The organism is Pseudomonas qingdaonensis, from assembly GCF_018398475.1.
GTDB lineage: Bacteria > Pseudomonadota > Gammaproteobacteria > Pseudomonadales > Pseudomonadaceae > Aquipseudomonas > Aquipseudomonas palmensis.
The window spans coordinates 127,501-185,171 of sequence record NZ_CP074676.1; the positions used below are offsets into that span (position 1 = coordinate 127,501).

Here is a 57,671-nt window from a genome sequence, read left to right on the forward strand (position 1 = left end):
CCTCGATGTCGGCTCATCACATCCTGGGGCTGAAGCCGGTCCCAAGGGTATGGCTGTTCGCCATTTAAAGTGGTACGCGAGCTGGGTTTAGAACGTCGTGAGACAGTTCGGTCCCTATCTGCCGTGGACGTTTGAGATTTGAGAGGGGCTGCTCCTAGTACGAGAGGACCGGAGTGGACGAACCTCTGGTGTTCCGGTTGTCACGCCAGTGGCATTGCCGGGTAGCTATGTTCGGAAGAGATAACCGCTGAAAGCATCTAAGCGGGAAACTTGCCTCAAGATGAGATCTCACTGGAGCCTTGAGCTCCCTGAAGGGCCGTCGAAGACTACGACGTTGATAGGTTGGGTGTGTAAGCGCTGTGAGGCGTTGAGCTAACCAATACTAATTGCCCGTGAGGCTTGACCATATAACACCCAAGCAATTTGCGTCGAAAGGCCAGATTGCAGTGTTGTGAAGACACAGTAAGCCGAAGATTTGTACCTCACGAACATCACATACCCGATTCGCTGGAGAGTCTGAACAAGACCTTCTGGCAACAGAATTTCTTGACGACCATAGAGCATTGGAACCACCTGATCCCATCCCGAACTCAGTAGTGAAACGATGCATCGCCGATGGTAGTGTGGGGTTTCCCCATGTGAGAGTAGGTCATCGTCAAGATTAAATTCCGAAACCCCTATCTGCATCTGCAGGTAGGGGTTTTGTCTTTAGAGTAGAAGCATCAAGAATTCGCCGGCACGTCGCAATGTACGGGCCAGCACACAGAATTTCTTGACGACCATAGAGCATTGGAACCACCTGATCCCATCCCGAACTCAGCAGTGAAACGATGCATCGCCGATGGTAGTGTGGGGTTTCCCCATGTGAGAGTAGGTCATCGTCAAGATTCAATTCCAGAACCCCTGTCTGTGCTGCAGACAGGGGTTTTGTCTTTTCAGGGGCTAGGGTAGCGGGTTGTTCCTGCCACCCTCTGCACCGGCCAGGCCGACCCCTGCACACAATGGGCTGCAGGAGCCGACCTTCAGTCTATGTAGTGCGCCGAGCCCGGCTACTGCGCCGCGCCAGCAACTTGCGCCACCAGATATACACCCCTGTCACCGACAGCACCGCAATCACTACCCCCAGCACCGCGATCATCACCTGGCCTGTAGTGCCGAGGATCCTGCCGCCATGTATGGGTAGTTGCAGCCGGTAGAAGCGTTCCCCCAGGGTGCCCTGGCCAGCGATCTCCTGCCCCAGCAGGCGCCCGTCGGTGCCATGGAAGAACAACCACGACTTGCCCTGGGCATCGGTGTCGTGCTGTCCGAAACCGGCGCCATAGAAGTTGTACTCGAAGCTGTAGTACAACTCGCCGATCGGCGCCGTCAGCCCCAGCCGCTGGCCCTCCTGCTGCGCCAGCTGATGGGCTTGATGCCATGTCAGCTGGGTCTGTCCCAGTTCTTCCCTGGGCAGCCTGCCACGGGCCTCATAGACGCTTGGTTCCACCGGCGAGAACAGCGACACCGCCGGCTTGAACACCTGGCTGGGCAGGTTCATCGCCACACTGCTGACGGCCACCGGCAACAGCAGCAGCCACAGCCACAAGCCCCCAGCCCTGTGGATATCCATGTTCAGTCGATACGCATGCCCGCCCTTGATCTTCCAGGCCGTGCTCCATTTGCGCCAGAACGGACGACCACGGGGCAGGGTCAGCAGCAGGGCGATGAAGCAGTCGAGCACCCACAGGATCGCCACCACGCCCATCAGCCACAGCCCCCAGTTGCCCGGCAGGGTCAGGTTGTAGTGCAGCTCGAGGACGAACGGCATGAAGTTCTCCCGCGAGAAACAGCACTCGCCCCAGTAGCGCTGGCCCAACGTCTGGCCGCTGACCGGGTCGAGGTAGAACACCGTGTTCTTCTCGGCATACGGCTTGTCGGTGGCCGGGTCGTTGCGCGGCACCATCGCCAGCAACGCCGAGTGCCCGGGCTCGTCGGGGTATTCCATGTACCACACCTGCAGGCGCGGGTGTTCGGCCTGCACCTTGTCCACCAGGTTGCCGGGGTCCTGGCGGGGGCCTTGCGCCGGGGCTTCATAGAACGAAGGGTTCAGCCATTCGTCGATCTCGTGGTTGAACGCCAGCACGCTCCCGGTGAGCCCTGCCAGGGCAAGGAACAGCGCGGTGGCCAGGCCGATATAGCGGTGCAGCAATACGTAGAGGTGGCGCATATAAAGGGATTCCAGATCAGGTCGCCAGATGCGACAAAGCCAGCGCCTGGAATCAGGCACTGGCTTTGCGGCTCACGGGGGTGTGGTCAGAACTGATAGCTGACCGTGGCGCTGACATTGCGCTCTTCACCCATGTAGCAGTAGTTCAGGCTCGCGCACGAGGCGATGTAGCTCTCGTTGGTGAGGTTGTTGGCATTGAGCCGCACATCCACGCCCTTGAGCCCGACCTTGCCCAGGTCGTAGCCCACCGACGCATCGAACAGGGTGTACGACGGTACCTTCATGGTGTTTTCCGCATCCACCCAGCTGTAGCCCACGTAACGCACGCCACCGCCTACGCGCACACCGTCCAGCACCCCCTGGCGGAAGTTGTAGTCCGCCCACAGCGAGGCCATGTGCTTTGGCGCCTGGGTTGGCGAGTTGCCCTTGTTGTCGAGTGTGCTGCCAGCCAGAGTGCTCGGCATCGTCTTGCTGTACTCGATGTCGGTGAAGGTGTAGCTGCCCAGCACCTTGAGGTTCTCGCTCAACTGCATGTGCGCTTCCAGCTCCAGACCCTGGGAGCGTACCTGCCCGACCGGGTAGTAGAAGTCGTCCTGCGGCTGTTTGGTGGCCAGGTTTTCCTGCTCGATGCGGAACACCGAGGCGGTGAACAGGTTGTCGGTGCCCGGCGGCTGGTACTTGATACCGGCCTCCCACTGGGTGCCTTCGGTCGGTGCCAGCGGGTTGCCGGCGGCATCGGCGTAGGAGTTGGGGTTGAACGACTCCGAATAGCTCAGGTAAGGCGCAATACCGTTGTCGAACAGGTACAGCACGCCCGCGCGGCCGGTGAGCTTGGTGCGGTCATCGCTGATCTTGGTGCCCAGTGGGCGGGTAGGCTCGGCGATACGATTCTCATCGGAGGTCTTCACCCAGTCCTGCCGCAGCCCCAGCGAGAAGCGCCACTTGTCCAGCTCGATCAGGTCCTGGGCGTAGATGCCGGTCTGCTGCAGGCGCCGGGTGTAGCTGGTCGGTGCGTAATAGGTGATCTGCGAATTGCCGTACTGCGGGTTGAACGCATCGATCGACGCCAGGCCGCCGCTGCTCCAGTCCACCACGGTCTTGCGTCGCTGGTAGTCCAGGCCCACCAGCGTGGTGTGCTTGGCCGCGCCGGTGAAGTACTCGGCCTGCAGCATGTTGTCGATGATGTAGGAGTGCAGCTTCTCGTCGGCACCGGTGTAGTAGCGGTTCAGCTTGTTGCTGGTGGGCGACTCGTAGCCCCAGGCGTACACCTGGTCCATCTTCACCGTCGAGTCCAGGTAGCGGAAGTTCTGGCGTGCGGTGAACACGTCGTTGAAGCGATGCTCGAACTGGTAGCCGAACGACTGCTGATTGCGCTCGTAGCTGTCGATGCCCGGCTCGCCCTCGAAGAAGTGTTCCGAGATACGCTGGCCGTTGCGTTTGTGCAGCGCGCCATCGGCTGGCACGCCGGCGTGGTAGCCGCCTTCCGGATCGTTCTGCAGGTAGGCCTGCAAGGTCAGCGAGGTGTCCTCGGTGAAGTCGATGCTCAGGGTCGGCGCCAGCGCATAGCGCTTTTCTTCGTTGTGATCGAACTGGGTGTCGGACTGATGCGTCAGGCCGGTCAGGCGGTAGGCGATACGCTTGTCGTCGTCCAGCGGGCCGCTGAAGTCGAAGCCCACCCCACGCTGGCCCTGGGAGCCGACGGTAGCCTGCACCTGGCGGAAGGTCTCGTACAGTGGCTTCTTGGTGGTCAGCGCCACCAGGCCACCTGGCGAACTGCGGCCATACAGCACCGACGACGGACCTTTGAGAATATCCACGCGCTCGAGGAAGTACGGGTCGATCTGCATGGTGCTGAAGGTGCCGCTGTCACCCATCGACTTCAGGCCGTCGATGTAGATGTTGTCCACCGAGCCATCGTTGAAGCCGCGCATGGCCACATAGTCATAGCGGTGGGTCGCGCCATACGGGTTGGTCAGCACGCCCGGGGTGTAGCGCATGGTCTGCGAGACCGTCTGCGCGCCCTGGTCGTCCATCTGCTGGCGGGTTACCACAGACACCGACTGCGAGGTCTCCAGCAGCGCGGTGCTGGTCTTGGTCGCGATCTGGCTGTGGGTGGCGTTGTAGCCCTCCATGCTGCCCAGCGCGTTGCCCAGGGCAAAGCCGCGCACGTCGGTGGTAGGCAATGCCAGTGCGGCGTCCTGCGGGGCCGCATGCAGCACATAACTGGTGCCATCCTGGCTCACCGCCTCCAGCCCCGTGCCATTGAGCAACTGGCGCAGCGCCTGGTCGGTGGCGTAGCTGCCCTGCAGGCCGGGCGATTGCGCGCCCTGGGTCATCTGCGGGGTGCTCGACAGCGTGATGCCGGCCTGGCGTGCGAACTGGTTCAGCACCTCGTCCAGCGAGCCGGCGGGGATGTTGTACTGCTGGCTGGCGCTGCCCGCAGGTTCGGCTATCACTACCATCGGCACGCTGGCCAGGCCCAGCGCGGTACCGAACAGTGCGGCGCGCACCGCCTTGCCCAGGCGTGAATCTAAGAGAGGTTGAAACTCATTACTGTCAGTGAGCCGCGGCTGGGCCAGGGTATCGCGCATGAAGAGCATCCGTAGGGTCGGTAAGGGCAGAAGGGAGTCGCTTACTGTCCTAGCCGGACGTGCCGACAAAACCCGCCAAAAAAATCAGCGCATCACGCCTGGCGTTCCAGGCGTACCCACCAGCGCGTGCGATAGCTGACATGCACCGGCAGGGTCTGCGGCAGCAGGTGCAGCAGCTTGTCGGTGTCTTCCAGGCGGAACACCCCGGACAGGCGCAGGTTGGCGATATCGTCGGAGCAGCTCAGGTAGCCGTGGCGGTAGCGCGCCACCTCGTCGATGAAGTCCCCCAGGCGCATGTTGCGCGTGACGATCAGGCCATCGGCCCAGGCACCGGGGTCCATGTTCTGCTGCGCCACGGGTGTGGCGCCCTGGGCATTCACCAGAAAGGCTTCGCCAGCAGCCACCCATTGCAGCCCGGCGGGGCCGGGGTGATGGATCGCCACCTTGCCCTGGCTGACCGTGACGCGGGTGCAGTCGCGCTCCTGGCGCACCACGAAGCGCCCATCGAAGCCTTCGAGCAGCGCATCGCGGCTCTGCACCAGCAACGGCCGCCCAGCCGGGCCGAGCGGGTGTTCGGCGCAGGTCAGCATCAACTCCCCGTGCTTGAGGCGCACCAGGCGCTGGCGGCTGTCGAAGGCCAGGTCCGCCGCGGTATGGGTATTGAGATCGAGCAGGCTGCCATCGGGCAGGCGGACGCTGCGCCGCTCGCCGGTGGCCGTGGCGAAATCCGAGGTCCACGGGTCGAGCAGGCCAATGTCCTTGCTGACCCAGGCCGCTGAGCCAAGCATCACCACGCCGCCCAGCAGCTTCAGGGCCTGGCGCCGGTGCAGCCGCTGCTGGCTGTTCTCCAGGGTCTGCAGGGCGACGACACCGGCGCCCGGCACCGCACGCAGGTTCATTTCCTGCTGCAGGCTGTGCACCCGTTGCCAGGCCAGTTCGTGCTCGTGGCTGGCGCTGCGCCACTGCTCGCACTGGGCCAGCAACTGCGGGCTGGCGCCGTTCTCGCGCACCCGCAGCATCCAGTGAATGGCCTGCTTGACCACGCGCGGGCTAGGGTTCATAGCGCAGCAGGTAGCAGTGATAGAGGGCGTCGGCCACATACCGCTCCACCGAGCGCAGCGAGATACCCATCTGCTCGGCGATCTGCTTGTGGCTCAACCCTTCGCACTGGGCCAGCAGGAACGCGGTGCGCACCTTGGGCCTGAGGCCGTCGAGCAGGCACGCAATGCGTTCCAGCAGCTCCAGCAGCAGCTCGCGGGTTTCCGCTGATGGCACCTCGGCCTCGGGCAGCTGCGCCAGGGCTTCGAGGTAGGCACGCTGCAGCTCTTCGCGGCGCCAGTGATCGATCACCAGCCCCCGTGCGATGGTACGCAGGAATGCGCGTGGTGCATTCAGCTCCAGATGTTCGCGCCGCTGCAGCAGGCGCACGAAGGTGTCCTGGGCCAGGTCCGCGGCATCGGCCGCATTGCCCAGGCGGCAGCGCAGCCAGGTGTTCAGCCAGCTGTGGTGTTGCTGATAGAGCCTGTGCACAGAGTCGTGGGAGGACATGAAGGCGCGCTGCAACCAAGGTCATAAATGATAATTAGTCTCATTGTTATGGGGCCTTGCGCAATTTGCAACCACTGACCGACCCGGCGGCGCGTTCAGCCCTGCGGCTGGCTGGCCAGGTACTGCCTGATGGCCTGCATGCCCTTGTCCAGGTGCTGGGTCAGAAGCTGTACAGCTTCGTCCACCTGGCCGGCCTGGGCTGCGTCCACCAGCGCGATGTGATCGTCCTGGGTCAGCTTGCCCAGCCCCATCGACGACAGATGAAACCGCAGGAAGCGCGCCTCTTCGCTCAACTCGTTGTCGATCAGGCGCAGCAACTTCTGATTGGGCGCCTTGCGGTACAGGGCCATGTGCAACAGGCGGTTGAGCTGGCCCATCTCGGCGTGCCGGGTCTCGTTCTGCAGTTGCTCGATGTAGCCCCGGGCCAGGGCGATGTCCTCGGCGTCCAGCAGCGGGATCGACTGGCGCAGCGCCTCGCTCTCCAGGATCACCCGTAGCCCGTAGGAGTCCATCGCATCTTCGCTGATCAGCGGGGCCACCACCGCGCCCTTGTGCGCAACCACCTGCAGCAGCGACTGCGCCTCCAGCTGACGCAGGGCCTCGCGCACCGGCATGCGGCTGACCCCGAACAGCGTCGCCAGCTCCTGTTGGCGCAACGCCATGCCGGGTGCCAGGCGCCCGTCGAGGATGGCGCTGCGCAGGCGCTCTTCGATCACGCTGCGCGCCAGGTGAGCAGGCACCTGCTCGTCACCCAGAATGCTCAGGAGTTTGATTTTTTCGGCCACGCTGACTGCCCTGCTAGCAAAGATTGGATCCAATGACCCTAGTGATGACGGTTGCGCCTGTCAAATTCAGGCCGGCGCGGGCCTGCGGGCGTTCGCGGCGGCTATCCTGAATGAAGTCGCAGCGCTTTGGAAGCTTGCCGCCGTGCGCCATTGTCTTTTGCCCGCCCAGCCTGCACCATCGCGATTCCACGATCTGCATGGACCGCCGGCCTTGGCGATACGTTGGGCTTTGCCTCTGACCCCGCGCCGGGCTGGCCTGGCGCTGTTGCTCGGCTGCGTATTGCTGGGCAACCTGCGCGCGGACTGGGACTTTTCCCAGATCAGCCGCAAGGCCCAGGCCCTGTACGGCCCCCTTGGTGCCGGCCAGCAGCGTATCGATGCCTGGCAGCAGTTGCTTGCCACCCAGCGCCAGGGCAGCGAAGCCGAGCGCCTGCAGGTGGTCAACCAGTTCTTCAATCGCCAGTTGCGCTACGTCGAAGACCCCGAACTGTGGCAGCAGGCCGACTACTGGTCCACCCCGATCCAGTCACTGATCAAGGGCGCCGGCGACTGCGAAGACTACGCCATCGCCAAGTATTTCAGCCTGCGCCGCCTGGGTATCCCCAGCGAGAAACTGCGCATTACCTACGTCAAGGCGCTGCGCCAGAATCGCGCGCACATGGTCCTGACCTACTATTCCACTCCAGAGGCGATGCCGCTGGTGCTCGACAGCCTGATCGACACCATCGAGCCGGCCAGCCAGCGCACCGACCTGCTGCCGGTGTATGCCTTCAATGGCGAGGGCCTGTGGCTGACCGGGGCGGGTGGCAATCGCAAGGTCGGCGACAGCAAGCGCCTGTCGCGCTGGCAGGATCTGTTGAAGAAGATGCAGGCCGAGGGGTTTCCCACCGAGCCGGCTTACTGAGGATTGCGGATGTCACTGTTCAAGCAATTGTTGCTCGCCATCTGCCTGTTTCTGGTGGTCGCCTTCAGCGGCAGCTTCATGGTCGGCCTGGAAAGCTCGCGCAGCCAGTACGTCAATCAGCTGCGCGCGCATGCGCAGGACGCCGCCACCGCGCTGGCGCTGTCGCTCACGCCGAACATCGACGACCCGGCAATGGTCGAGCTGATGGTCAGCTCCATCTTCGACAGCGGCTACTACGCCAGCATCCGCGTGATCGACCTGGGCCCCAATGCCCTGCTGGTGGAGCGTCACGCCGAGCCGGACAGCAGCGGTGTGCCGGCCTGGTTCATCCGCCTGATCAACCTGGAGCCGGCCGGCGGCGATGCCATCGTCAGCCGCGGCTGGCAGCAGGCGGCGCGGGTCGAGGTGGTCAGCCACCCGATGTTCGCCCTGGCCAAGCTGTGGCGCAGCGCGCTCGGCAGCCTGGCCTGGCTGCTGGCCTGCGGGGTGGTCAGTGCACTGCTGGGGGCGCTGCTGCTGCGCCGTCAGCTGCGACCGCTGGACTACCTGGTGGCGCAGTCCCAGGCCATTGCGCGTCGCGAGTTCCTCAGTGCGCCGCGCCTGCCGCGCACCCCGGAGCTGCGCCGGGTGGTGCAGGCCATGAACCAGATGGTCGAGAAACTCAAGGCGCTGTTTCTCGAGGAGGCCCAGCGCAGTGAAGCCCTGCGCGCCGAGGCCTGGCAGGACAGCCTGACCGGCCTGGGCAACCGGCGCTTCTTCGAGATGCAGCTGTCTGCCCGGCTCAGCGCCCAGGACGATAGCCCCGGCTACCTGATGCTGGTGCACGTGCAGGACCTGGCCGGGCTCAACCTGCGCCTGGGCGGCCAGCGCACCGATGCCCTGCTGCAGGCTCTTGCGCAGCAGGTGCAGCGGGTGTGCGCGCACTATCCCAAAACCCTCGACCTGATCGCCCGTAGCCGTGGCGGCGAGTTCGCCGTGCTGGCACCGGGGCTGGTGCATGACGAGGCCGTGCACCTGGCCCAGGAACTGGAGCAGACCCTGCACAGCCTGTACGACACCGGTGCTTCCGACCGTAACCCGGTGGCCTGGATCGGCCTGGCCCCCTATAGCCCGGGCGACGCCCCGCAGGCCCTGCTCGAGCGCTGCGACGAAGCCCTGGCCCAGGCGCAGAGCCAGCAGCTGCCGACGTGGGTCTGCCTGCCCGCGCACGCCCCGGCGCTGCTGGACCACGACTGGCATGCCCTGCTGCAACACGCCCTCGACCAGCGCCGCTTCGAGCTGTTCTTCCAGCCGGTGGTGGCGACGCACGAGCTGGGCCGCGTATTGCAGTACAAGGTGCTGTCGCGCCTGCCCGACGGGCATGGGCAAACCCTCCCCGCCGGACGCTTCCTGCCCTGGCTCGAGCGTTTCGGCTGGTCGATCCGGCATGACCTGCTGATGCTCGAACAGGTGCTGGCCCACCTGCAGCGCCATGACCAGGCGCTGGCGCTGAACCTGTCGGCGGCCACCCTGGCCGACCCCCAGGCGTTGCAGGCAGTGTACGGGCTGCTGGGGCGTCATGCGGCGCTGGGCCCGCGCCTGACCCTGGAGATCGGCGAAGAGCAGTTGCCCGACCAGGCCGCGCTCGAGCAGCTGGCACGGCAACTGGGCGCGTTGGGCTTCAAGCTGAGCCTGCAGCACTTTGGCGGGCGCTTCAGCATGATCGGCAACCTGGCGCACCTGGGCCTGGCGTACCTCAAGGTCGACGGCAGCTTCATCCGCGCCATCGATCAGGAGCCGCACAAGCGCCTGTTCATCGAGGCGATCCAGCGCGCAGCGCACAGCATCGACCTGCCATTGATTGCCGAGCGGGTGGAAACCGAAGGCGAACTGGAGGTGCTGCGCGACATGGGGATTTTCGGGGTGCAGGGGCGCTTGATCGGCGAGCCCCGGCCCTGGGCGCCGTAGTGGCTTCTTCGCCGGCCACGCCGGCGCCTGCAGGCGGCGGTGAACCCCGCAGGCGCCGGCCTGGCGGGCGAAGCTGCTAGATCAACGGCCGCTCCTCATCGATCAGCTTGTTCAACCCCCCCATGGTCTGGCGCGCGCTCGAACGGCTGAGCAGCTTGGCCTGTGCGCTCGCCGGCAGGTCGGTGATGCTGATCACGCCCTTGCTGGTCAGTACCTCGATCAAGTCCTCCAGCACCCGGATCATGTCCAGGTCGCTCTGCTGCAGCTTCTTGGCAAACCAGGCCTGGGCCTCCGGCGAATCGTTGGGCAGCGCTTCGCTCTCCTCGGCAAAGGGCGTCGACTCCAACCGCACGATCTGCCCACGGGTGTCGCGTTGCACATAGAACATAGCCTTTCCCCCTGATGACATCTGCTTGATGGCCTCAGCAGCATAGGCCACGCGAGGCGGACAACCCTCTCTATGCTTATTCTCTAAAGGTATTTAAATTATTTTTCTTATGCATTTATATTTATTTCCACGCGCAGTTACCGACCCGACACGTGGGAGTGAAAAGATATGTCAGCGGCCCCTGGCGCCTTGTCGTACACCGACAGCGCCCAACCCCAAGCCTTCGAGATTCGTCCGTTTGCCGGTGCCGTGGGCGCCGAGATCATCGGCCTGGACCTGAGCCGTCCGGTCAACGCTGGCGATTTTGCGCGCATCCACCGCGCGCACCTGGACCACCACGTGGTGGTGTTCCGCGACCAGCGCATCACCCCCCAGCAGCAGATCGACTTCAGCCGCCTTTTCGGCGTGTTGCAGATCCACGTGCTCAAGCAGTTCCTGCTCGGCGGCCACCCCGAGATCCTGATCGTCTCCAACATCATCGAGAACGGCCAGAACATCGGCCTGGGCGATGCCGGCAAGTTCTGGCACTCGGACCTCTCCTACAAGGAACTGCCCAGCCTGGGGTCGATGCTGCATGCCCAGGAGCTGCCCAGCGAGGGCGGCGATACCCTGTTCGCCGACATGCACAAGGCCTGGGACCAGTTGCCCGCCCACCTGCGCGCCGCCGTCGAAGGCCGCAGCGCCGCGCACTCCTACACCGCGCGCTACAGCGAAACCAAATTCGAAGGCAACTGGCGCCCCACGCTCACCGCCGAGCAACTGGCCCAGGTGCAGGAAGTGATCCACCCGGTGGTGCGTACCCACCCGGAAAACGGGCGCAAGGCGCTGTTCGTCAGCGAGGGCTTCACCACCCGCATCGTCGGCCTGCCCGAGGACGAAAGCCGCCAGATCCTGGCCGAGCTGTACGCCCACAGCGTGCTCGAACACAACATCTACCGCCACCAGTGGCAACCCCACGACCTGGTGTTCTGGGACAACCGCTCGCTGATCCACCTGGCCGCCGGCTGCCCCGCGCACCTGCGTCGCAAGCTGTACCGCACCACCATCCAGGGCGACGCCCCGTTCTGACCCGTCTTCAGGAGTACCGCATGCGCAACTCAATCAGCCGCCTGGCGGCCAGCATCGGCCTGGGCGTCAGCCTGCTCGCCGGCAGCCTCGTCGCCCCCGCCACGGCCCAGGCCGAAGGTGAAATCCGCATCGCCGAACAGTTCGGCATCGTCTACCTGCTGCTCAACGTGGTGCGCGACCAGCACCTGATCGAGAAGCACGGCAAGGCCCAGGGCATCGACATCAAGGTCGACTGGACCCAGCTCTCGGGCGGCGCCGCGATCAACGACGCGCTGCTGTCCGGCTCGGTGGACATCGCCGGTGCCGGCGTCGGCCCGCTGTTGACCATCTGGGACCGCACCTACGGCCGCCAGAACGTCAAGGCCGTGGCCTCGCTGGGCAACTTCCCGTACTACCTGGTCAGCAGCAACCCCAACGTCAAGACCATCGCCGACTTCACCGAAAAGGACCGCATCGCCCTGCCGGCGGTTGGTGTCTCGGTGCAGTCGCGCTTCCTGCAGTACGCCGCCGCCCAGCAGTGGGGCGACAAGGACTACGCGCGCCTGGACAAGTACACCCTGGCGGTCCCGCACCCCGACGCCACCGCCGCGCTGCTGGCCGGCGGCACCGAGCTCAATGCGCACTTCTCCAACCCGCCGTTCCAGGACCAGGCGCTGGCCAACAAGAATGTGCACGTGGTGCTCGACACCTACGACCTGCTCGGCCCCAACTCGCCCACCGTGCTGTTCGCCACCGAAAAATTCCGCAACGACAACCCCAAAACCTACCAGGCCTTCGTCGACGCTTTGGCCGAGGCGGCCGACTTCGCCCAGCACGACAAGGGCGCGGCGGCCGATACCTACATTCGCGTGACCAAGGCCAAGATCGACCGCGAGGCGCTGCTCAAGATCATCGACAACCCGCAATACGAATTCAGCGTCACGCCGAAGAACACCTACAAGCTGGCCGACTTCATGTACCGCATCGGCGCGATCAAGCACAAACCCGAATCGTGGAAGGACTACTTCTTCCAGGACGCCAAGCCACTGCAGGGGAGCTGAGCGCATGACCGCCCGCTTGCCAGGCCACACGGCCAGCAACCTGAGCCCCGTGAGCGCACCGGCGCTGCTGCAGGTGGACAACCTCAGCCTCGAATACCGCACCGCCCAGCGCGTGGTGCGGGCCACCCACCAGGTCAGCTTCGAAGTGGACAAGGCCGACCGTTTCGTCCTGCTCGGCCCCTCAGGTTGCGGCAAGTCGACCTTGCTCAAGGCCGTGGCCGGCTTCATCGAGCCCCGTGAGGGCGCGATCCGCCTGCAGGGCCAGCCGGTGCACGGGCCGGGCCCGGACCGCATCGTGGTGTTCCAGGAGTTCGACCAGCTGCCGCCGTGGAAAACCGTCAGGCAGAACGTGATGTTCCCGCTGCTGGCCTCCGGCACGCTCAAGCGCGCCGAGGCCGAACAGCGCGCCCTGCATTACCTGGACAAGGTCGGCCTGGCGGCATTTGCCGATGCGTACCCGCACACCCTCTCCGGCGGCATGAAGGCGCGCGTGGCCATCGCCAGGGCGCTGGCCATGCAGCCCAAGATCCTGCTCATGGACGAACCCTTTGCCGCCCTCGACGCGTTGACCCGGCGCAAGATGCAGGAAGAACTGCTGCTGTTGTGGGAGGAGGTGCGCTTCACCCTGCTGTTCGTCACCCACTCCATCGAGGAGGCGCTGGTGGTGGGCAACCGCATCCTGCTGCTGTCGCCGCACCCGGGGCGCGTGCGCGCCGAGATCCACAGTCACCAGTACGACCTGCACAGCCTGGGCGCTGCCGACTTCCAGGCCAGCGCGCGGCGCATCCATCGTCTGCTGTTCGACGATGATGCCGCCGCCGAGCAGGACGCCGCCCTGGATTTCACCGACATCCGCATCGCCTACTGACCGGGAGCCCCACCGATGACCACCTCTGCACCGGCTCCGCGTCAGGAGTATGAAGTCACCCTTGAACCCCTGCTCAGCGTACCGCTGGAACGCGAGCTGCCCCTGGGCCAGCGCCTGTGGCAACAGGGCTGGCTGCGCAAGAGCCTGATCCTGATCCTGCTGGCGCTGGCCTGGGAAGCCGTGGCGCGCTATCAGGGCAACGACCTGTTGCTGCCCAGCTTCCTGCAAACCGCCGCGGCGCTGTACGACGGCCTGCTCAGCGGCGAACTGCCGGCCAAGGTCGGGGTGTCGCTGGTGGTGCTGCTCAAGGGCTACCTGCTGGGCATCGTGCTGGCCTTCGGGCTCACCAGCCTCGCCGTGTCGACCCAGTTCGGCCGCGACCTGCTCAGCAGCCTGACCTCGATGTTCAACCCGCTGCCGGCCATTGCCCTGCTGCCGCTGGCGCTGCTGTGGTTCGGCCTGGGCGACAACAGCCTGATCTTCGTGCTGGTGCACTCGGTGCTGTGGGCGCTGGCGCTCAACACCTATGCCGGCTTCATGGGTGTGTCCGAAACCTTGCGCATGGCCGGGCGCAACTACGGGCTGCGCGGCTTGCGTCTGGTGGTGCACATCCTGATTCCGGCGGCGCTGCCGTCGATCCTGTCGGGGCTCAAGATCGGCTGGGCGTTCGCCTGGCGTACCCTGATCGCCGCCGAACTCGTGTTCGGTGCCACCAGCGGCAAGGGTGGGCTGGGCTGGTACATCTTCCAGAACCGCAACGAGCTGTACACCGACAAGGTGTTCGCCGGCCTGGCCGTGGTGATCCTCATCGGCCTGCTGGTCGAGAGCCTGGTGTTCAATACCCTCGAGCGCGTCACAGTACGGCGCTGGGGCATGCAGCGCTGAGCGCATCGGGGCGACAAAAGTGCGTGTCCTTGTCTAGGCTTGCTTCACAGGGTGGCATGGGCCACCCACCGGTCAGTCAGGGATGAACCGTTGTCTGCTGCCAGCACCATCTACCCACTGCTCGCGCGGCTGTTGCCCAGGGCGATCGCCCCCGATCCGGGCGGGCAGACCCAGCGCCACACGGCCGGCATCGGCATGCCGGCCCAGCGTGCGGTGCTCGGCAGGGGCTTCTGCCTGGTCAACCGCCTGGACGAAGCCGTCGACCTGCAGGCGGTGTATGCCGACCTGCGCCAGCAGGCCCTGGATGGCAGCGTGGTGGCGCTCAACGACCTCGGCTGGGTATGGCTCAACGGCAAGTACTGGCGTGCCGAACCGGCCCTGGCCGGGCGCCTGCTGCGCATGGCGGCGCTGCAAGGCAGTGCGGTGGCCTGGTACAACCTGGGCCAGCAGCACTATTTCGGCAAGGGCGTGACCATCACCTACGCCAGCGCCGCCGAGTGCTACCGGCAGGCCTTCGAGCGCGGCCTGGACGAAGCCGCCGCGGCGCTGGGCGACCTCTACGAAGAAGAGATCTGCGATACCCACCTGCAAACCTGGCAGGTCGATCCGCAGCGCGCCTACGACTGGTTCATGCAGGGCGCCCAGCGCGGCGATGGGCGCTGCCGGTTCGAGATCGGCTACCGCCTCCTGCATGGCCAGCAGGTGCGGGCCGATGCCAGGCTCGCCGTGTACTGGCTGGAGCTGGCGGCCGCAGCGGGGGTGATGCCGGCGGCCGAGGAACTGGCCATGCATTTCAGCGTGGCCGGCAACCCCATGCGCTACCTGTTCTGGCGCGACCGGGCGATCAGCCTGGGCAGCCCGCGGGCGCTGACCCTGAAACACGAAGACCAGTACCGGCGCTGACCTCGGCCGACGGATGCCGCATTGCCGCTATTGACGCCCGGGGCGTTGATCGAAGAACATTGATAGTTAGCAAACTATGAATCTCGACACCTTGCCCATGAATCTTGATGCACTGCAACTGAACATCAGCAGCGGCATGGTCGCGGCCAGCCGTCACTGGCGGCGCATCTGCCAGGCCACGCTGGTCGGCTACGGCATCTCCGAAGCCTGCGCGGTACCACTGCTGATGATCGTGCGCCTGGGCGATGGCGTGCACCAGGTGGCGGTGGCCCAGGCCGCAGGGCTTGAAAGCCCGTCGCTGGTGCGCCTGCTCGACCAGCTGTGCAGCGCCGGTTTCGTATGCCGCAGCGAAGCCCCCGGTGACCGCCGCGCCAAGGCCCTGAGCCTGACCCCGCGCGGGCGCGAGCTGGCCGAGGCGATCGAGGCCGAGCTGGTGCGCCTGCGCCGCCAGGTGCTGCACGACATCCCGCCCGCCGACCTCGAAGCGGCGCTGCGTGTGGTGCGCGCCTTCGAAGACGCCGTGCAGCGCTCGCCGGGCGTGCCTTCATGAAGGACTTCTTCAGCTCCATGCCGCCGGCGCGGGACTGGTTCTACGGCGTGCGCACCTTCGCCGCGTCGATGATCGCCCTGTACATCGCCCTGCTCATGCAACTGCCGCGCCCCTACTGGGCGATGGCCACGGTCTACATCGTCTCCAGCCCGTTCGTCGGGCCCACCAGTTCCAAGGCCCTGTACCGCGCCCTGGGTACACTGCTGGGCGCGGCGGGGGCGGTGTTCCTGGTACCGCTGCTGGTACAGACCCCGGTGCTGCTCACCTGCGCCATCGCCCTGTGGACCGGCACCCTGCTGTTTCTCTCGCTGCACCTGCGCACCGCCAACAGCTACGCGCTGATGCTGGCCGGCTACACCCTGCCGATGATCGCCCTGCCGGTGGTGGACAACCCGCTGGCGGTGTTCGACATCGCCTCCTCGCGGGCCCAGGAAATCTGCCTGGGCATCGTCTGCGCGGCGGTGGTCGGGGCGATCTTCTGGCCGCGCCGGCTCACCCCGGTGGTGGTCGGCGCCACCGGCAACTGGTTCGCCGAGGCGATCCGCTACTGCGACACCTTTCTTGCCCGCCAGGCCACGCCCGAAACCGTGGGCGGGCTGCGCGCCTCGATGGTCACCACCTTCAACTCGCTGGAGATGATGATCGGCCAGCTGTCCCACGAGGGCGCGCGGCCGCAGACGGTCAAGAATGCCCGCGAGCTGCGCGGGCGCATGATCCACCTGTTCCCGGTGATCGACGCCCTCGACGACGCGCTGCTGGCCCTCGAAGGCCGCGCCCCGGCCCAGGCGGCGCAAGTGCAAGGCTTGCTGGAGCAGGCCCGCAGCTGGTTGCAGGCCAGCGCCGAAGACGCCTCGGTGGCGCGCTGGACGGCGCTGCGCGAGCAGCTCGAACGCCTGCAACCGAGTGTCGCCGCCCTCGACGAGCGCCCCGGCCTGCTGCTGTCCAATGCCCTCTACCGGCTGGGCGAATGGATCGACCTGTGGCAGGACTGCTGCAGCCTGCAGCACGCCATCCGCGACGAAGACCTGTCGCCCTGGCGCGCGGTGTACCGGCACTGGCGCCTGGGCCGCCTGACGCCGTTCTTCGACCGTGGGCTGATGCTCTACTCGGTGTTCTCCACCTTCACCGCGATCCTCGCCGCCACCGCGCTGTGGATACTGCTCGGCTGGCCCGACGGCGCCAGCGCCGTGATCCTCGCGGCGGTGGCGTGCAGTTTCTTCGCGGCCATGGACGATCCCGCGCCGCAGATCTACCGGTTCTTCTTCTGGACCACCCTGTCGGTGGTGTTCGCCAGCCTCTACCTGTTCCTGGTGCTGCCCAACCTGCATGACTTCCCGATGCTGGTACTGGCGTTCGCCGTGCCGTTCATCTGCGTCGGCACCCTCACCGTGCAGCCGCGCTTCTACCTGGGCACCTTGCTCACCATCGTCAACACCGCCTCGTTCATCAGCATCCAGGGCGCCTACGACGCGGACTTCCTGACCTTTGCCAACGCCAACCTGGCCGGCCCGGTGGGGTTGCTGTTCGCCTTCATCTGGACCCTGGTGGTGCGCCCGTTCGGCGTGGAGCTGGCGGCCAAGCGCCTGACCCGCTTCAGCTGGCACGACATCGTCGGCATGACCCGCCCGGCCAGCCTGGCCGAACACCGGCGCCTCGGCGTGCAGATGCTCGACCGCCTGATGCAGCACCTGCCGCGCCTGACCCAGACCGGCCAGGACACCAACAGCGCGCTGCGCGACCTGCGCGTGGGGCTCAACCTGCTCGACCTGCTGGCCTACATGCCACGGGCCACGCCGCCGGCACAGGCGGCGCTGGCGCAGGTGATCGCTGAGGTGGGTGCGCACTTTCAGGCGTGCCTCAAGGCCCGCCGCCGCCTGCATGCGCCGGCCGACCTGCTGCGCAGCATGGAGCGTGCGCGGCATGCCCTGAACCTTGAGGCCATGGCCGACTGCGGGGAAACCCGCGTGCACCTGCTGCATGCCCTGAGCGGCCTGCGCCTGGCGCTGCTGCCGGGGGTGGAGGTGGTGCTGGAACCGTCCGACGATCAACCGCAACTGCCCTACGGCATCGATGGAGCCCCCCTGTGATCGGTGAACTGGATATCAGCGGGGTATTTCTGCCCACGCTGCTGGTGATGATGGTGTTCACCTATGTGCTGTTCCTGGGGGTGCACGCGGTACTCACGCGCCTGCACTTCTACCGCCTGGTCTGGCACCGGGCGCTGTTCAACGTTGCTCTCTACGCCGTGCTGCTGGGCACGGTCGACCACTTTTGCCGAAGCCTGATGCTGCCATGAAAAAACCCTTACTGACCCTGGGCCGCGTGGTCCTGACCCTGCTGGTGGTATCGCTGGCAACCGTGCTGGTGTGGCAGATGGTGCTGTACTACATGTTCGCCCCCTGGACCCGCGACGGCCACATCCGCGCCGACGTGATCCAGATCGCCCCCGATGTGTCCGGGCTGATCCAGCAGGTGTCGGTACGCGACAACCAGGTGGTCAAGCGCGGCGACGTGCTGTTCAGCATCGACCAGGACCGCTTTCACCTGGCTCTGCGCCAGGCCCAGGCGACCCTGGCCGAGCGCCGTGAAACCCTGGCCCAGGCGCAGCGCGAGGCGCGCCGCAACCGTGGCCTGGGCAACCTGGTGGCGCAGGAGCAGCTCGAAGAAAGCCAGTCGCGCCAGGCCCGCGCGCAATCGGCCCTGGCCGAGGCGCAGGTGGCGGTGGACGCGGCGCAGCTGAACCTCGACCGCTCGGTGGTACGCAGCCCGGTCGACGGCTACCTCAACGACCGCGCCCCGCGCGCCCACGAGTTCGTCAGCGCCGGGCGCCCGGTGCTGTCGGTGGTCGACAGCAACTCCTACCACGTCGATGGCTATTTCGAAGAGACCAAGCTGGGCGGCATCCATATCGGCCAGGCCGTGGATATCCGCGTGATGGGCGACGACGCGCGCCTGCGCGGTCGCGTGCAGAGCATCGCCGCAGGCATCGAGGACCGTGACCGCAGCAGTGGCGCCAACCTGCTGCCCAACGTCAACCCGGCCTTCAGCTGGGTGCGCCTGGCGCAGCGCATACCGGTGCGCATCGCATTCGACGAGGTGCCGGAAAACTTTCTCATGATCGCCGGGCGTACTGCCACGGTGTCGATCATCGAGGATGCCGCCCGATGAAACGCTTTGCGCTGCTGGGCGCAGGGTTGCTGCTGTCGGCCTGCCAGATGGTCGGGCCCGACTACAGCGTGCCCAAGGAGGCGGCGGTCAATCGCGGCGACCTGCAGGGCGCGCTGCGCAGCGACGCCGACAGCGTGGTCTCGGCGCCGGTGCCCGCCAACTGGTGGCACCTCTACCAGGACCCGCGTCTCGACGCGCTGGTCAACCAGGCGCTGGCCGCCAACACCGAACTGCGCGTGGCCGCGGCGAACATCGCGCGGGCGCGGGCACAGGTCGAGGAGGCCGAGGCCCAGGGCGGGTTCAATGGCGGGGTCAAGCTGGGTGCGCAGCGCCTGCAGGAGTCCGGCGAAGCCTTTCTGCAACCCGACAAGGTGCCGGTGGCCAACATCGGCGAGGCGATCCTCAGCGCCTCGTACCAGTTCGACCTGTGGGGCACGCTCAAGCGCGGCGTCGAGGCCGCTCAGGCCCACGCCGACGCCACCCAGGCTGCCGCCGACACCGCCCGCATCACCCTGGTGGCGGATGTGGTGCGGGCCTACACCCAGGTGTGCGCGGCCAACGAGGAATACCACATCGCACGGGCCTCGCTGGACCTGCAGGAGCAGAGCGTGACCCTCACCCAGCGCCTGCGCGATGCCGGGCGCGGTGACGAAACCCAGGTGACGCGCACCGAGACCCAGTTCAAGTCGCTGCGCGCCGAACTGCCGCGTTACCAGGCCATGCGCGAGGCGGGCCTGTACACCTTGTCGATGCTGCTGGACAAGCCGGTCGAGCAACTGCCGGCGGGTACCGCGCACTGCGCCGAGCTGCCGCACATCGCGCAACGTGTGCCGGTGGGCGATGGCGCCGCGCTGCTCAAGCGCCGCCCCGACATCCGCCAGGCCGAACGCAGCCTGGCGGCGGCCACTGCCGGCATCGGTGTGGCCACCGGGCAACTGTACCCGGACATCAGCATCGGCGCGCAGGTGGGCACCATCGGCATCCTCGAGAACCTGGGCAAGCCGGCGACCAACCGCTGGGGCTTTGGTCCGCTGCTGACCTGGACCGTGCCCACCAATGGTTCGCGGGCACGCATTCGCCAGGCCGAGGCCTCGACCCAGGCGGCGCTGGCGCATTTCGACGGGGTGGTGCTCAACGCCATCCGCGAGACCCAGACCAGCCTGGCGCAGTACAGCGCGCTGCTTGACCGGCGCGACGCGCTGGCCGAGGCCGAGCGCTCGGCGCAACTGGCGGCCGACCAGACCCACCGGTTCTTCAAGGCCGGGCGTGAATCGTTCCTGGCCGACCTGCAGGCCACGCGCACCTACACCGACATGCGTGCGCAGCTGGCGGCGGCCAATACCCAGGTCGCGATGGGGCAGATCGGCTTGTTCCTGGCGCTGGGCGGCGGCTGGTAGCAACCGCTATCTTGCAGGGCCATTCTGGCCCGCTCCCACATAGGCAGCGGTGATCCTTGTGGGAGCGGGCTTGACCCGCGATTGGGCCGCAAAGCGGCCCCCACCCACCCCTTGAGCAACGCCCTTGGCATCGGAACGTCTGCATGTACCGCAACTGCAGCGACTAAACTCCAGCGGTCGGGACCGGCGGTGAAATTAAACGCCAACCCGACTGACCTCGAACGACCTGTGCGCTGTCTACCCCATTCAACCCGGCCTGACGCCCAGAAGGAGTGACCCATGGAAGCACCTACCCACAGCTTTAGCGCCCTGTTCAAGCAGCTTGGCCTGCCCGATGATCCCAAAGGCATCGACCAGTTCATCACCAGCCACTCGCCGCTCAAGGGCGACATCAAGCTGGTGGATGCGCCGTTCTGGACGCCGGCACAGCGCGAATTCCTCAAGGAGGCGATTCTGGAGGATGCCGACTGGGCCGTTCAGTTCGACCAGCTCAACGAGGCGCTGCGCAATCCCCGCAAATAAGCGCTGAGCGGCACCTGTACCTGCAGTTGGCGTTGCTATGCTCAGAAAAACAATAAGGGGATGGCGCCAATGAAAGATCCCTACGCACCCGGCTTCTGGGCGGCCGTGACCGCCCTGGGCCTGCTGAGCACCGGCTACTTCTACGGCGTTCGCCAGCTCTACCAGCTGGTGGAGGCCATGCACTTCATGTACGCGGCCGCCGCCGTGATTGCGGCGCTGGCCCTCACGGCCCTGGCCTGGAGCAGCTGGCAGCAGCTCAAGGTGCGCAAGCGCCAGCTAGAGCAGGGCCGCACCCTGGTGGCCATCTGGAACACCAAGGTTGCCCTGCGCCGGGTCGAAACCGTATTCGACCGCTACTTCTGGGGCAGCTACTGGCAGCCGGGGCGCACTTTTCAGGAAGTGATGGGCGAGCTTGAAGGCACCCCGCTCGAACAGAGCCTCGAAGCCCTCAAGCGCCAGTGCCAGCAGCTCGACCAGCAGACCCGCGGGCGCCACCGCTACTGGCTGAACAACGCCCGCGAACTTTCCAGCGTGGCCACGGCCATGGCCCGCGAACGCTACCAGCTCGACCTGTGCGACTCGCAGCAGAGTGCCGGGCGCGGCAGCGCCGTGCTCAACCGCGACCTCGAAGTGCTGGTGTACACTTGGTCGGCGCGCCTGCGCAGCTTCGACCACCAGCTCGACGAGCTGGAGGGCGAATACCGCTGAGGTTCATTCGCCGCGGATGTACTGCTCCAGTTGCAGGATCAGGTTGGCCTGTTCGGCAATCGCCGCCTTGACCAGGTCGCCAATCGACAGCAGACCGATCAGCTGGCCGTTCTCCACCACCGGCAGATGGCGCAGATGGCTGTTGGTCATCAGGTTCATGCACACCTCCACGCTCTGGTGCGGGTCTACCGTGACCACCGGTGCGCTCATGATGTCGCGTACCGGCGTGCCCACCGACGAACGCCCCTTGAGCACCATCTTGCGGGCGTAGTCACGCTCGCTGATGATCCCGACCACCTGGCCGTCATCGACCACCGGCAAGGCGCCGACGTTCTTCTCGCCCATCACCATCAGCGCCTCGAGCACCGTCTGGTGCGACCTGATGGTGTGTACCGCATGGTGTTTTTCTTCTTTGGTATTGAGCAGCTCTTTCACGGTTTTCATGTGCAGCCTCGGCGGTGGATAAGCGGCGATGCCTATCCCCTAAGAATCGTGCACGGATGCCCACTCGGCAAGGTTGAAAACGCCATGGGGCCGATTGAAAAACGTCATGCTCCGTCGAAACCGCGCATCAGCATCAACGCCACGCCTGTCAGCAACACCGCCGTGGCCCGTTGCAGCAGGCGCCGACGCGCCGGCTGCTGCAGCACATGACGGATGCGCTGGCCGAAATAGCAGTACAGGCAGCCGCTGGCAAACTGCAGCAGCAGGAAGGTCAGGCCGAGCACGGCGATGTCGCGGGTGTGGCTGGCAAACTGCGGGAACACCGCGCTGAACATCAGGATGCTCTTGGGATTCGACAGCCCGGTCAGCAGGCCCCTGGCGAACAGCGCCCGGAAACCCTCCAGCGCCGGCCCGCCGCTATCGCCCAGCGCCAGCCCGGTACTGGTCCACTGCCGCCAGGCCAGGTACAGCACATACGCGACCCCCAGGGCCTGGATCAGCTGGCGCACCAGCGGGTAGCCCTGGATCAGCGCCGAAAAGCCCAGTGCAAACACCAGAATCGACAGCAGGTAGGCCACGCTGGCGCCCAGTTGCGCCGGCAGCGACTGGCGCAGGCCGGCCTTGAGGCCCAGGCTGAGCAACAGCAGGGTCATCGGCCCGGGGCTGAAGGTCATGCTGGCGCAGAACACCACGAAGTAACCGAAAGAGGAGGGCGTCAGGCCGAGGTTCATGGGGCAGTGCTCACAGTGCAAAGGCCGCAGTCTAGAGTGCAGGCCACGCTGCGGGCAGGCCAAGCAGCGGGCAATCGCGCCCGACTTTACTGGTAGGATTACCGGTAAACCTGTGGAGACCTGCATGCTGCCCGTCATCGAGTTCTGCCCCGGAACACCCAAGGTCCAGCAGATCGCCGAAGCCTGGGCGCGTGCCATCGAGGCCGGCGAGCTGCCGGCGGGCAGTCGCCTGCCGCCGGTGCGCGAACTGACCGCGCAACTGGGCGTGAGCAAGTTCACCGTGATCGAAGCGCTGGACCGCCTGCGTGCCCGCAACCTGATCACCTCCAGCCAGGGCCGCGGGCACTTTGTCGCCAGCCGTCACGCGCCGAGGGTGCCGGGGGGCGACACCGACTGGCTGCCGCAGGACCTGGCCAGCGTGCTGCGCCGCTCGCTGCTGGCCGATGACAACAGCCTGCGCCCCGGCAGCGGGCACCTGCCGCCCGACTGGCTGGAGCCCGGCAACCTGCGCCAGGCATTGCGCGCCGTGGCCCGCTCCACGCGCCTGCGCATTGGCGGCTACGGTACGCCGGCCGGTTACCTGGCGCTGCGCCAGACCCTGCAGACGCGCCTGCTCGGCCAGGGCATCGCCGCGCCGCTGGAGCAGATCGTCACCACCAGCAACACCGTGCAGGCGCTGGACATGCTGCTGCGGGTGATGCTGCGCCCGGGCGATTGCGTGGTGCTCGACAGCCCGTGCTATTTCAACTTCCACGCCAACCTGGCCCTGCACGGCGCGCGCATCGTCACCGTGCAGCGCACCGCCGAGGGTCTCGACCTGGCGCGTTTCGAACAGCTGCTGGCGCAGCACCGGCCCAGGCTGTACCTGACCACCAGCGTGCTGCACAACCCCACCGGGCACTCGTTCACTGCGGGCCAGGCGTTCGCGCTGTTGCAGCTGGCGCGCCAGTACGACTGCCATGTCATCGAGGATGACCTCTACGCCGACCTGCACCCGCAGGCGCCGGCCCGCCTGGCGGCGCTGGCGGGCCTGGAGCAGGTGACGTACCTGTCCGGGTTCTCCAAGACCCTCAGCGCCAACGCCCGGGTCAGCTATGTGGTGGCCGCGCCGCAACTGGCCGCCAGCCTCACCCACATGAAGCTGATGAGCGGCGGCATCACCTCCGAACTGCTGGAGCAGGTGGTCGACCAGCTGCTCACCGATGGCAGTTACGACAAGCACCGCAAGCGCCTGCAACTGCGCCTGCAGGAGGCGGCCGGGCGCGTCGGGCAGCGCCTGCGGGCGCTGGGCTGCGAGCCGCTGCTGGGGTATGCCGGCGGCCTGTTCATCTGGGTGCGGCTGCCCCCCGGTTGCGACGCCCAGGCCCTGGCCCGTGCAGGCCTGGCGCGGGATGTGCTGCTGGGGCCGGGCAGCCTGTTCGGCCCCGAGCCCGGCCTGTTGCAGTGCATGCGCTTCAACGTCGCCTGCAGCGACGACCCGCAGCTATGGTCGGAGCTGGCGGTACTATTGGACAGTTTTGCCGACCCGGCATCTGCGTTATAACGAACCCCCAAAAACGTCGGCACAGTGTGTAGCCGGCGGCCACCTTCAAGGAGTCACCATGTTGCCAAGGCGGCCCACCGTCCTCACCTTCCTGTTGCTTGGCGCGGGCTCCGCGAGCGCCGACAGTGTCGACCTGGCGCCGCTGGAAGTCACCTCCACCCGCGTGACCTCCGAATGGTTGCAGACCCCGGCCGCCGTCAGCTCGGTGAGCGTCGCCGACAAGCCCGGCGAACAGATGCTGACCCTCGACAGCCTGCTGATGGCGGTGCCCGGCGCGGTGCCGCAAAGCCGCTACAACATGGCCCAGGGCATGCGCCTGTCGATTCGCGGCTTTGGTGCCCGCTCCAGCTTCGGCATGCGCGGCATTCGCGTACTGGTCGACGGCGTGCCGTTGACCATGCCCGATGGCCAGACCGAGATGGACGGTGTCGACCTGAGCCTGGTGGAAAACATCGAAGTGATCCGCGGCTCGGCCTCCACCCTGTACGGCAACGGTGCCGGCGGCGTACTGGCGATCACCACCCGCGAGCCCTCGCTGGAGCCGCGCACCCTCGTGGACGTGGGTGGCGGTGCCGACGGCTATCGCCGCGTGCGTGCCGAAACCAGTGGCACCTCCGGCAACCTTGGCGGGTTGCTGGCGCTCAACGTCACCAACATGGACGGCTACCGCGATCACGCCGCCTCCGAAGCGCGCAACCTCACCGGCAAGCTGCGCTGGCAGGCCGATGCCGGCGTGCTGGGGGTAACCTTCCAGGCCCTCGACAACCGCTCCGAAGACCCTGGCGCCCTGACCCTCGCGCAGGTGCGCGACAAGCGCAGCCAGGCGCGCCCGCAGAGCCTGCTGTTCGACTCCGACGAACAGATGAACCAGCAACGCCTGGCGGTCAACTGGACCAGCCAGCTGAGCGACACCGACAGCTACCAGCTGCGTACCTGGCTGGGCCGGCGTGACTTCGGCAACCGCCTGCCGCTGCGCGCGGGCGGGCAGACCACCTACGAACGCCTGTTTGCCGGTGTCGGCGGGCAGTACACGCACCTGGCCAACTGGTTCGGCCTGGGTCATCAGCTCACCACCGGCATCGACATCGAGCAGCAGCGCGACGACCGCGAGCGGCACAACAACGAAGTCGGTGGTCACACCGGCAACCTCACCCTGCGCCAACGCGAAAAGGCCGGTGGCTATGGGCTGTACGTGCAGGACAGCATCGACCTCACCGAGCGTCTGCAACTGACCCTGGGCGGACGCTATGACGCCACGCGCCAGTCGGTCGACGACCGCTTCCCGAGCGACGGCGACGCCTCCGATGCGCAGCGTTTCGAAGACTTCAACTACAGTGCCGGCCTGAGCTACCGCCTTACCGAGCACACCATGGCGTATGCACGGGTGGCCACCTCGTTCGAGACCCCCACCCTCAACGAACTGAGCAACCCGACCGCAGGCGGCTTCAACACCGGGCTGCAACCGGCGCGGGCGCTGACCCGCGAGCTGGGTGTGAAGGGCGAGTGGGACGAACTGCGCCTGGAGGCGGTGGTGTACAGCATCCTGCTCAAGGACGAACTGGTGGCGCAGAGCACCGACCGCGGCAACACCTACAGCAACGCCGGCAAATCGCGGCGTGACGGCTTCGAGTTGAGTGGCGAATACCGGCCTGTGGATAACTGGCGCCTGTCGATGGCCTACAGCTACAACGACTACCACTACACCCGTTTCGAGGGCTATGACGACAACCGTCTGCCGGGCATTCCCCGGCAGACCTTGTTCACCGAGGTGGGCTACGAGTCGGATGCGTTCTATGCACGGGTCAACATGAACGCCTATGGCCCGCAGTATGCGGACAACGCCAATGAGGCGCGGGTGGCGGGCAATGCCTTGTTCAACCTGCGCGTGGGCACGGTACTCAAGCTTCAGGGCCAGGAGCTGGAACCGTACGTGGGTGTGGATAACCTGACTGACCGGCGTTACTACGACAACCTGCGCATCAACGACACAGGCGCCCGTTACTACGAGCCGGGCCCAGGTCGGACCTTGTACGCGGGCATCCGCGCGAGCTTCTGAAGGCCTGACGCCGAGCGAACAAGGTTGGCAACGCCGATCCTGCAGGCCATTGCGCGTTGCAATCGATGCAGGAGCCGGCCTTGCCGGCGAAGCGCCGCGCGGGCGGCGCTCGATCTGATCGATCGCCACAGAAGCAGCGGCTGGCACCTTGTGAGGTCGCATCTGTTGCCATCCCCTGCAAAACCTTGAACCCCATCACGTTTCCCACACCCCGTTGCAACTTTCTCGCGATATCCCCGTCAGAGCGGTGCGGAAGAGGTTGTAGGACAAATCACCGTCCCTCCCAGCAGGCTTGAACATTCAGCCGCGCACAACGCTCCGCCCCCCGATAACACTCCCCCAAGAATTCCGGCCCACAAGGATGTGCCATGCTGCCGATCGCCCATTGCCGGGCGTTGACGACACGTGTTGCCCACTGCTTCGTCAGCACCTCGCGCCCCACTCCCGCTGCCGCACTGCTGCTGGCCCTCGCTGCCTGGGCCGCCGGTGCCGGCACCGCCGCACACGCCGCCGACCCGAATGCCGAGCTGCTGCGCCAGCGCGACCGCGAGCGGGTGCAGCGCGAGCAGCTCGAAGCACGCCCCGACGTGCGCCTCGAAGCACCGCTGGCCGATGAAGGCGACGGCCGCCTGCCCGCCAACGAAACCCCGTGCTTCCCCATCCGCCAACTGCGCCTGGTGGGCGATGCGGCCGAGCGCTTCCAGTGGGCGCTGCGCGCCGCCAACCCCAAGGATGACCCGGCCACCGGGCGCTGCCTGGGCAGCGCCGGCATCAACCTGACCATGAAGCGCATCCAGAACGCGATCATCGAAAAAGGCTACGTCACCACCCGCGTGCTGGCCCAGGCCCAGGACCTCAACAGCGGCGAACTGACCCTGACCCTGATTCCCGGGCGTATCCGCGACATCCGCTTCGCCGAAGGCACCAGCTCGCGCGCCAATGCCTGGAACGCGCTGCCGGCGCACTCGGGCGACCTGCTCAACCTGCGCGACATCGAACAGGCCCTGGAGAACTTCAAGCGCGTACCCACCGCCGAAGCCGACATCCAGATCGCCCCGGCCCAGGCCCGCGACGCCGGCCCCGGCGAGAGCGACATCGTGATCGCCTGGCGCCAGGCCTTCCCGGCGCGGCTCAGCCTGTCTGTGGATAACTCCGGCAGCAAGACCACCGGCAAGTACCAGGGCAACCTGGCGTTGTCGCTGGACAACATCCTCTCGCTCAACGACCTGTTCTACGCCAGCGCCACCCACGACCTGGGCGGCGGCGAGTCGGGCAATCGCGGCTCCAAGGGCAACACGCTGCACTACTCGCTGCCGTTCGGCTACTGGCTGCTGGGCTTCACCACCAGCGAGTACGACTACCACCAGCAGGTGGCCGGCGAGAACGAGACCTACCAGTACCGCGGCGAAACCCGCAACAACGAGCTGCGCCTGTCGCGCCTGCTGTACCGCGATGCGGTACGCAAGACCACGGCCTGGGGCAGCCTGTGGACGCGTACCTCGGAAAACTTCATCGACGACACTGAAATCCAGCTGCAGCGCCGGCGCATGGCCGGCTGGGAAGCGGGCCTGAGCCACCGCGAATTCATCGGCGCCTCCACCCTCGACCTGAGCGCGGGCTACCGCCGCGGCACCGGTGCCCACGGCGCACTGCAGGCGCCAGAAGAACTCACCGGCGAAGGCACCTCGCGCTCCAAGATCATCAGTGCCGATGCCCAGCTGCAGGTGCCCTTCATCGCCTACAACCAGCGTATGCGCTACATCGGTGGCTGGCGCGCGCAGTGGAACCGCTCGGCGCTGGTGCCGCAGGACCGCTTCTCCATCGGCGGGCGCTACACCGTGCGCGGCTTCGACGGCGAGAACATCCTCTCGGCCGAACGCGGCTGGACCCTGCGCAACGAGATCGGCCTGGCCCTGGGCGATACCGGCCAGGAGCTGTACACCGGCGTCGACTACGGCGAAGTCAGCGGCCACTCCAGCGAGTACCTGGTGGGCAAGCGCCTGGCCGGTGCCGTGGTAGGGGTGCGCGGCGGCTACAAGGCGCTGTCGTATGACTGGTCCTGGGGTACGCCGCTGAAGAAGCCCGACGGTTTCGAAACGGCCAACATCACCAGTGCCTTCACTGTCTCTTTGTCGTTCTGAGGCCCGCCATGCGTATCGATCGCTTCGACATCATCGCCCCCGGGCTCTTCGACGAGCCCTGGAACGAGGCCACCGTGCTGGGCTCGGCCACCTGGCTGTGGATGCACTCCACAGCTCACCGCGACGCACCGCTGCACAGCCTGGCCACGCTGTTGCTGCCGGCGCTCAAGCACCGCCAGTTCGTGCTCGGCAGCGAGGCCGGCAAGCCGGTGTTCTACCTGTCCTGGCTCAACCTCGACGGCGCCGCCGAGCAGCGCTACATCGAGCGCTCGCCTGTCGAGATGGCCAATGCCGACTGGAACAGCGGCGAACGCCTGTGGATAAACGACTTCGTCGCCCCGTTCGGGCATGCGGCAACGCTGGCGCGCCTGGTGCAGCGCCAGCTGTTCCCCAACCGCTGCATGCGCGCCCTCGACCACCAGGGCGAAGTGCGCGGCCTGCGGGTCAAGACGCACCTGGGGATCGGCGTGATTCCCGAACAGGCCAAGGCCTGGTTTGCCGCTCACCCGCTGGAACTCACAGCGTAACCCTGACTTCTGGCGGTCTGGCACCGCAAATGGAATTGCAATGAACAAGCATCTCTACCGTATCGTTTTCAACAAGGCTCGCGGGCTGCTGATGGTGGTTGCCGAGAACGTCGCCAGCCAGGGCAAGGCGCCGGGCACCACCACCGGGCCCGTGGCCGGCTCGGCCGGCACACTGGCCGAACTGGGCCGCCTGCGTTTCGCAATGATGCTCGCCCTCGGCCTGGTGGCGCTGGACGCTGCACCTTCCTGGGCCGCCGGGGTGGTTGCCGATGGACGTGCGCCAGCAGCCCAGCGCCCGAACGTGGGCCAGAGTGCCAACGGCACGCCGCAGGTGAACATCACCGCCCCCAGCGCCGCTGGCGTGTCGCGCAATACCTACAGCCAGTTCGACGTGGACAAGCGCGGGGTCATCCTCAACAACGGCGTCAAGGCCAGCCAGACCCAGCTGGGTGGCTGGATCCAGGGCAACGGCAACCTGAGCAAGGGCAGTGCGCGGGTGATCCTCAACGAGGTCAACGCCAGCAACCCCAGCCAGTTGCGCGGCTATGTGGAAGTGGCCGGTCAACGCGCCCAGGTGGTGATCGCCAACCCGGCCGGCGTCACCTGCGACGGCTGCGGCTTCATCAACGCCAACCGCGCCACCCTGACCACCGGCCAGGCGCAGCTTGAGAACGGCCGCATCACCGGCTACCAGGTCAAGGGCGGTACCCTCAGCATCCAGGGCAAGGGCCTGGACAGCGCCGACGCCGACTACACCGACCTGATCGCGCAGAGCGTGCAGGTCAACGCCGGCATCTGGGCCAAGGACCTGAAAGTCACCGCCGGGCGCAACCAGGTCAACGCCGACAACACCCGCGCAACCCGGCTGGCAGGCAGCGACGAGGAGGCCCCCGCAGTCGCCATCGACGTGGCCAAGCTCGGCGGCATGTACGCCGGCAAGATCATGCTGGTGGGCACCGAGGGCGGTGTGGGCGTGCGCAACGCCGGCACGATCGGTGCCGGCGCCGGCGAGGTGGTGATCAGCGCCGACGGCAAGCTGCTCAACAGCGGTACCCTCAGCAGTGCCGGCGCCACCCGCGTCGCCGCCAAGGGCGGGGTCGACAACAGCGGCACGGTCTATGCCAAGGGCGACCTGCAGCTGAGCAGCGCCGGCGACCTGAACAACAGCGGCACCCTGGCCAGCCAGGCCAATGTCGAACTCAAGGCGACCGGCGCGCAGTCGACCATCACCAGCAGCAAGGGCTCGGCACTGGCTGCCGGGCTGGACGAGAGCGGCAAGCTGGGCAAGGCCGGCGACCTGACCCTCACCGCGCAGCGCGTGCAGGCCCACGGCGAACACCTGGCCGGCGGCGACCTGCAGGTCAGTGCAGGCGACGTCGACCTGAGCGCCAGCCGTAACGTGGCCGGCAACATCACCCTCACCGGCGGCGACATCAACCTCGCCAACGCCAGCGTCGATGCCAGCAAGACCCTCAGTGCCACCGCCCGCCAGACCCTGCGCAGCGACGCCGCCAAGGTGGTGGCGGGCAACCTGCAAGTACGCGCCGGCGAGCTGTCGAACGTGGGCGGCGAGCTGACCCAGAGCGGCAAGGGCAGCACCTCGATCAAGGTCGACGGCGCCCTCGACAACCGCAGTGGCCGCATCGCCAGCAACGCGACCCATGCCACGCTCAGCGCCGCCACCGTGGTCAACACCCACGGCCGCGTCGAGCATGCCGGCGCCGGCACCCTGCAGTTGACTGCCACGACGCTCGACAGCGCGCAGGGCACGCTGGTCAGCACCGGCACCCTGCAGGTCAACGCCGGCCAGGTTCAGCTCGACGCCGGCGTGGCTCAGGGCAAGGACGTATCGATCGAGGCCGACACCCTGTCCAACCGCGGCGGCAAGGTCCTGGCCACCCAGGGCGGCAGCCTTGCGGTCACCACCCAGGGCCTGCTCGACAACACCGGCGGCACCCTTGCGGCCAGCGGCAACGGCGTGTTCAACGCCGGCACGCTGGACAACCGCAGCGGCACCGTGAGCGCCGGCGGCACACTGTTTGCGGGCGCTGGCGAGCTGTTCAACACCGCCGGCACCTTCGCCGCGATCCGCCAGATGACGCTGAATGCGGCGCACCTGAACAACAGCGGCGGTACGGTCGGCTCGGTACAGGGCGCCCTGCTGCTGACTGCCCGCGACAGCCAGCTGGGCAACGTGGGCGGGCGCCTGGAAGCGGCGGGCGACATCGTGGTGAACGCTCAGGGTATCGACAACAGTGGCGGCGTGATCAGCGGCCTGGCACTCAACCTGAACAGCAATGGCCAACTGCTGCAGAACGCCCAGGGCACCCTGGATGCGCGCAGCACCCTGGACCTGCGCAGCGGGCGCCTGGAAAACGCCGGCGGGCTGATCCAGTCCCAGGGCAGGCTGTACATCGATACCGGCGAACAGGCACTGGTCAACCTCGACGATGGCAGCGGCAAGGGCATCATCAGCCAGGGTGCGCTGGAGATTCACAGCGCGCACCTGAGCAACGCCGGCGGTTACGTCTCGGCCAAGGGCGCCATGCAACTGCTGGCCGCCGACGTGACCAACGCCGGCGGGCGCATCGTCGGCGCCGACAGTGTGCAGGTGCAGGGCCTGCGGCTGAACAACCAGGCCGGGCAGATCCAGGCGTTGGGCGCCATCGACGTGGCCTCGGCCGAACGTGTGGACAACCAGGGCGGCCTGATCCGCTCCGCCGGTTTGCTGCATGTGTCGACCGGCACCCTCGCCAACAACGCCACCCAGGCCGACAACCAGGGCCTGCAAGGGCACGCCCTGCGCCTTGAGTCCGACGTGCTGGGCAACCAGGCCGGTGTGATTCGCGCCGACACCACGCTGGACATCGGCGTCAGCCAACTGCTGGACAACGCGGGCGGGCTGATCAGCTCCAGCCAGCACCTGAACATTACCGACCGTGACCCCGCTGCGCGCCGCCAGAGCATCAGCAACCTCGACGGGCGCCTGCTGGCCGGCCAGTCGCTGAGCCTGAACGCCGCCTACTACAGTGGCAACGGTCAGGCCGTGAGCCTGGGCGACCTGACCCTGCGCCTGCTCGCAGGCCTTGAACTCAGTGGCCTGCTGCAGGCCAACGGCACCCTCGACGTGCAGACCGGCGGTGCGCTGAACAACAGCGGCAAGCTGCTGGCCGGCCGCTCCATGCTGCTCGACGCCAGTACCCTGGACAACCGCGCCGAGGGTGAAATCAGTGCCGACCAGGTGCGCATCACTGCCCACCAGAGCCTGACCAACCGTGGCCTGATCGACGGCCAGAAGGTGCGCCTGCAAACCGGCGTGCTGTACAACCTGGGCACCGGTCGCATCTACGGTGACCATCTGGGCATCGCTGCCGGCACCCTGGTCAACGCCAACGAGGGCGACCGCTCCGGTGCCATCGCCGCCCGTGCGCGCCTGGACATCGGCGCCACGCAGATCGACAACAGCGAAGCGGCGCTGATCTTCAGTGCCGGCGACATGGCCATCGGCGCCACGCTGGATGACGCCGACCACGCCAGCGGCCGCGCCGCGCTGCTGACCAACGCCAGTGCCACCATCGAGTCGCTGGGGCACATGGCGCTGGACGTGCAGACCCTGCGCAACCTCAACAACCACTTCAGCACCCGCGACGTGGAAATCAGCCGCCAGAGCTTCCAGGAATTCCAGCTGGCCGGCTCGCCCAACCGCTACCAGGCCGACCAGGTCACGTTCCGCCACAACGAAGTGCAGTACCTGATCACCCCCGAGGGCCAGAAGGACAACTGGAACCGCTACGACGTGACCCGCGTGGTGCGCGAAACCCAGATCGCCACCTCGGCGCCGGGGCAGATCCTGGCCGGCGGCAACCTGGTCATCAACGCCGGCGAAGTGCTCAACGACAAGAGCCGGATCATCGCCGGCGGCCTGCTGCAGGGCGCCATCGGCAGCCTGGTGAACACCGAGTTCAAGGGCCAGCAGGTCACCACCGACAGCGGCACGGTGACCAACTTCTACCGTATCCAGCGCAAGGGCCGCGACCGCCAGGGCGCCCGCGTGGCCGGTTATGTGCCCGCGCCGCTGATCCAGGAAATCTCGCTGCAGCCCACCGTATGGCAGGAGCTGGCCGCCGTCACCGGCAGCGGCACCCAGCTCGGCGGCCATGCCAGCCAGCTGAGCGACCAGCAGGCCGCCGGCGCCGGCGTGGTGGACAGCGCCGCCGCCAATGCCTACCAGGTGGCGCCGATCATCGAGGTGGCGGCGCAGGCCGGGCTCGATGCCGAAGGCGTCGGCGAGCAGATCCGCACCGGCGGCCCGGTGCTGACCCTGCCGAGCAACAGCCTGTTCGACAGCAACCCGCAGGCGGTGCGCAATTATCTGGTGGAGACCGACCCGCGCTTTGCCGGCTACCGCAACTGGCTGTCGTCCGACTACATGCTGCAACAGTTGCACCTGGACCCGGGGCAGACCCTGCAACGCCTGGGCGACGGCTTCTACGAACAGAAGCTGATTCGCGAACAGGTCGCCCAGCTCACTGGCCGGCGCTTCATCGACGGCTATGCCAACGACGAGGAACAGTACCGCGCGCTGCTCGACAACGCGGTTACCGTGGCCAATACCTGGCAACTGGTGCCGGGTGTGGCGCTGAGCGCCGAGCAGATGGCCCAGCTGACCAGCGACATCGTGTGGCTGGTGGAAAAACAGGTGACCGTGGCCGGCGGCGAAACCCGCAGGGTGCTGGTGCCGCAGGTGTACGTGCGGGTGCAGCAGGGCGACCTCAACGGCGCGGGTGCGTTGATGGCCGGCCAGCAGCTCAAGCTCGACGTGAATGACACCCTGAGCAACAGCGGCAGCCTCGGCGGGCGCAGCATCCTGGCGCTGACCGCGCAGAATGTGGAGAACCTCGGCGGGCGCATCCAGGCCGACAAGGTATCGGTGCAGGCACGCGAGAACCTCGACAACCTCGGCGGCCTGATCGGCGCCGTGGACAGCCTGGCGATCAGCGCCGGCAACGACCTCAACGTCATCTCCAGCACCCATGACAGCAGCAGCGAGCAGGGCACGCGCAGCAACCTGTCGCGGGTGGCCGGGCTGTTCGTCAGCGGCGCCGGCGGCACGCTCACGGCCTCGGCCGGCAACGACATCAACCTGGCCGGTGCCCAGGTGGTCAACGCCGGTGCCAACGGCAGCACGCAACTGGTGGCCGGCAACAACCTGAACCTGACCACTGTCACCGAGTCGCACCAGCAGTCGATCACCTGGAACAGCAGCAACTGGCGCAAGGACGCCAGCCGCACCGAGGTGGGCAGCAATGTGCAGGGCACCGGCGACGTCAGCCTCAAGGCCGGTCAGGACATCAACCTGCGCGCCAGCCAGGCCAGCAGCGAGCAGGGCATGGTGATGGCCGACGCCGGCCGCGACGTGAACCTGATGGCCGGGCAGAACTACCAGTTCGCCGACGAGGCGCACAAGGTCACTGGCGGCAACGGCATGTTCTCCAAGACCACCAGAACCACCCGTGACACGCTCAGCGAAACCACCGCCCAGGGCTCGACCCTCAGCGGCGAGCACACCTACGTGCAGGGCGGGCGCGACATCAACCTGCAGGGCGCCAACGTGGTGTCCAGCCAGCAGACCATCCTGGTGGCGGGCAACGACGTCAACATCGCGGCGGCCAGCGATAGCCGCAGCGAGCGCCACGACAAGACCGAGAAGACCAGCGGCCTGTTCAGCGGTGGTGGCATCGCCGTGACCGTCGGCACCCAGGAGCAGCGGGTCAAGGACATGACCACCAGCACCACCGCGGTGGCCAGCACCGTAGGCTCCACCGAAGGCGACGTGCTGATCGAGGCCGGCAAAAGCTATCGCCAGGTCGGCAGCCAGGTCATGGCGCCCAAGGGCGACGTGGATATCCGTGCCGAGAAGATCGCCATCGTCGAGGCGCGCAACACCAGCGAGCGTGAGCGCCAGACCCTGTTCAAGCAGACTGGCGTGTCGCTGACCCTGACCAACCCGGTGATCAGCGCCATCCAGACCACCCAGCAGATGAAGCAGGCCTCGGACAAGACCGAAGACGGGCGCATGAAGGCGCTGGCCGCGGCCACCGCGGCGCTGGCGGCCAACAACGCGGCCACCGCGGTGGCCACCGATCCGGGTTCGGCGGGCGGGATCAACCTGAGCCTGTCGCTGGGCACCAAGAAGAACCAGAGCACCACCGAGCAGCACAGCGATACCGCTGCCGGCTCGACCATCGTCGCTGGCAACGACGTGCGCCTGATCGCCACCGGCGCCGACGAGGACAGCACCCTCACCGTGCGCGGCAGCCAGATCAAGGCCGGCAACAATGCCAGCCTGCTGGCCGACGGCGACATCAACCTGCTGGCCGCCACCAACACCAGCACCCAGCAGACCGACAGCACCGGCAGCAGTGCCAGCGTCGGTATCGGCCTGTCGCTGGGCGGCACACGCAACGGCTTCACCCTCGACCTCGGGGTGTCGGGCAATCGCGGCGAAGCCGATGGCGAGGACCTCACCCACACCAACACCCATATCGATGCCGGCAACCAGCTGGTCATGGTTTCGGGCGGCGACACCAACCTCAAGGGCGCGGTGGTCAGCGGCAAGCAGGTGGTGATGGACGTGGGCGGCAACCTCAACATCGAGAGCCTGCAGGACACCAGCACCTACACCGTGGACGAGAAGAGCCTGGGCGTGGGTATCAGCCTGTGCATTCCGCCGTTCTGCTATGGCATGAGCTCGGTCAGTGGTGCCAGCGGCAGCTTCGGCGCCACCGACATCGACTCCAGGTACGCCAGCGTCACCGAGCAGTCGGGGATCAAGGCCGGCGACGGCGGCTTCGATATCTACGTGGCCGGCAACACCGACCTGGTGGGCGCAGTGATCGCCAGCAGCGACAAGGCCGTGCAGGACGGCAGCAACCGCCTGGTCACCGCCAGCCTGACCAGCCGCGACATCAGGAACGAGGCCGAGTACAAGGGCAGCAGCCTGAGCCTTGGCGGCGGTTACCGCGAGGTCGGCAAGGACCAGCAGGGCAACGCCACCAGCGGCGCCACGCAAACCCCTGGCACCGACCTTGCGAAAAACGAGAACGACATCGGTGTGAGCATGCCGATCGCCATCAGTGCCAGCGATAGCGCCAGCAGCGTGACCCGCAGCGGTATCAGTGGTGGCAGTATCGTCATCACCGATGCGGCCGAGCAGCACAAACGCACCGGCAAGAGCGTGGACGAGGCCATAGCCAGCCTCAACCGCGACGTGTCCAGCGACCGCGATGGCAGCAATGCACTGAAGCCGATCTTCAACGAGGAGCAGATTCGCGCCGGGTTCGAGATCGTCGGCGCGTTCGCCAACGAGGCGGGCACCCTGCTCAACAACAAGGCCAAGGAAGTCGACGCCAAGCGTAACCAGGCCAAGGAGGCCGAAGCCAAGGCCGCCAACCCGGAACTGGGCGACGGCGAGCGTACTGCCTTGCTGCTGGCGGCCAGCGACCTGCGCCATCAGGCCGACGGCATTGCCGAAAACTGGGGCGCCGGCGGCACCTACCGGCAGATCACCACCGCGCTGGTGGGTGCGGCCAGCGGCAACATCAGCGCCGGCAACACGGCGTTCATGCAGGGCATGGTGGTCAACTACGTGCAGCAGCAGGGCGCGGGCTATATCGGCGAGCTGGTGGCCAACGGCAGCCTTATCGAAGGCTCGCCGGTACACGCGGCGCTGCACGGCATCCTCGCCTGCGCGGGCGCGGCGGCCAGCAGCCAGAGTTGTGGCAGCGGTGCGGCCGGGGCGGCGGCATCGAGCGTGCTCACCGGGTTGTTCTCCGAAGCCAGCCCCAACGAGTCCGAGGCGCAACGTGAAGCCAAGCGCAACCTGATCACCAGCCTGGTCACCGGGCTGGCCGCCAGCACCGGCCTGGATGCCGCCACCGCCAACACCGCCGCTGGCGCCGCCACCGACAACAACTGGCTGGCCACCCAGCAACTGGTGCAGGCCAAGAAGGAGCTCAAGGAAGCCGAGGGCCTGGCGGACGAGCTCAAGGTCATTGCCAAGTGGGGCTTCATCAGCAAGAAGCAGGACCTGCTGACCCAGGTTGGCGTGGGGCGTGGCCTGGTCGAGGCCGGCATCAACGATATCGAGGGGCTGGCGCAGTTCATCGCGCACCCTATCGATGGCCTCAAGGGCATCAAGGAACTGATTTCCAACCAGGAGGCGCGCGACAAGCTGGGCGCCGATGTGGTGGATGAACTCAACGCCAAGATCGACCGCGTGACCCTGGCGCTGGAGGTGGGCGGTGACGAGCACGCCATGCAACTGGGGCGTGACCTGGGCGAGATCGTGTGGCAGGCCGGCAGCATTGCCACCGGCGTGGGCGGCGCGGCCAAGGCCGGCGTGACGCTGGCCAAGACCGGCATCAAGATGGGCCGGGCGGGTCTGGAAAAAATGGCCGCCAAGGCCGAAGTGCTGGTCAAGGAAGCGCCGGTGGCCAAGGTCGAGCTGCCCCCTGCCGGCAAGCCGGCGGCGGGTGCGGGCACCGTGGCCACCGTCGAGCGCCTGGACGAACTGCCCGTGAAGCAGTTCAACCCCTATGACAACCCGCGCTACAAGGAGATGACGCCCACCGAGCAGCAGGCGTACCTCAAGGAATACAACAAGCAGTTGCAGGCCCAGCAGGACGCCATCAACAACATGACCGCCGACGAGTTCAAGTTCGCCCGCGAGGCGTTCGACAGCACCGGGCGCAACCCCGACGCGGTGGCGCTGCAGCGCAAGTTCGGCCGCGAATTCGAGCGCAGCGTGGCGGAGAACATCCAGAAGGGCCTGGTCAACAACGGTGTCGACCCCAAGGTCGCGGCGCAGATGGCCAAGGCACGGGCCAAGGAAATCAAGTCGAACCTGGCCGCACTGCACGAGCCCGACATGGTGGCTGGCGGGTGGGTAAAACCCGACCCTGTTAGAATGGGCAATTCGAACGTCAACTCGTCGATCGGCGCCAGCTGGTCGAGCCGGCTGCCGCTGCTGGACGAGACCGTGCGCAAGGCGGTGGAGGCGGGCAACGGCAGTGCCAAATTGAACATCAGGTTAGAGCTAGCCAGGGGAGCCAGTCAGTGATGAAGGACGCATTTCTCGAGATGTTTATCGAGGCCATGGGCGAGCCTGCCCATCAGCGGCCCGTGCCGGCCGAAAGCATCGCGCAGTACCGTGGCCGCCTGCCGGACAAACTGCTGGAGTACTGGCAGGAGCAGGGGTGGGGCAGCTATGCCGACGGCCTGTTCTGGCTGGTCAACCCGCACGACTACCAGCACCTGCTGGACATGTGGCTGCAAGGCACCGAGTTCGAGAAGCTGGACACCTACCATGTGATCGGCCGCACGGCCTTTGGCGACCTCTATGCATGGGGCGAAACCTATGGCCGCAAGCTGATCGTGCTGTGTGCGTACAACCGTGTGTACGCCATGAGCAGCGAAAAGAACGTGCCCTGCAGCAACCCGGACCTGGAGCTGCAGTCGTTCCTGTCGATGGTCGAGCGCGAGGACTTCGACATGGAGGACGCCGATGGCGAGTTCCTGTTCGAGCGTGCGCTGCAGGCCCTGGGCCCGCTGGGCGAGCAGGAGCTGTACGGCTTCGAGCCCGCGCTGGTGATGGGCGGCAAGGCGGTGCTGGGCAACCTGCGCAAGCTGCAGCTGGATGTGCACCTGACGATTCTTCGCCAGTTCGGTCGCTGAGCGCATGACCCTGCTCGATGACTGGATAGCGTGCCGCGAAGGTCGCGTCGTGCTCGACAGCTCGCACTTTCTCGGCTTGTTCAAGGAGCATGGCAGCGACGCGGAGCTGGCGCAGATCTTTGCCGGCTTTGCCCAGGCCGATGCCTTGCAGGCGCGGGCGCAGCAGGTGCTGGCGGCAGGTTCGCTGGACAGCAGCCTGTACCTGTTGCCGCAGCGCGGCTGCGATGAAGGCCGGCTCAAGGCCGCGGCGCTGGCCTGGTGGAACGAACAGGCACGGTACTGCCTGTCCACCCAGGGGCCGTGGCCGGAGCAGGCCCACTGGCAGCCTGTGGTCGAGGTGGTAAGCCGCGAGGTGGCGTTGAAGGCGTTGCAGAGCGATGCGCCGAATGCCTGGGTGTTCGAGCATTTCGCCGACACGGTCATCGAGGGCGTGCGTGACAGCCAACTGCCGATGTACGCGCTGCTCGAAGCGTTGTACGGGATTGCCGCTGACTATTACCTGGCGTGGTACATCGCGGCGCCGCTGCTGGCGCTGGAGGTGGATTTTGCGCGTTACTTCGAGCTGTGGCGGCTGGGGGGCATGAGCGTGGTGCTGCAGGACCGGCTGCTGGTGGCCGGTTGACAGGTATCAGCAGAGCCGGCATCGACGGCGAACAGGCCCGCACCGCCTGCCAAAACCTCCGGCACTGCCTGTAGACTCTCCAGCGCCCCGCACCTGTGCGGTTGATCGATCAAGCGTTGAGAGGATAGAGAATGAGTCTCTGGGATGACCTGAAAAAGAAAGCCGTCGACGCCAACCCCGAACTTGCCGCCAAGGCGGCCCAGGCGCTGACCAAGGCCAGGGAACTGGCCGTGGAGGCCGGCCAGAAGGCCGCGCCGGTGCTCAAGGAGGCCAGCGAAAAGGCCGCTGCCTACGCCCAGGAGAAAACCCCGATCCTCAAGGCCCAGGCGCTCAAGGCCATCGACGACGCCAAGGTGCGCCGCGCCGAGCTCAAGGAGCGCGCCAGGCACGACAAGGCCGCGCGCGAGGAAATGGTGCGCACCATGTATGACATCAGCCTGTCGCCCGACGACCCCAACTTCATCGACGAGCCGTTCAACCACTACGATCGCCAGTTGCATTTCTTCGTGGTCACCGGCGAGATTCTCGACACCCAGAAGCGCAACCAGACCCACCTCAGCGCCAGCCACTCGCACCATTCCGGCGGCGGCTACATGATCGACGGCTACGGCTCCATCGGCGGCAGTTCGTCGTCGATGCACGTGAGCAGCCACAACATCCAGGAGCATGAGTTCTGGGTGAAGCTGCGCGATGGCAGGGAAGCATGTTTCCAGTTCGCCGACAGCGCCGTGCGCATCCGCACCGGGCAGACAGTGAGCATGCTGTTTGCGCGCCCTGCCGACACCCAGACCGGGCAGATGGTGGCGCTGTACAACCACAGCTCGCAGGAAAACCATGTGATCGCCGGGCCGGCCGCGATCAACCAGATATTCAACCTGTATACCGTCGAGCCCGGGCTGTTCAACGGCAATGAGGTGACCACCCGGCGCAACCGCCTGCTGCAGGAGCTGGATCGGCGGCTGGGGCAGTTGGCCAGGTATTCGGCATTGCATGGCAACAGCCAGGGGCAGCTGATAGAGGGCGAGCGCACGGTCTGAGCCCGGCCTGCCCCTTTTTCGCGCCCATGAAAAAAGGCCCGGGTTTTCACCTGGGCCTTTTGTCGTAGATGGCGCACTCGGCGGGATTCGAACCCACGACCCCTGCCTTCGGAGGGCAGTACTCTATCCAGCTGAGCTACGAGTGCAACGCGGGCGCCATGATACCCATCTGCACCCTTGCCGTCCATCGCCAGTAATGTTGTGTTCGATTCCGAACACTCGCTGGCGCAAAAGTGACGTTGATCTGAAATTTCAGGGTCTGCTAGGCTTTTTGTTCTTTTTTTCGAACACCCTATTGTCCTTTGTTCCCGTTGATCCTAGGATTCGTTTGAGATTTCAAACGCTCTCCTTTTTCTACAAATCAATAATTCGCCCTGTGTTCGCACGGTGCAGTTAAGGAAGCCCGACATGCAGCTCAAAGACGCCCAGTTGTTCCGCCAGCAAGCCTTCGTCAACGGAGAGTGGCTGGACGCGGACAACGGTCAGACGATCCAGGTGACCAACCCGGCCACCGGTGAAGTGCTCGGCACCGTGCCTAAAATGGGCGCCGCCGAAACCCGTCGCGCCATCGAGGCCGCCGACAAGGCCCTGCCGGCCTGGCGCGCACTGACCGCCAAGGAGCGTGCTGGCAAGCTGCGCCGCTGGTTCGAACTGATGATCGAGCACCAGGACGACCTGGCCCGCCTGATGACCTCCGAGCAGGGCAAGCCACTGGCCGAAGCCAAGGGCGAAATCGCCTATGCCGCCTCGTTCATCGAGTGGTTCGCCGAAGAAGCCAAGCGTGTCTATGGCGACACCATCCCGGGCCACCAGCCCGACAAGCGCCTGATCGTGATCAAGCAGCCGATCGGCGTTACCGCGGCCATCACCCCGTGGAACTTCCCGGCTGCGATGATCACCCGCAAGGCCGGCCCGGCCCTGGCCGCTGGCTGCACCATGGTGCTCAAGCCCGCTTCGCAGACCCCGTACTCGGCCCTGGCCCTGGTCGAGCTGGCCACCCGTGCCGGCATCCCGGCTGGCGTGCTGAGCGTGGTCACCGGCAGCGCCGGCGACATCGGCAGCGAACTGACCGGCAACCCGATCGTACGCAAGCTGTCCTTCACCGGCTCGACCGAAATCGGTCGCCAGCTGATGGCCGAATGCGCCAAGGACATCAAGAAGGTTTCCCTGGAGCTGGGTGGCAACGCTCCGTTCATCGTGTTCGACGACGCCGACCTGGACAAGGCCGTCGAGGGCGCGATCATCTCCAAGTACCGCAATAACGGCCAGACCTGCGTCTGCGCCAACCGTATCTACGTGCAGGACGGCGTCTACGACGTGTTCGCCGAGAAGCTCAAGGCGGCAGTCGCCAAGCTCAAGATCGGCAACGGCCTGGAAGACGGCACCACCACCGGCCCGCTGATCGACGGCAAGGCCGTGGCCAAGGTGCAGGAGCACATCGCTGACGCGGTGAGCAAGGGCGCCAAGGTACTGAGCGGCGGCAAGCTGATCGAAGGCAACTTCTTCGAGCCGACCATCCTCGTCGACGTGCCGAAAAGCGCTGCCGTGGCCAAGGAAGAAACCTTCGGCCCACTGGCTCCGCTGTTCCGTTTCAAGGACGAGGCCGAAGTCATCGCCATGTCCAACGACACCGAATTCGGCCTGGCCTCGTACTTCTATGCCCGCGACATGAGCCGTGTGTTCCGTGTCGCCGAAGCCCTGGAATACGGCATGGTCGGCATCAACACCGGCCTGATCTCCAACGAGGTCGCGCCGTTCGGTGGTATCAAGGCCTCGGGCCTGGGCCGCGAAGGCTCCAAGTACGGCATCGAGGACTACCTCGAAATCAAATACCTGTGCATCAGCGTCTGATCGCAGCGTAAGGCTTTACCTCTGCCAGCGGGGCGCGAGAGCGCCGTCCCGCTGGCCTTTTTTACACCGTGACATCCGGCCGCCTGGGCCCCTGCAGCAGTCGATCAACGCATGCTGCTGCAGTCGAATACCGGCCGCCCCGATCGAATCGCGCCACCTGCGTGTGGCGAAATGAGGACATTATGAGCAAGACCAACGAATCCCTGATGCAACGCCGTGTAGCCGCCGTCCCACGTGGCGTCGGCCAGATCCACCCGATCTTCGCCGAGTCGGCCAGGAACGCCACCGTGACTGACGTCGAAGGCCGCGAGTTCATCGACTTCGCCGGCGGTATCGCGGTACTCAACACCGGTCACGTGCATCCGAAAATCATCGCTGCCGTTGAAGCTCAACTGCACAAGCTGACCCACACCTGCTTCCAGGTACTGGCCTACGAGCCGTATGTCGAAGTGTGCGAAAAGATCAACGCGCTGATCCCGGGTGATTTCGCCAAGAAAACCCTGCTGGTCACCACCGGTTCCGAAGCCGTTGAAAACGCCATCAAGATCGCCCGTGCCGCCACCGGCCGTGCCGGCGTGATCGCCTTCACCGGCGCCTACCACGGTCGCACCATGATGACCCTGGGCCTGACCGGCAAGGTCGTACCGTACTCGGCCGGCATGGGCCTGATGCCAGGCGGCATCTTCCGCGCCATCTACCCGAACGAACTGCACGGTGTGAGCATCGACGACTCGATCGCTTCGATCGAACGCATCTTCAAGAACGACGCCGAAGCCAAGGATATCGCTGCGATCATCCTGGAGCCGGTCCAGGGCGAAGGCGGTTTCTACGTCGCGCCTAAAGAGTTCATGAAGCGTCTGCGCGCCCTGTGCGACCAGCACGGCATCCTGCTGATCGCCGACGAAGTACAGACCGGCGCTGGCCGTACCGGTACCTTCTTCGCCATGGAACAGATGGGCGTCGCGCCTGACCTGACCACCTTCGCCAAATCCATCGCTGGCGGCTTCCCGCTGGCCGGTGTGTGCGGCAAGGCCGAGTACATGGACGCCATCGCTCCAGGCGGCCTGGGCGGCACCTACGCCGGTAGCCCGATCGCCTGCGCCGCGGCCCTGGCCGTGATGGAAGTGTTCGAAGAAGAAAAACTGCTGGACCGCAGCAAGGCAGTCGGCGAGCGTCTGGTCACTGGCCTGCGCAAGATCCAGGACAAGCACCCGATCATCGGTGACGTGCGTGCCCTGGGCTCGATGATCGCGGTCGAGGTGTTCGACAAGGCCGGTTCCCACACCCCTAACCCGACTGCCGTTGCAGCCGTCGTGGCCAAGGCGCGTGACAAGGGCCTGATTCTGCTGTCGTGCGGTACCTACGGCAACGTGCTGCGTATCCTGGTTCCGCTGACCTCGCCTGACGAGCAGCTGGACAAGGGCCTGGCCATCATCGAAGAGTGCTTCGCCGAACTGGCGTAAGTGTGACACGATAGGAAAAAACCCGCCTCGGCGGGTTTTTTTTCGCCCAAAGCCCGACAAGGGCGCTAAGGTTTGCACAGGAGCTACCTTGGAAGACGCCCTGGATGGCGTGCATCGAGATGTCAGGAGAAGCCCGATGACCGTTTCAAACCCACCCACCGCACCCTGTGTGCTGATTGCCGAAGGCGACCCGTGGGTGCGTGACATGCTCAAGGACATGCTGCTCAGCGTGCGCTGCGATGCCCGCCTGCACGTCTGTGCCAATGGCCACGAGGCGCTGTCCGCGCTGGCCAGCCAACCCGATCTGATCATCGCCGCCCGCGAGCTGCCCGGCATCGACGGCCTGGACCTGCTGCGCAGCGTGCGCGCCAAGCGCCGCAGCTTGCCGTTCATCCTGATCAGCAGCCGCAGCGATGTGGCCAGCGTGCGCGAGGCGCTGCCGCTGGCGCCCACGGCGTACCTGAGCAAGCCGCTCAATGCCGAGCTGCTGCGCCAGCGCCTGGAGGAGCAACTGCTTGGTGCCGGCGAGGCGGTGGCCTGCCCGGTGCCGGCATTGCGCCCGGGCATCACCTTGTCGCGGTTTCTCGAAGACCACCGCAGCACCGCCGATGGCGGGCCGTTGCTGGCTGATGTGAAGCAGGCGATCAAGCACGCGCTCAACCCCGAGGGGCTCAACCTCAAGGCACTGGAAGAAGAGATCCGCAACGACCCGCAGATCACCGCGGTGCTGATCGCTGCGGCCAACAGCGCGGCGCTGCATCGTGACGGTGCGGTGCAGACCCTGCTGCAGGCGTTGAACAAGCTGGGCACCACCCAGAGCATGAACCTGATCATGGGCCTGGCACTCAAGCGCAGCGCCAGGCTCAGCGACCCGTTGCTGTCACGCCATGCCGAGCATTTCTGGGGCCTGTCGCTGCACACGGCCGAGTATGCCGCCAGCCTGGCGCGGTCGATGGAGCTGGACCAGGAGCGTTGCTACTGTGCCGGCTTGCTGCATTGCCTGGGCGACCTGGCGTTGCTGCGCTGCCTGCAGGAGTGGAGCCTGGCCGGGGGCGAGCTGGACGAGGATGCGGTGCAGTTGTCGTTGAACGAGTATGGCGCTGCGTACGGCTCGGCGCTGCGTACCCGCTGGCGCTTGCCGCTGGAGCTGCGCGAACTGATTGCCTCGGTGTATCAGTTGGGGGGCGGGGTGTACTCGCGGGAGAACCTGATCTTGAACCTGGCCGGGCAGCTGGCGCGGCTGCCGGCCGAGCAGGGCCTGGAGCAACTGGCCGAGAGCAAGACGGCGCGCCTGCTCAAGGTGGGGTTGGCGCAGCTGGAGCTGCTGCGCAAGGCCTGAGACCGCAATCGCGGGTCAAGCCCGCTCCCACAGGGCCCTGGTAAACCTGTGGGAGCGGGCTTGGCCCGCGATGGGGCCGGCTCAGGCGCCGGACGTTTCAGCCCCTGACAATCTGGTTCTTGCCCTGCCGCTTGGCCTGATACATCGCCGCATCCGCCCGTGCGAACAGGCTGTCGAGCACTTCATCCTCCTCATCGATGCCGGTCAGCCCCTGGCTCACCGTCACCCCGAACACCTGTTCGTCCTGGCTGAAGCTAAGGCGCTGGATCTCGCGCTGCAGACGCTGCGCCACCTGCAGCGCCAGCTCCGGCGTGCACCCGGGAAACACCGCCGCGAACTCTTCGCCGCCAATGCGCCCGAACAGGTCGCCACGGCGCAGCACCGCCTTGCCGCTGTCGGCGATGCGTTGCAGCACCTGATCACCCGTCTGGTGCCCGTAGGTGTCGTTGACCTGCTTGAAGTCATCGATGTCCAGCAGCAGGAACGCCATCGGCGCCTGCTCCTGGCGTGCCTTTTCGAAGGTGTGGTGCGCGCATTCGAAAAAGTGCCGGCGGTTGCTGCTCTGGGTCAGCACGTCGGTGGTAGCCAGGCGCTGCAACTCGCCTTCGAGCTGCTTCTTTTCGGTGATGTCCTCGGCCATGCCGACCACGATCACGCCCTGTGCGCTATCGGCCTGCTGGTTGATGAAGCACTTGTCGCTGAGCCAGCGCACCTGCCCGTCGGCGGCGATGATGCGGTACTCGCGGTCTTCCACCGCGCCCTTGACCAGCACCTCGGCCAGGCTGCGTTCGGCGTACTCCAGGTCGTCGGGGTAGATGCTGTCGCGCCACTCGTTGTGATCGGCCAGCAGCAGACCGGCCGAGCGCCCGAAAATCCGCTCGTAGGCCGGGCTCACGTACAGCACGCGCCGGGTTTCCCAATCCATGGCCCAGAGCACCGCGTTGACACTGTCCAGCAGCGAGCTGAACAGCTGCTCGCGCTCGCTCAGGCGCGCGACTTCACCCTGGGCATGCAGCAGGGCCAGCAAGGTGTGCGCGGGATGCGACGGTGGGCTGAACGACGGGGACGGCGGGTTCTTGTTGACCATGTGCACGAAGCGTCTCGAAAAGCGGAATCGAAAGGCGAAGGGCGTGCGGCCTGACACGGCCCGCCACGCGGGCGATATGCCAGTCAGAGTGAAAATCGAAGGGAGAGTTCCTCAGGCGCGCCCCAGGACGGGGCGCGCCGATCAACGGCGTCAGGCCAGGGCAGGGCGCAGCGAATAGGTCTTGAGCTGTGCGGCGAAGTCGCGCAGCGACTGGATACCGCTGGCCTCGGCCTCGTGTACCCAGTCCTTCATCGCGGCCAGCATGTCGTGGCCGTTGGCACTGGTGCGTGCCCAGATCTGCTGCAGGGCCAGGCGCTTCTCGTAGATGGTCTTGAGTGCCTGGCTGTGCGCCAGCATCGACTCGATGCGCTGGTGGTGGCGGTCTTCGAGCAGGCTCGGCTCACGCGAAAGCAGGCGCTTGGCGCGGCGGAACTGGTGGCGCACCGAGTCGTCCACGCGCATCAGCTCCTGTTTGACCAGCGGCGCGATCACCAGCTTGCGGTACTGCGCCATGATCTGGAAGCGGTTGTTGAGGATCGCCATGGCGGTGTCCATGTCGAGCTGGCCCTTGCCCTCGACGCGGTGCGCGATGGGTGCCACGCGCTGCACCTTCGCCAGGCGCAGCCAGGTGAACAGCTTGATCCACGCCCAGCCCATGTCGAACTCCCAGCGCCTGACCGAAAGCTTGGCCGAGTTGGGGTAGGTGTGGTGGTTGTTGTGCAGCTCTTCGCCGCCGATGATGATGCCCCACGGCACCAGGTTGGTGGCGGCATCGCGGCATTCGAAGTTGCGGTAGCCCACCGCGTGGCCCAGGCCGTTGACCACGCCGGCGGCCCAGAACGGAATCCACATCATCTGCACTGCCCAGATGGTGATGCCGATGGTGCCGAACAGCAGCACGTCGATCAGCGCCATCAGCGCGATGCCGCCCAGCTTGTAGCGCGAGTACAGGTTGCGTTCGATCCAGTCCTCGGGGCAGTTCTTGCCGTAGATGCGCAGGGTCTCGGGGTTCTGCGCCTCTTCGCGGTACAGCTCGGCACCCTTGCGCAGCACCGTGGACAGGCCCTTGATGACCGGGCTGTGCGGGTCGTCGACGGTTTCGCACTTGGCGTGGTGTTTGCGGTGGATGGCGGTCCATTCGCGGGTATTCTGCGCCGTGGTCAGCCACAGCCAGAAGCGGAAGAAGTGCTTGAGCCCGGCATTGAGCTCCAGGGAGCGGTGCGCGGAATAGCGGTGCAGATAAACCGTGACCGCGACGATCGTCACGTGGGTCATCAGCAGGGTGACGGCCAGCAGTTGCCAGGCTGACAGGTCGAGAAAACCGTTGTACCACATAGGCGGGTGGGCCCTCGTAAAGCGAAAGAAACAGCGCAAAGTATTATCCCTACCCTACTAAATAAAACCAGTCGGCGTTTTAGATAGGAGGTCACGGGATATTTCTACCCCTATAATGGCCATCATTTTGCCCTGGGTTCCAGCGACTCTATGTCTGTATCCGTTCGAGACGCCCTGCGTATGTCCGCGCTGTATCTGGTGCTGTCGGTCATGTGGTTGGTGCTGTCTGATCAAATACTGAGCAATCTTTTCGATGATCCCGCCCAGCTGGCACGCTGGGAGCTGATCAACGCCTACGCGTGGATGGGCTGCAGCGCTGCGCTGATCTTCGTGTCGCGCTGGCGCCTGCTCAATTTCATCGGCGTGGGCGCGCGCCTGCGCCGCGAGGACCGCGAGCGCCTGCGCATGGCCGCAGCGGTGTTCGACAGCACCCTCGAAGGGGTGCTGGTGAGCGACCGCGACGGCCTGATCGTGCACGTCAACCGGGCGTTCATGCAGATCACCGGCTACCAGAAGGACGAGGTGCTGGGCCAGCGCCCGAGCAAGTTCAAGTCGGGCCGCCACGACACCGCGTTCTACCAGCAGATATTCGCCACCCTGGCCGAGAAGGGCGAATGGAGCGGCGAAATCTGGAACCGGCGCAAGAATGGCGAGATCTACCCGCAGTGGCAGACCATCTGCGCCATTCACGACGACAGCGGTCAGCTGACCCACTACGTGGCGGTGTTCAGCGACATCAGCGCGATCAAGCACACCGAGCGCGAGCTGGCGCACCTGGTGCACCACGACCCGCTCACCGACCTGCCCAACCGCCTGCTGTTCAACGACCGGGTCAAGCAGACCCTGGCTGCGGCCCAGGCCAACAAGCGCGGCTGTGCCCTGTTGCTGCTGGACCTGGACCACTTCCAGAGCATCAACGACAGCCTCGGCCACAACACCGGCGACCAGTTGCTCAAGGCCGTGAGCGAACGCCTGCTGGCCCAGCTGGGCACTGGCATGACCCTGGCGCGGCTGGGCGGCGACGAGTTTGCCGTGCTGTCCGAGAACTGCGCCCAGGTCGGCCAGGCCGCTGCCCTGGCGCAAGGCATCATCGATTGCCTCAAGGAGCCGTTCGAGCTCGACCACCATCGCCTGTTCACCAGCGTCAGCATCGGCATCAGCCTGTTCCCCAGCGATGCGCTGAGCGCCGAGCAATTGCTGCGCAACGCCGACTCGGCGCTGTTCAAGGCCAAGGGCAATGGCCGCTCGGGGTACGCCCTGTACACCGAGGAGCTGACCGCCCATGCCCAGCAGCGGGTCGAGACGGCCGGCGAGTTGCGCCGGGCCCTGGAGCAGCAGGAGCTGCGGGTGTACTACCAGCCGGTGCACGACCTGCTCACCGGTGCCATGATCGGCGTCGAGGCACTGGTGCGCTGGCAGCACCCCGAGCGCGGGCTGGTGCCGCCGGGCGAGTTCATCCCGATTGCCGAACGCACCGGGCTGATTGCCGAGATCGACACCTGGGTGATGCGCCAGGCCTGCCAGCAGATGGTGCAGTGGCAGGCCGAGGGCAAGGCCCTGAGGTTTGTCGCGGTCAACGTGTCCAGCCGCCTGTTCGGCAAGCGCAGCCTGTACCAGCTGGTGGCCCAGGTGCTGCACGACACCGGGCTGGACCCGGCGCGGCTGGAGGTCGAGGTGACCGAAAGCGCGGTGATGGAAGACCCCGAGGTGGCGCTGGAGCAGTTGCACCGCCTGCGCGAGCTGGGCCTGCAACTGGCCATCGACGATTTCGGTACCGGTTACTCCTCGCTGCTGCGGCTCAAGCGCCTGCCGGTGCAGAAGCTCAAGATCGACCAGGGCTTCGTGGCGGGCCTGCCCCATGACGATGATGACGTCGCCATCGTGCGGGTGATCATCGCCCTGGCGCGCAGCATGGGCATGCAGATCCAGGCCGAGGGCATCGAAGAGGCCGAGCAGGCGCGCTTCCTGCTGGAGCAGCAGTGCGACATGGGCCAGGGCTACTGGTACGGTCGACCGGTGCCTGCGCAGCAACTGCGCTGGTCCTGAGGGCCCTTTCGCGGGGCAAGCCTGCTCCCACAGGGGCCGGTGGAGAACCTTGTGGGAGCGGGCTTGACCCGCGATGGGCTGCAAAGCAGTCCGCCTCTACACTTTTTAGTTATATAAAAATTCTTAAATAGTATTTTTAAGAATATTCCACCCTCTCTAAGATTGCCCTCAAGCCAGGCGCAGTCGTCCCCTTCAGATGCAGCTGCACGGCACCCCTTATTTCCAGGAGCACGAGCATGAGCGCATCTCTGCGTAGCGTTGACGGACAGGACGAAGCCACCATTCTGCGCGAGATCCAGAGCGCATTGCGCGACCTGCGTTTCGGCGCGGTGGAAATCACCGTGCACAACGCCCAGGTCGTGCAGATCGAACGCAAGGAAAAATTCCGCCTGCAGAATCCAGGCAACAAGCCCAGCTGATTCAGCCCTCTAATTAGAAAAAAATACGCCAATCGGGAGCTTCACCATGTCCATCCGCCGTTATGCCCTGGCCGCACTGGCCAGTGCCGTGTTTGCCGGTTCCGCCATCGCCAAGGACTACGAGCTGTTGAACGTGTCCTATGACCCCACCCGCGAGCTGTATCAGCAGTACAACGCCGAATTCATCAAGCACTGGCAGCAGGCGCACCCGGACGACAAGGTCAAGATCCAGCAGTCCCACGGTGGCTCGGGCAAGCAGGGCCGTGCGGTGATCGACGGCCTGCGCGCCGACGTGGTGACCCTGGCCCTGGCCGGCGACATCGACGAAATCGCCAAGCTCGGCAAGACCCTGCCGGAGAACTGGCAGACCCGCCTGCCCGACGCCAGCACCCCGTACACCTCGACCATCGTGTTCCTGGTGCGCAAGGGCAACCCCAAGGGCATCAAGGACTGGGGCGACCTGATCAAGAAGGACGTGTCGGTGATCACGCCCAACCCTAAAACCTCCGGTGGCGCGCGCTGGAACTTCCTCGCCGCCTGGGCCTACGGCCTGAAGGCCGGCGGCAGCGAAGCCAAGGCCCAGGAATACGTGCAGGAGCTGTTCAAGCACGTGCCGGTACTGGACACCGGCGCCCGCGGCTCGACCATCACCTTCGTCAACAACGGTCAGGGCGACGTGCTGCTGGCCTGGGAAAACGAAGCCTTCCTGGCCCTCAAGGAAGACGGTGGCGCCGACAAGTTCGACATCGTCGTGCCGTCGCTGTCGATCCTGGCCGAGCCGCCGGTGGCGGTGGTGGACAAGAACGCCGAGAAAAAGGGCAATACCGCGATCGCCACCGAATACCTCAAGTACCTGTACAGCCCGGCCGGCCAGAAGATCGCCGCCGAGAACTTCTACCGCCCGCGTGACGAGAAGGTCGCTGCCGAATACGCCAAGCAGTTCCCTAAACTCGAACTGGTGACTATCGACAAAGACTTCGGTGGCTGGAAAACTGCGCAGCCCAAGTTCTTCAACGATGGTGGTGTGTTCGACCAGATCTACACGGCGCAGTGATGCGTGGCCGTTAGGATAATCGCCATTCAGTAGCCAGCATGGGCCCGGGATTCGTCTCGGGCTTCGTGCGTTAAACCAGGGACTTCTATGTCGCGTCGTATCTCCCCCGTCATACCCGGCTTCGGGCTGACGCTGGGCTACACCTTGGTGTACCTCAGCCTGATAGTGCTCATACCGCTGGCGGCCATGTTCATCCATGCCGCCCAGCTCACCTGGGACCAGTTCTGGACCATCGTCACCGCACCCCGGGTGCTGGCCGCGCTCAAGCTCAGCTTCAGCACCGCGTTCTATGCGGCGCTGATCAACGGCGTGATCGGCACGCTGCTGGCCTGGGTGCTGGTGCGCTACACCTTCCCAGGGCGCAAGGTCATCGATGCGATGATCGACCTGCCGTTCGCCCTGCTCACCGCGGTGGCCGGCATCGCCCTGACCGCGCTGTATGCGCCGTCCGGTCTGGTGGGCCAGTTCGCCACCGACCTGGGCTTCAAGATCGCCTACACGCCGCTGGGCATCACCCTGGCGCTGACCTTCGTGACCCTGCCGTTCGTGGTGCGCACGGTGCAGCCGGTGCTGGCCGACATCCCGCGCGAGGTCGAAGAGGCCGCCGCGTGCCTGGGGGCCAAGCCGCTGCAGGTGTTCCGCTACGTGCTGGCGCCGGCGCTGCTGCCGGCCTGGCTGACCGGCTTCGCGCTGGCCTTCGCACGGGGTGTGGGCGAGTACGGTTCGGTGATCTTCATCGCCGGCAACATGCCGATGAAGACCGAGATCCTGCCGTTGCTGATCATGGTCAAGCTCGACCAGTACGACTACACCGGCGCCACTGCCATCGGCGTGATGATGCTGGTGGTTTCCTTCATCCTGCTGCTGCTGATCAACCTGTTGCAGCGGCGCATCGAAACCCCGTGAAGGAGGCCTGACCCATGTCTGCATCATCTGTTGGTGTGGCCGCTTCGGCCAACGCTGCCCGCCGTGGCAGCGCGATTTCACGGCGCGTGCTGATCGGCCTCGGCTGGCTGATCTTCGCGCTGTTTCTGCTGCTGCCGCTGTTCATCGTGGTGTCCCAGGGCCTGAAGATGGGCCTGGGCACCTTCTTCGAGGCGATCTTCGAGCCCGACGCACTGTCGGCGCTCAAGCTCACCCTGATCGCGGTGGCCATCTCGGTGCCGCTGAACCTGGTGTTCGGGGTCAGCGCAGCGTGGTGCGTGAGCAAGTACAGCTTCCCCGGCAAGAGCATCCTGGTGACCCTGATCGACCTGCCGTTCTCGGTGTCGCCGGTGATCGCCGGTCTTGTCTACGTGCTGATGTTCGGTGCCCAGGGCTTCTTCGGCCCGTGGCTGCAGGACCATGACATCCAGATCGTGTTCGCCCTGCCCGGCATCGTGCTGGCGACCATCTTCGTCACCGTGCCGTTCGTGGCGCGCGAGCTGATCCCGCTGATGCAGGAGCAGGGCACCCAGGAAGAGGAGGCTGCACGCCTGCTCGGGGCCAACGGCTGGCAGATGTTCTGGCATGTCACCGTACCCAACATCAAATGGGGCCTGATCTATGGCGTGGTGCTGTGCACGGCGCGCGCGATGGGCGAGTTCGGTGCGGTGTCGGTGGTGTCCGGGCATATTCGCGGGGTGACCAACACCTTGCCGCTGCATGTCGAGATCCTCTACAACGAATACAACCATGTCGCGGCCTTCAGCGTGGCCAGCCTGCTGCTGATCCTGGCGCTCTTCATCCTGCTGCTCAAGCAGTGGAGCGAGTCCCGCATTAACCGCCTGCGCCACAGCGCCGCGGAGGAATAATTCATGTCGATCGAAGTTCGTAACGTCAGCAAGCGCTTCAACGCTTTCCAGGCCCTGGACAGCATCAACCTGGATATCCACAGCGGCGAGCTGGTAGCGCTGCTGGGCCCGTCCGGCTGCGGCAAGACCACCCTGCTGCGCATCATCGCCGGGCTCGAGACGCCGGACCAGGGCAGCATCGTGTTCCATGGCGAGGACGTGTCGGGGCACGACGTGCGTGATCGCAACGTCGGCTTCGTGTTCCAGCACTACGCGCTGTTTCGCCACATGAGCGTGTTCGACAACGTCGCCTTCGGCCTGCGCATGAAGCCCAAGGGCGAGCGCCCGAACGAGACGCGCATTGCCGAGAAGGTCCACGAGCTGCTGAACATGGTGCAGCTGGACTGGCTCAGCGACCGCTACCCCGAGCAACTGTCCGGTGGCCAGCGCCAGCGTATCGCCCTGGCGCGGGCACTGGCGGTAGAGCCCAAGGTGCTGCTGCTGGACGAGCCGTTCGGTGCGCTGGACGCCAAGGTGCGCAAGGAGCTGCGTCGCTGGCTGGCGCGGTTGCACGAAGACATCAACCTGACCTCGGTGTTCGTGACCCACGACCAGGAAGAAGCCATGGAAGTGGCCGACCGTATCGTGGTGATGAACAAGGGCGTGATCGAGCAGATCGGCTCGCCGGGCGAGGTATACGAGAACCCGGCCAGCGACTTCGTCTACCACTTTCTGGGCGACTCCAACCGCCTGCACCTGAGCGAGGACCAGCACGTGCTGTTCCGTCCGCACGAAGTGTCGCTGTCGCGACAGGAGGTGGAAGGCCACCACGCAGCTGAAGTGCGTGACATACGCCCGTTGGGCGCGACCACGCGGGTGACGCTGAAGGTGGAAGGGCAGAGCGAGCTGATCGAGGCCGAGGTGGTCAAGGACCACGACAGCCTGACCGGGTTGGCCCGTGGCGAGACGTTGTTCTTCAAGCCGAAGGTGTGGCAGAAGGTCGGCAATATCTGAGGCCTTACGGGCCTCATCGCGGGTCAAGCCCGCTCCCACAGGGATATCACTGATCCAAGGGGCAGTGGAGTACCTGTGGGAGCGGGCTTGACCCGCGACGGGCCGCGAAGCGGCCCGCTTCACCACACCCCGATCTTCACCACGCTGTCCGCCTGCGGCTCCCCGTAGCGGAACCGCTCCCCCCGCCGCTCGATCTCCGCATGGCTGATCGTGGTGCGGCGCTTGAGCCCGCGCAACCACTGCAACAGGTACCCCTGATGCACCTCGCGCACGCCGGCATGCGCCGGATCATCGCCCAGGTCGTGCCGCTCCTGCGGGTCTTCCTGCAGGTCGAACAGCTGCGCCCTGAAGCCGTCATACGCGATGTACTTGAAGCGCTCGCTGCGCACCATGGTCATGCGGCAACGGTCGATCGGCTGCCCCAGCCGCTCCCGCGCCGGGGTCTGGAACGCATAGTCGTACTCGGCAATCGCGTATTCGCGCCATCCCTGCGCCGTGCCGTGCAGCAACGGTACCAGTGACCGCCCCTCCAGCCGATGCTCGGCTCCCGGCAATCCCAGTGCGTCCAGAAACGTCGGCAGCGCATCGATGGTCTCCACCAGCCGCGCATCCACCGTGCCGCGGGTGGTATCTGCCGCCCCACGCGGGTCGCGCACGATCAACGGCACACCCACCGCCTGCTCCAGCAGAAACTCCTTCTCCCCCAGCCCGTGGTCGCCCAGAAAATCACCGTGGTCGCTGGTGAACACGATCAGCGTGTCGTCCCAGCGCCCGGTGCGTCGAAGCACTTCGAACAGCCGTCCGAGCTGGTCGTCCACCTGCCTGATAAGCCCCATGTAGGTGGGGATCACCTTCAGGCGCACCTCCTCGCGGGAGAAGTTCACGCTCTCCTGATGCTGGCGAAACGCGCCATACACCGGGTGATCGCTGCGCCCGCCCGGCACCGCTGGCAGCACCTGCGCCGCGCCATACAGCGCGTGGTACGGCGCCGGCGCGATGTACGGCCAGTGCGGCTTGATGTACGACAGGTGCAGGCACCACGGCTGCTCGCCCTGTTCGGTGATGAAGTCGATGGCGCGGTCGGTGGTGTACACCGTCTCCGAATGCTGCTCGGGCAGGCGCGTGGGGCGGTCGGCGTGGCGCATGTGCCAGCCGCTGAGCACCTCGCCATCTTCGCCCTGCGCTGCATTGGCCCAGTCGTGCCAGGGGTTGTCGCCGCCATAGCCGTGTTCGCGCAGGTAACGGGTGTATGGGGCGCTCTCGCGCTTGTCGGCGAACTGCGGGTCGTCGGGGTAGATACCGTCATGGCGCACATAGGCTTCGAAACCCACTTCATCGAGCTGCCTGGCCATGTCGGCGTCGATGCCCAGCTGCTGCTGCGCCTGAAGGTTCGGCGTGGCGTGGGTCTTGCCCACCAGCGCGGTGCGGATGCCGGCCGGGCGCAGGTAGTCGCCCAGGGTCAGCTCCTCCAGCGGCAGCGGCACGCTGTTCCAGGCCACCTGGTGGCTGCTCACATAGCGCCCGGTGTATGCCGACATGCGCGACGGCCCGCAGATGGTGCCTTGGGTGTAGGCGCGGCTGAAGCGCACCCCGGCAGCGGCCAGGCGGTCGATGTTGGGCGTGTGCAGGTGCGGGTGGCCGTAGCACGACAGATAATCGCGACGCAGCTGGTCGCACATGATGTACAGCACGTTGCGCACGGGGGCAGGTTGGGTCATGGCGCTCACCGGTTGAAAGTCTGGTGGGTGATTTCGCCCTGCACGCCACGCGACCACAAGCGCATTTGCCGAATACCTTCGATGCGCCCGGCGCAACACCTCAGATGGCCAGGCGCTCCAGGTTGCACAGGTCCTGGTCGGCCTGATCGGTGGCGACGATCTGCGCGATCATTGCCTCGGCCAGCGGCGACAGGCGCTGGCGCGCACGGCTGACGATGCCGTAGCGGGTGTACAGCTCCTCGCAGTCGTCGTGCAGGCCGTCGATGTTCAGGCGCACCAGTTGCTGGGCGGCGCTGTGCAGCGCATCGCTGTTGGCGCTGCAGATGCCGATCGCGTCGGAGTTCAGCACCACCCCCAGCAGGCTGTAGCCGTTCTCGCACTCGACGCTGGCGGTGAAGTCCGGGCGCCCGCTCAGGTCGCTGATCACCTTGCGCAGGTTGGGCGGGCGCAGGGTCACCGCCAGGGGGTAGGCCAGCAGTTGCTCGGCGCTGACGCTCGGCAGTTGCGCCAGCGGGTGCGCGGCGCGGCAGCAGAAGTGCCAGCGGCGCGGGCGCAGGCGCACGGTGTGGTAGGCCGGGTCGGCCTCGAAGCGGCGGGTGTCGGCCACGAAGAACTCGAACTCTTCGGCCAGCAGGCGCTTGTCCAGGTTCTGCCAGTCATCCACCTGAAAACGCACCCGTGCCCTGGGGTAGCGCCCGATGAACGTGCCGATGGCACGCGGCACCAGCCCGGCGGCCGGCGCCGGGCCGCAGCCAAAGCGCAGCTCGCCGGCTTCCAGGCCGTTGAACTGGCTGATCTCGTTGCTCAACTGATGCGCGCCGCTGACCAGCCGGCGCGCATGTTCGAGCACCACCAGGCCCTGCTTGGTCGGCGCCAGCTCCTTGCTCGACCGGTCCACCAGCAGGCACCCGGCGCTGTGTTCCAGGGCCTGGATGCTGCGGCTGAAGGCCGATTGCGAAAGGCTCACCGCGTTCGCCGCCGCCACGAAGCTGCGGTGCTCGGCGAGCGCGATCAGGTGGCGAAGCTGGCGTAGGTCGATATGCATTTTTCACATGAAAAGTATCGGGCAAATGCATTTGCTCTGCCTCGGCTGCACTCCTTATAAAGGCAATCTCTTATGCAGTAAACATATGTGAAATCATAAATAAATAACTTTAAGGAATATCAATTCCTTGCCCAGGAGCCGCCCATGTGCCCGTCTTCCCCCGCCGCACCCTTGTCTTCCCGACGGCTCAAGCGCCTGCCGCTGGCCTTGCTGCTGGCCGGCAGCGCGCATTGGCTGCCGGCCCAGGCGGCCACCGACGCGACGCCCGAGGTCAAGCCCGACAGCCAGCTCAAGGCCGTCACCGTGACTGCGCGCCGACGTGAAGAGAGCGCCCAGGACGTGCCCACGCCGATGAGCGTGCTCGACGGCCAGGCCCTGGAAAGCCAGCGCGTGTACCGCATCCAGGACCTTCAGCAGTTGGTGCCCAGCGTCAACGTGGCCTACATGCATGCGCGCCAGTCCAGCGTGTCGATCCGCGGCCTGGGCAACAACCCGGCCAGCGACGGCCTGGAAGGCAGCGTGGGGCTGTACCTGGACAACGTCTACCTCGGCCGCCCCGGCATGGCGGTGTTCGACCTCATGGACATCGAGCAGCTCGAAGTGCTGCGCGGCCCCCAGGGCACCCTGTTCGGCAAGAACACCACTGCGGGGGTCATCAACATCAGCACCCGTGCGCCCAGCTTCACCCCCGAGCGCAGCATCGAGGCCTCGGTGGGCGAGGACGGCTACTTCCAGACCAAGGGCACGCTTTCCGGCCCGCTCACCGAGACCCTGGCCGGTCGCTTCTCGGCCTACCGCACGCGCAGCGACGGCGACATCAGCAACGAGCACGACGGCCACACCCTCAACGGTGGCGCGCGCCAGGGCTTTCGCGGGCAACTGCTGTACAAGCCCAGCGAGCGGTTCAACCTGCGCTGGATCGGCGACTACAACGAGGAAGACTCCAGCGCCGGCACCCGCGTGCTGTACAGCACCGGGCCGACCATCAACGGCGTCAACCGCTATGAAAACCGTGCGGCGGCGGCCGGCGCCACGCTGGTCGACGGCCGCCACCGCAAGGTCAACCTGGACGACGACCAGAAGGTCACGGTGTTCCAGGGCGGCACCTCGCTGGAGGCCAACTGGACCCTGGACAACGACTTCACCCTGACCTCCATCAGCAGCTACCGCTGGTGGGACTTCACCCCGCGCAACGACGACGGCCTGGATGTGCC

At 66.0% G+C, this 57,671-nt stretch carries 44 protein-coding genes, 1 tRNA gene and 3 rRNA genes (2 of these 48 only partly in view); 35 read left to right on the plus strand and 13 right to left on the minus strand.

Annotated elements, in window-relative coordinates:
• The 3 genes from KH389_RS00595 to rrf (KH389_RS00605) form a co-directional block, all read left to right on the plus strand.
• Nucleotides 1-407, plus strand: a 23S ribosomal RNA gene (locus tag KH389_RS00595) (it extends 2,484 nt beyond the left edge of the window).
• A 138-nt stretch (nt 408-545) separates the two neighbouring features.
• A 5S ribosomal RNA gene (rrf, locus tag KH389_RS00600) occupies nt 546-661 on the plus strand.
• Nucleotides 662-771: 110 nt separating this feature from the next.
• A 5S ribosomal RNA gene (rrf, locus tag KH389_RS00605) occupies nt 772-887 on the plus strand.
• 140 nt (nt 888-1,027) lie between these two features.
• On the opposite strand, the gene KH389_RS00610 is transcribed toward rrf (KH389_RS00605), so the two are convergent.
• From KH389_RS00610 to KH389_RS00630, 5 genes are all read right to left on the minus strand, one after another.
• Nucleotides 1,028-2,206: a PepSY-associated TM helix domain-containing protein gene (locus tag KH389_RS00610; RefSeq protein WP_213606673.1), complete on the minus strand. Its 1,179-nt coding sequence runs from the start codon at nt 2,204-2,206 to the stop codon at nt 1,028-1,030.
• An 86-nt stretch (nt 2,207-2,292) separates the two neighbouring features.
• Nucleotides 2,293-4,797 carry a TonB-dependent siderophore receptor gene (locus KH389_RS00615; RefSeq protein ID WP_213606674.1) on the minus strand — a complete coding sequence of 835 codons (2,505 nt, stop codon included), beginning with the start codon at nt 4,795-4,797 and terminating at the stop codon, nt 2,293-2,295.
• A gap of 92 nt (nt 4,798-4,889) precedes the next feature.
• Nucleotides 4,890-5,858, minus strand: a complete 969-nt coding sequence (locus tag KH389_RS00620; RefSeq protein ID WP_213606676.1) for a FecR domain-containing protein — start codon at nt 5,856-5,858, stop codon at nt 4,890-4,892.
• Nucleotides 5,848-6,345 (minus strand): sigma-70 family RNA polymerase sigma factor, encoded by a 498-nt coding sequence (locus KH389_RS00625; RefSeq protein ID WP_058541718.1) that lies wholly within the window; start codon nt 6,343-6,345, stop codon nt 5,848-5,850. The genes KH389_RS00620 and KH389_RS00625 overlap by 11 nt, the downstream gene beginning before the upstream one ends.
• A gap of 95 nt (nt 6,346-6,440) precedes the next feature.
• Nucleotides 6,441-7,130, minus strand: coding sequence for a GntR family transcriptional regulator (locus KH389_RS00630; protein ID WP_043861332.1), 690 nt, complete (start codon nt 7,128-7,130; stop codon nt 6,441-6,443).
• Between the two features lie 211 nt (nt 7,131-7,341).
• On the opposite strand from KH389_RS00630, the gene lapG reads away from it, so the two are divergent.
• Both lapG and lapD read left to right on the plus strand, forming a co-directional pair.
• Nucleotides 7,342-8,034: a cysteine protease LapG gene (gene lapG / locus KH389_RS00635; RefSeq protein ID WP_043861331.1), complete on the plus strand. Its 693-nt coding sequence runs from the start codon at nt 7,342-7,344 to the stop codon at nt 8,032-8,034.
• Nucleotides 8,035-8,043: 9 nt separating this feature from the next.
• Nucleotides 8,044-9,981 (plus strand): cyclic di-GMP receptor LapD, encoded by a 1,938-nt coding sequence (gene lapD / locus KH389_RS00640; RefSeq protein WP_100632981.1) that lies wholly within the window; start codon nt 8,044-8,046, stop codon nt 9,979-9,981.
• A 76-nt stretch (nt 9,982-10,057) separates the two neighbouring features.
• On the opposite strand, the gene KH389_RS00645 is transcribed toward lapD, so the two are convergent.
• Nucleotides 10,058-10,369 carry a tryptophan synthase subunit beta gene (locus KH389_RS00645; RefSeq protein ID WP_213606677.1) on the minus strand — a complete coding sequence of 104 codons (312 nt, stop codon included), beginning with the start codon at nt 10,367-10,369 and terminating at the stop codon, nt 10,058-10,060.
• A 168-nt stretch (nt 10,370-10,537) separates the two neighbouring features.
• Between KH389_RS00645 and KH389_RS00650 the strand changes: the two genes are divergently transcribed.
• The 12 genes from KH389_RS00650 (at nt 10,538) to KH389_RS00705 (ending at nt 21,478) form a co-directional block, all read left to right on the plus strand.
• Nucleotides 10,538-11,437, plus strand: a complete 900-nt coding sequence (locus KH389_RS00650) for a TauD/TfdA dioxygenase family protein (RefSeq protein ID WP_100632980.1) — start codon at nt 10,538-10,540, stop codon at nt 11,435-11,437.
• 20 nt (nt 11,438-11,457) lie between these two features.
• Nucleotides 11,458-12,477, plus strand: coding sequence for an ABC transporter substrate-binding protein (locus tag KH389_RS00655; protein WP_078481728.1), 1,020 nt, complete (start codon nt 11,458-11,460; stop codon nt 12,475-12,477).
• A gap of 4 nt (nt 12,478-12,481) precedes the next feature.
• A complete protein-coding gene (locus KH389_RS00660; RefSeq protein WP_043861326.1) occupies nt 12,482-13,345 on the plus strand; it encodes an ABC transporter ATP-binding protein in 864 nt (287 codons plus the stop codon).
• A gap of 15 nt (nt 13,346-13,360) precedes the next feature.
• Nucleotides 13,361-14,230 (plus strand): ABC transporter permease, encoded by an 870-nt coding sequence (locus tag KH389_RS00665; RefSeq protein WP_088513903.1) that lies wholly within the window; start codon nt 13,361-13,363, stop codon nt 14,228-14,230.
• A 90-nt stretch (nt 14,231-14,320) separates the two neighbouring features.
• Entirely contained in the window at nt 14,321-15,133 is an 813-nt protein-coding gene (locus tag KH389_RS00670; protein WP_100632979.1) for a tetratricopeptide repeat protein, read from the plus strand.
• Between the two features lie 97 nt (nt 15,134-15,230).
• Nucleotides 15,231-15,683: a MarR family winged helix-turn-helix transcriptional regulator gene (locus tag KH389_RS00675; protein ID WP_100632991.1), complete on the plus strand. Its 453-nt coding sequence runs from the start codon at nt 15,231-15,233 to the stop codon at nt 15,681-15,683.
• A complete protein-coding gene (locus tag KH389_RS00680) occupies nt 15,680-17,770 on the plus strand; it encodes an FUSC family protein (RefSeq protein ID WP_100632978.1) in 2,091 nt (696 codons plus the stop codon). Before KH389_RS00675 ends, KH389_RS00680 begins: the two co-directional genes overlap by 4 nt.
• Complete coding sequence (locus tag KH389_RS00685; RefSeq protein ID WP_043861322.1) at nt 17,767-17,979, plus strand: DUF1656 domain-containing protein; 213 nt, start codon at nt 17,767-17,769, stop codon at nt 17,977-17,979. Before KH389_RS00680 ends, KH389_RS00685 begins: the two co-directional genes overlap by 4 nt.
• Nucleotides 17,976-18,851 carry an efflux RND transporter periplasmic adaptor subunit gene (locus tag KH389_RS00690; protein WP_213606678.1) on the plus strand — a complete coding sequence of 292 codons (876 nt, stop codon included), beginning with the start codon at nt 17,976-17,978 and terminating at the stop codon, nt 18,849-18,851. The genes KH389_RS00685 and KH389_RS00690 overlap by 4 nt, the downstream gene beginning before the upstream one ends.
• A complete protein-coding gene (locus KH389_RS00695) occupies nt 18,848-20,248 on the plus strand; it encodes an efflux transporter outer membrane subunit (RefSeq protein ID WP_213606679.1) in 1,401 nt (466 codons plus the stop codon). Before KH389_RS00690 ends, KH389_RS00695 begins: the two co-directional genes overlap by 4 nt.
• Nucleotides 20,249-20,527: 279 nt before the next feature.
• The gene (locus KH389_RS00700) at nt 20,528-20,770 is read left to right on the plus strand and encodes a DUF2789 domain-containing protein (protein ID WP_043861319.1); all 243 of its coding nucleotides are present in this window, start codon (nt 20,528-20,530) and stop codon (nt 20,768-20,770) included.
• A 69-nt stretch (nt 20,771-20,839) separates the two neighbouring features.
• The gene (locus KH389_RS00705) at nt 20,840-21,478 is read left to right on the plus strand and encodes a hypothetical protein (protein ID WP_054915884.1); all 639 of its coding nucleotides are present in this window, start codon (nt 20,840-20,842) and stop codon (nt 21,476-21,478) included.
• Nucleotides 21,479-21,481: 3 nt separating this feature from the next.
• On the opposite strand, the gene KH389_RS00710 is transcribed toward KH389_RS00705, so the two are convergent.
• Entirely contained in the window at nt 21,482-21,922 is a 441-nt protein-coding gene (locus KH389_RS00710; protein ID WP_043861317.1) for a CBS domain-containing protein, read from the minus strand.
• A 104-nt stretch (nt 21,923-22,026) separates the two neighbouring features.
• Complete coding sequence (locus KH389_RS00715; protein ID WP_213606680.1) at nt 22,027-22,653, minus strand: LysE family translocator; 627 nt, start codon at nt 22,651-22,653, stop codon at nt 22,027-22,029.
• Between the two features lie 124 nt (nt 22,654-22,777).
• Here KH389_RS00715 and KH389_RS00720 point away from each other — a divergent pair, with 124 nt between their 5' ends.
• The 8 genes from KH389_RS00720 (at nt 22,778) to KH389_RS00755 (ending at nt 40,314) form a co-directional block, all read left to right on the plus strand.
• Nucleotides 22,778-24,196, plus strand: a complete 1,419-nt coding sequence (locus KH389_RS00720) for an aminotransferase-like domain-containing protein (protein WP_213606681.1) — start codon at nt 22,778-22,780, stop codon at nt 24,194-24,196.
• 58 nt (nt 24,197-24,254) lie between these two features.
• On the plus strand, nt 24,255-26,252 hold the full coding sequence (locus KH389_RS00725; RefSeq protein ID WP_244988674.1) for a TonB-dependent receptor family protein: 1,998 nt from the start codon (nt 24,255-24,257) through the stop codon (nt 26,250-26,252).
• Between the two features lie 368 nt (nt 26,253-26,620).
• The gene (locus KH389_RS00730) at nt 26,621-28,393 is read left to right on the plus strand and encodes a ShlB/FhaC/HecB family hemolysin secretion/activation protein (RefSeq protein ID WP_054915887.1); all 1,773 of its coding nucleotides are present in this window, start codon (nt 26,621-26,623) and stop codon (nt 28,391-28,393) included.
• 8 nt (nt 28,394-28,401) lie between these two features.
• Nucleotides 28,402-28,920, plus strand: coding sequence for a toxin-activating lysine-acyltransferase (locus KH389_RS00735; RefSeq protein ID WP_213606682.1), 519 nt, complete (start codon nt 28,402-28,404; stop codon nt 28,918-28,920).
• 40 nt (nt 28,921-28,960) lie between these two features.
• Nucleotides 28,961-38,041, plus strand: coding sequence for a hemagglutinin repeat-containing protein (locus tag KH389_RS00740; RefSeq protein WP_213606684.1), 9,081 nt, complete (start codon nt 28,961-28,963; stop codon nt 38,039-38,041).
• Entirely contained in the window at nt 38,041-38,655 is a 615-nt protein-coding gene (locus KH389_RS00745; RefSeq protein ID WP_043861310.1) for a GAD-like domain-containing protein, read from the plus strand. Before KH389_RS00740 ends, KH389_RS00745 begins: the two co-directional genes overlap by 1 nt.
• Nucleotides 38,656-38,659: 4 nt before the next feature.
• On the plus strand, nt 38,660-39,277 hold the full coding sequence (locus KH389_RS00750) for a hypothetical protein (protein ID WP_213606685.1): 618 nt from the start codon (nt 38,660-38,662) through the stop codon (nt 39,275-39,277).
• A 131-nt stretch (nt 39,278-39,408) separates the two neighbouring features.
• The gene (locus tag KH389_RS00755) at nt 39,409-40,314 is read left to right on the plus strand and encodes a hypothetical protein (RefSeq protein WP_043861308.1); all 906 of its coding nucleotides are present in this window, start codon (nt 39,409-39,411) and stop codon (nt 40,312-40,314) included.
• Nucleotides 40,315-40,383: 69 nt separating this feature from the next.
• Here KH389_RS00755 and KH389_RS00760 read toward each other — a convergent pair.
• Nucleotides 40,384-40,460: transfer RNA gene (locus tag KH389_RS00760), tRNA-Arg, on the minus strand.
• Between the two features lie 262 nt (nt 40,461-40,722).
• On the opposite strand from KH389_RS00760, the gene gabD reads away from it, so the two are divergent.
• From gabD to KH389_RS00775, 3 genes are all read left to right on the plus strand, one after another.
• The gene (gabD, locus tag KH389_RS00765) at nt 40,723-42,165 is read left to right on the plus strand and encodes an NADP-dependent succinate-semialdehyde dehydrogenase (RefSeq protein ID WP_043861307.1); all 1,443 of its coding nucleotides are present in this window, start codon (nt 40,723-40,725) and stop codon (nt 42,163-42,165) included.
• Nucleotides 42,166-42,347: 182 nt separating this feature from the next.
• A complete protein-coding gene (gene gabT / locus KH389_RS00770) occupies nt 42,348-43,628 on the plus strand; it encodes a 4-aminobutyrate--2-oxoglutarate transaminase (RefSeq protein ID WP_043861306.1) in 1,281 nt (426 codons plus the stop codon).
• Between the two features lie 136 nt (nt 43,629-43,764).
• Entirely contained in the window at nt 43,765-44,967 is a 1,203-nt protein-coding gene (locus tag KH389_RS00775) for a response regulator (protein WP_088513832.1), read from the plus strand.
• 97 nt (nt 44,968-45,064) lie between these two features.
• On the opposite strand, the gene KH389_RS00780 is transcribed toward KH389_RS00775, so the two are convergent.
• A complete protein-coding gene (locus KH389_RS00780; protein WP_058541701.1) occupies nt 45,065-46,054 on the minus strand; it encodes a sensor domain-containing diguanylate cyclase in 990 nt (329 codons plus the stop codon).
• A gap of 150 nt (nt 46,055-46,204) precedes the next feature.
• Nucleotides 46,205-47,389 (minus strand): delta-9 fatty acid desaturase DesA, encoded by a 1,185-nt coding sequence (gene desA, locus KH389_RS00785; RefSeq protein ID WP_043861303.1) that lies wholly within the window; start codon nt 47,387-47,389, stop codon nt 46,205-46,207.
• A gap of 150 nt (nt 47,390-47,539) precedes the next feature.
• On the opposite strand from desA, the gene dibA reads away from it, so the two are divergent.
• From dibA to KH389_RS00815, 6 genes are all read left to right on the plus strand, one after another.
• On the plus strand, nt 47,540-49,435 hold the full coding sequence (gene dibA, locus KH389_RS00790) for a phosphodiesterase DibA (protein ID WP_043861302.1): 1,896 nt from the start codon (nt 47,540-47,542) through the stop codon (nt 49,433-49,435).
• A 236-nt stretch (nt 49,436-49,671) separates the two neighbouring features.
• On the plus strand, nt 49,672-49,854 hold the full coding sequence (gene oscA, locus KH389_RS00795) for a sulfur starvation response protein OscA (RefSeq protein WP_007941032.1): 183 nt from the start codon (nt 49,672-49,674) through the stop codon (nt 49,852-49,854).
• Between the two features lie 46 nt (nt 49,855-49,900).
• Nucleotides 49,901-50,908 carry a sulfate ABC transporter substrate-binding protein gene (locus KH389_RS00800; RefSeq protein WP_043861301.1) on the plus strand — a complete coding sequence of 336 codons (1,008 nt, stop codon included), beginning with the start codon at nt 49,901-49,903 and terminating at the stop codon, nt 50,906-50,908.
• A gap of 87 nt (nt 50,909-50,995) precedes the next feature.
• Nucleotides 50,996-51,814: a sulfate ABC transporter permease subunit CysT gene (cysT, locus tag KH389_RS00805; protein WP_213606687.1), complete on the plus strand. Its 819-nt coding sequence runs from the start codon at nt 50,996-50,998 to the stop codon at nt 51,812-51,814.
• A 14-nt stretch (nt 51,815-51,828) separates the two neighbouring features.
• A complete protein-coding gene (gene cysW, locus KH389_RS00810; protein WP_043859899.1) occupies nt 51,829-52,701 on the plus strand; it encodes a sulfate ABC transporter permease subunit CysW in 873 nt (290 codons plus the stop codon).
• A gap of 3 nt (nt 52,702-52,704) precedes the next feature.
• Nucleotides 52,705-53,694, plus strand: coding sequence for a sulfate/molybdate ABC transporter ATP-binding protein (locus KH389_RS00815; protein WP_054915893.1), 990 nt, complete (start codon nt 52,705-52,707; stop codon nt 53,692-53,694).
• Between the two features lie 119 nt (nt 53,695-53,813).
• Here KH389_RS00815 and KH389_RS00820 read toward each other — a convergent pair whose 3' ends face one another.
• Both KH389_RS00820 and KH389_RS00825 read right to left on the minus strand, forming a co-directional pair.
• Nucleotides 53,814-55,412 (minus strand): alkaline phosphatase family protein, encoded by a 1,599-nt coding sequence (locus KH389_RS00820; protein WP_213606689.1) that lies wholly within the window; start codon nt 55,410-55,412, stop codon nt 53,814-53,816.
• Between the two features lie 100 nt (nt 55,413-55,512).
• A complete protein-coding gene (locus tag KH389_RS00825) occupies nt 55,513-56,457 on the minus strand; it encodes a LysR family transcriptional regulator (protein WP_043859902.1) in 945 nt (314 codons plus the stop codon).
• 144 nt (nt 56,458-56,601) lie between these two features.
• On the opposite strand from KH389_RS00825, the gene KH389_RS00830 reads away from it, so the two are divergent.
• On the plus strand, nt 56,602-57,671 hold the beginning of the coding sequence (locus tag KH389_RS00830; RefSeq protein WP_213606690.1) for a TonB-dependent receptor. The gene runs 1,270 nt beyond the window's last position; only the first 1,070 of its 2,340 coding nucleotides appear in the window; its start codon is at nt 56,602-56,604; its stop codon lies off the right edge, out of view.

Coding starts and splice junctions, on each gene's coding strand:
- KH389_RS00820 (WP_213606689.1), bottom strand. CDS start 55,412: ATGACCCAACCTGCCCCCGTGCGCAACGTGCTGTACATCATGTGCGAC.
- KH389_RS00645 (WP_213606677.1), bottom strand. CDS start 10,369: ATGTTCTATGTGCAACGCGACACCCGTGGGCAGATCGTGCGGTTGGAG.
- dibA (WP_043861302.1), top strand. CDS start 47,540: ATGTCTGTATCCGTTCGAGACGCCCTGCGTATGTCCGCGCTGTATCTG.
- gabT (WP_043861306.1), top strand. CDS start 42,348: ATGAGCAAGACCAACGAATCCCTGATGCAACGCCGTGTAGCCGCCGTC.
- KH389_RS00775 (WP_088513832.1), top strand. CDS start 43,765: ATGACCGTTTCAAACCCACCCACCGCACCCTGTGTGCTGATTGCCGAA.
- KH389_RS00700 (WP_043861319.1), top strand. CDS start 20,528: ATGGAAGCACCTACCCACAGCTTTAGCGCCCTGTTCAAGCAGCTTGGC.
- KH389_RS00615 (WP_213606674.1), bottom strand. CDS start 4,797: ATGCGCGATACCCTGGCCCAGCCGCGGCTCACTGACAGTAATGAGTTT.
- KH389_RS00625 (WP_058541718.1), bottom strand. CDS start 6,345: ATGTCCTCCCACGACTCTGTGCACAGGCTCTATCAGCAACACCACAGC.
- KH389_RS00725 (WP_244988674.1), top strand. CDS start 24,255: ATGTTGCCAAGGCGGCCCACCGTCCTCACCTTCCTGTTGCTTGGCGCG.
- KH389_RS00695 (WP_213606679.1), top strand. CDS start 18,848: ATGAAACGCTTTGCGCTGCTGGGCGCAGGGTTGCTGCTGTCGGCCTGC.
- KH389_RS00715 (WP_213606680.1), bottom strand. CDS start 22,653: ATGAACCTCGGCCTGACGCCCTCCTCTTTCGGTTACTTCGTGGTGTTC.
- KH389_RS00680 (WP_100632978.1), top strand. CDS start 15,680: ATGAAGGACTTCTTCAGCTCCATGCCGCCGGCGCGGGACTGGTTCTAC.
- KH389_RS00780 (WP_058541701.1), bottom strand. CDS start 46,054: ATGGTCAACAAGAACCCGCCGTCCCCGTCGTTCAGCCCACCGTCGCAT.
- KH389_RS00745 (WP_043861310.1), top strand. CDS start 38,041: ATGAAGGACGCATTTCTCGAGATGTTTATCGAGGCCATGGGCGAGCCT.
- KH389_RS00610 (WP_213606673.1), bottom strand. CDS start 2,206: ATGCGCCACCTCTACGTATTGCTGCACCGCTATATCGGCCTGGCCACC.
- KH389_RS00690 (WP_213606678.1), top strand. CDS start 17,976: ATGAAAAAACCCTTACTGACCCTGGGCCGCGTGGTCCTGACCCTGCTG.
- KH389_RS00740 (WP_213606684.1), top strand. CDS start 28,961: ATGAACAAGCATCTCTACCGTATCGTTTTCAACAAGGCTCGCGGGCTG.
- KH389_RS00735 (WP_213606682.1), top strand. CDS start 28,402: ATGCGTATCGATCGCTTCGACATCATCGCCCCCGGGCTCTTCGACGAG.
- KH389_RS00620 (WP_213606676.1), bottom strand. CDS start 5,858: ATGAACCCTAGCCCGCGCGTGGTCAAGCAGGCCATTCACTGGATGCTG.
- desA (WP_043861303.1), bottom strand. CDS start 47,389: ATGTGGTACAACGGTTTTCTCGACCTGTCAGCCTGGCAACTGCTGGCC.
- lapD (WP_100632981.1), top strand. CDS start 8,044: ATGTCACTGTTCAAGCAATTGTTGCTCGCCATCTGCCTGTTTCTGGTG.
- oscA (WP_007941032.1), top strand. CDS start 49,672: ATGAGCGCATCTCTGCGTAGCGTTGACGGACAGGACGAAGCCACCATT.
- gabD (WP_043861307.1), top strand. CDS start 40,723: ATGCAGCTCAAAGACGCCCAGTTGTTCCGCCAGCAAGCCTTCGTCAAC.
- KH389_RS00730 (WP_054915887.1), top strand. CDS start 26,621: ATGCTGCCGATCGCCCATTGCCGGGCGTTGACGACACGTGTTGCCCAC.
- KH389_RS00710 (WP_043861317.1), bottom strand. CDS start 21,922: ATGAAAACCGTGAAAGAGCTGCTCAATACCAAAGAAGAAAAACACCAT.
- KH389_RS00755 (WP_043861308.1), top strand. CDS start 39,409: ATGAGTCTCTGGGATGACCTGAAAAAGAAAGCCGTCGACGCCAACCCC.
- KH389_RS00675 (WP_100632991.1), top strand. CDS start 15,231: ATGAATCTTGATGCACTGCAACTGAACATCAGCAGCGGCATGGTCGCG.
- KH389_RS00800 (WP_043861301.1), top strand. CDS start 49,901: ATGTCCATCCGCCGTTATGCCCTGGCCGCACTGGCCAGTGCCGTGTTT.
- cysW (WP_043859899.1), top strand. CDS start 51,829: ATGTCTGCATCATCTGTTGGTGTGGCCGCTTCGGCCAACGCTGCCCGC.
- KH389_RS00665 (WP_088513903.1), top strand. CDS start 13,361: ATGACCACCTCTGCACCGGCTCCGCGTCAGGAGTATGAAGTCACCCTT.
- KH389_RS00825 (WP_043859902.1), bottom strand. CDS start 56,457: ATGCATATCGACCTACGCCAGCTTCGCCACCTGATCGCGCTCGCCGAG.
- cysT (WP_213606687.1), top strand. CDS start 50,996: ATGTCGCGTCGTATCTCCCCCGTCATACCCGGCTTCGGGCTGACGCTG.
- KH389_RS00705 (WP_054915884.1), top strand. CDS start 20,840: ATGAAAGATCCCTACGCACCCGGCTTCTGGGCGGCCGTGACCGCCCTG.
- KH389_RS00815 (WP_054915893.1), top strand. CDS start 52,705: ATGTCGATCGAAGTTCGTAACGTCAGCAAGCGCTTCAACGCTTTCCAG.
- KH389_RS00650 (WP_100632980.1), top strand. CDS start 10,538: ATGTCAGCGGCCCCTGGCGCCTTGTCGTACACCGACAGCGCCCAACCC.
- KH389_RS00655 (WP_078481728.1), top strand. CDS start 11,458: ATGCGCAACTCAATCAGCCGCCTGGCGGCCAGCATCGGCCTGGGCGTC.
- KH389_RS00750 (WP_213606685.1), top strand. CDS start 38,660: ATGACCCTGCTCGATGACTGGATAGCGTGCCGCGAAGGTCGCGTCGTG.
- KH389_RS00660 (WP_043861326.1), top strand. CDS start 12,482: ATGACCGCCCGCTTGCCAGGCCACACGGCCAGCAACCTGAGCCCCGTG.
- KH389_RS00720 (WP_213606681.1), top strand. CDS start 22,778: ATGCTGCCCGTCATCGAGTTCTGCCCCGGAACACCCAAGGTCCAGCAG.